We start from the raw sequence: 54,171 nt of genomic DNA, 5'->3' as shown, positions 1-54,171 counted from the left end.
GGCGCGCAGGTCACGTCGCGGGCGTCCACCTTGCCGGTGAGCAGGTAGGTGTCGACCCGGTCGTTGACGCACGGGTTGACCAGCCCGGTGACGCCGTGCGAACCGGCGTCCCGCTCGGTGATCAGCCGGGAGCCCTCGAACCGCCGGTGCAGTTCGACGGCGCCCTCGTAGGGGGTGGCCGCGTCGCGCTCGGACTGGACGATCAGCACCGGCGGGAGTCCCTTGCCGGTCTTGACGTTCAGCGGGGTCTGCTGCTTGACCGGCCAGGTGGCGCAGGGCAGGTTCATCCAGGCGTTGGCCCAGGTCATGAACGGGTGGTCGCGGTGCAGCCGGGTGTTGTCCCGGTCCCAGGTCTTCCAGTCGGTGGGCCACTTGGCGTCGGTGCACTCGACGGCCGTGTAGACCGCGTTGCCGTTCTCCGCGGAGGCGTTGCCCACGGTGTCGGACAGGTCGGGTGCGGCGGCGTCTACGAGGGCCTGGGTGTCACCGGCGACGTACTTGCTGAAGATCTCGGCGGTCGACGCCCACGCGGAGTCGTAGTACGGAGCGCTCTGGAAGAAGGAGATCAGCTCGGCCGGTCCGACGACGCCGCCCAGCGGCTCCTTCGCGGCGGTGGCGCGCAGCTTCAGCCACTGGTCCTGGACCTCGGCGCGGGTGTCGCCGAGGTGGTAGGCGGCGTCGTTCGCGGCCACCCAGTCCTGCCAGTCCTTCCAGCGGCCCTCGAAGGCGACGTCCTGGTCCAGGTTGGCCTGGTACCAGATCTTGTCGCGGGAGGGGTTGACGACGCTGTCGACGACCATGCGGCGCACGTGGCCCGGGAAGAGGGTGCCGTAGACCGCGCCGAGATAGGTGCCGTAGGAGACTCCGAGGTAGTTGAGCTTCTTCTCGCCGAGCGCGGCGCGGATGACGTCGAGGTCGCGCGCGGTGTTCGGCGTGGTCATGTGCGGGAGCATCTCGCCGCTGCGTTCGAGGCAGCCCTCGGCGTACTGGCGGGCGAGCGCCCGCTGTGCGCGCTTGTCCGCCTCCGAGCCGGGCACGGGGTCGGCCTTGGGCGCCTTGACGAACTCCTGCGGGTCGGCGCAGGAGATGGGCGCGGAGTGGCCGACCCCGCGCGGGTCGAAGCCGACGAAGTCGTAGGCCTGGGCCGTCTTGGCCCACACCGCGCTCTTGTTCGTGACGCGGGCCGGGAAGCGCAGGCCGGAGGCGCCGGGGCCGCCGGGGTTGTAGACGAGCGCACCCTGGCGCTCGCCCGCGGAGCCGGTGTTGCCGATCCGGTCGACGGCGAGCTTGATCTGCTTGCCGTACGGCTCGGCGTAGTCCAGCGGCACCGTGACGTACCCGCACTGGATGGGCTTCGGCAGGTTCCAGTCGGCGGCGCAGTCCGCCCAGTCGATGCCCGCCCGGGCGGCGCGGGCGGCGGCGACGGCGGCACCGCGCGCCTCCCGGTCCCAGCCCCGCGCGTGCCCGTGGCCGTCGGCCGGGGTGGTGGCGCTCGCGGCCGGCGCCGAGACGGCGCCGGCTATCAGCGTGGCGGTGACCAGCGCTCCGGCCGTGCCGAAGGCGGTCGTCCTCCGCCGTTTGCTGCTCGTGCTCAAGTGGCCCTCCCCGTACGTGTTCGTGACAAGTACGGGGATCCTCGCGGCTGTGGGATTCCTGAGAACAGAGCCGGTGCTACTTCTTTGCCAATCCGATAAACGGAGAAAAGCGTTCGATCGGCGGACCCGCCGGCCGGCCCGTCGACAAGAACCTCAGTCCAGCGAGGCCAGCGCCCCGTCCAGCAGCCGCCGCAGCCGCAGCGCGTCGGGGGCCACGGCGGTCACCAGCACGGCGGGTCCGACGAGCGGCAGGACGGCCGCGCCCTCTTCGAACACCCGCGCCGCCGGTGGCCCGGTGGCGAAAGCGGGCCGCACGACGACCAGCTGACCGACCGCACGGTGTCCCGCCAGCCCGGCCGGCCCGTCCCAGCCACCCGGCGCTCCGGGGCCGCAGGCCAGCTCCTGGTCGAGGACGCAGCGCCCGTCGATCCGCACGGTCAGACGGCTGGTGAGGCGGCCGGGTTCCTCCCCGGCCCGCCCGAGCACCTGCTCCTCGCGCAGCAGCAGCCGGGCCCCGGCGGCGAGCTCGACGGACGTGGTGACGTGCAGATCACTGCCTCCGGCGGAGATCAACTGCTCGGGCAGCCAGCTCAGTTCGGCGTCGTCGTCGACGGTGATCCGGACGTCGTAGCGGGCGCCGGTCTTGTCCTGCCCCGGCAGTGCGAGGGTGGCGGCGGCCGAGCCGACCCTCAGACGGGCGCCTGCCGCCGCGTGGGCCGCCACGGTGAAGTGGTCACCCCCGAGGGGCCCGCTCATCGCGCCGACCAGCATCACCCGGGCCTCGGCACCGCTCCCCCGGGTGCGCCGCACGGCGAGCGGTCCCTCGCCCTCCAGCACCGGCAGCACGGTGCCGCCGCGCCCGTCGCCGCGGGCGAGCACGCGGGCGCTCGCCCGGACGCCGCCCGCGGTGGTGGTCACGCGGTCCACGCGGCGATCCGCTCCCGCACCCAGTCGGCGACCTCCCCGACCCCGCCCTCGCTCCGGAGCGACTGGAGGACGACGGGCAGGTCGCCGCGCGCCGCCTTGGCGTCGGCGGCCATGCGCGCGAGGTCGGAGCCGACGTACGGGGCGAGGTCGGTCTTGTTGACGATCAGCAGATCGGCGGTGGCGACACCGGGCCCGCCCTTGCGCGGGATGTCGTCGCCGCCCGCCACGTCGATCACGAACACCTGCGCGTCGACGAGTCCCCGGGAGAAGGTGGCGGTGAGGTTGTCCCCGCCGGACTCCACCAGGACCAGGTCGAGCGGCCCGACCTCGTCCTCCAGGTCCTCGACGGCCTCCAGGTTGGCGGAGATGTCGTCCCGGATCGCGGTGTGCGGGCAGGCGCCGGTCTCCACGGCGGTGATCCGCTCGGGCGGCAGCACCGCCTCCCGGAGCAGGAACTCGGCGTCCTCCCGGGTGTAGATGTCGTTGGTCACCACGGCGAGCGACAACTCCTCCCGCAGCGCCCGGCACAGCGCGGCGACCGTAGCGGTCTTCCCGGACCCGACGGGCCCACCGAGCCCGATCCGCAGCGCACGCCGGCTCCCGTCGGGCCGCCGGGCGTCGGCGGAGACGGCGGCGGGGAGATCGTGGTGATGGTCGAGATGCATGAGCAGTTCCTGTCGAAGTCGGGATCGGCCATATCAGCCCGTCCGGCGCTTGAGGACGAGGCCGTTCAGGCCGAATGGGGGCCCAGGGGGCACAGCCCCCTGGCGGGGTAGCAGGGGCAGAGCCCCTGGGGTCGGGATAGGGAAGGGGCGGCGGGGGCGAATCCCCGCCTAGGAGGCGAATCCCCGCTTAGGAGGCGAATCCCCGCCTAGGAGGCGAACAACCGCACAGCCCAAGCGGCATGCGCCTCGGCCCCGATCTCCAGCAGCGGCGCGGACCGCGCGGGCAGCACGTCGACCCCGTCGGTCACGACACGCTCGCCCGTCTCCATGGCCTCCTGAGCCACCCGGTCCATCTCGGCCGAGAGCCGCGCCAGCACTGCCGTCGCGTCGAACGGATCCAGACCGAGCAGCCGCACGACCGCCGTCGCGGGCCCGCTCACCCCCTCGTAGAGGGAGCAGTGCGCCGCGTCGAGCGCCCCCAGACCGGCCGCACGCGCGGCCAGTCCCAGCACGACGGGCTGATGGGCCCCCTTGGGGAACAGCGCGGCCAGGGCGTCCAGTTCGGCACTCGGCCAGGTCGACCGGGCGGCCCGCATCAGCTGCCGCCCCAGTCTGCGCGCGGTCACCCGCAGGGCGGGCGAGGGGGTGCGGGCGTCGGCGGCCCGGTCGAGTTCCCCGGGGTCGACGCCGAGGGCGGCGGCCGCCGCGACGCAGGCCGCGACGACCCCGCTCGTGTACAGCCGCCCCCGGCAGAACGCCTCCAGGCTCGCGGCATCCGTGATGCGTCCCGCCCGGACGGCGGCCTCCGCCCCGCCGGAGTGGGCGTGCCCTCCGGCTGGGAAGCGGCCGTCCGCGAGGACGAGCAGTGCGGCGCGGCTCATCGGGGGCTCAGAAGAGGAAGTACCGCTGGGCCAGCGGCAGTTCGGCGACAGGGGCGGGTTCGACGAGTTCGCCGTCGATGGTCACCGCGAAGGAGTCCGCTGCCACCTCCACCCGGGGCAGCGCGTCGTTCTCCCGCATGTCGGACTTGGTCCGGCCGCGGGTGGACCGGATGGGCACGAACTCCCGCCCGAGCCCGAGCCGCTCCGGCAACCCGTCCGCGACGGCCTGCTCGGAGACGAAGTTGACCGAGTTGGCGGCGGGGGCGGACCCCAGGGCCCCGAACATCGGGCGTGGCAGGACGGGCTGCGGCGTGGGAATGGAGGCGTTCGCGTCCCCCATCTGCGCGTAGGCGATCTGGCCGCCCTTGAGGACGAGTTGCGGCTTCACGCCGAAGAAGCGGGGGTCCCAGAGCACCAGGTCGGCGAGCTTGCCGGTCTCGACGGACCCGACCTCGTGCTCGATGCCCTGGGCGACGGCGGGGTTGATGGTGTACTTGGCGACATAGCGCCGGGCGCGCAGGTTGTCGGCGCGGGTGTCACCGGGCAGGAAGCCGCGCCTGCGCTTCATCACGTGGGCGGTCTGCCAGGTCCGCAGGATCACCTCGCCGATGCGGCCCATGGCCTGGGCGTCCGAGGACATGATGGAGATCGCGCCCATGTCGTGCAGGATGTCCTCGGCCGCGATGGTGCTGGGCCGGATCCGGGACTCTGCGAAGGCCAGGTCCTCGGGGACGGCGGGGTTGAGGTGGTGGCAGACCATCAGCATGTCGAGGTGTTCCTCGACGGTGTTGACGGTGTGCGGCCGGGTCGGGTTGGTGGACGCCGGCAGCATGTTGGGCAGCGACACCGCCGTGATCATGTCGGGCGCGTGACCGCCGCCGGCGCCCTCCACGTGGAAGGCGTGCAGGGTGCGGCCCGCGACCGCGTCGAAGGTGTCGCCGACGAAGCCGGCCTCGTTGAGGGTGTCGGAGTGGACGGCCAGCTGGACGCCGGACTCCTCGCACACGTCCAGGCAGGCGGAGATGACGGCGGGGGTGGCGCCCCAGTCCTCGTGGATCTTGAAGCCGAGGACGCCGGCCCGCAGTTGGTCGCGCATGGACTCCTTCGACATGGTGCTGCCCTTGCCGAGGAAACCGATGTTGACGGGGCTCGACTCCAGGGCGGCGAACATCCGCGCGAGGTGCCAGGCGCCGGGCGTGACGGTGGTGGCCTTGCTGCCCTCGGCCGGGCCGGTGCCGCCGCCGATGAGGGTGGTGATGCCGGACGCCAGGGCTTCGTGGACGGCGTCGGGCGCGATGAAGTGGACGTGGGTGTCGATGCCGCCCGCGGTGACGATCTTGCCGTTGCCCGCGACGACCTCGGTCTCGGGGCCGATGACCAGGTCGGGGTGGACGCCGTCCATGGTGTCGGGGTTGCCGGCCTTGCCGATGCCGGTGATCCGTCCGTCGCGGATGCCGATGTCGGCCTTGACGACGCCCCAGTGGTCGATGATCAGGGCTCCGGTGATCACGGTGTCGGGGGCGCCTTCGGCGCGGGTGGCGCGCGACTGCCCCATGGACTCGCGCAGCACCTTGCCGCCGCCGAAGACCGCTTCGTCGCCGGAGCGGCCGGGGCCGCCGGAGCGGTCCTCCTCGATCTCGACGAGCAGGTCGGTGTCGGCGAGGCGGACGCGGTCGCCGGTGGTCGGGCCGAACAGGTCGGCGTAGGCGGGGCGGGACAGTTCAGGCATCGAGGGGACCTCCGGTCGCGCCGCGCAGGCCGACGACGACACGGGCACCCGCGAGGGGGATCAGCCGCACGTCGACGGGGATGCCGGGCTCGAACCGGACGGCGGTGCCGGCGGCGATGTCCAGCCGCGTGCCGTGCGCCGCGGCGCGGTCGAACTCGAGGCCGGGGTTGGCCTCGGCGAAGTGGTAGTGGGAGCCGACCTGGACGGGTCGGTCGGCGGTGTTGAGCACGGTCAGGCGGGTGACTTCGCGCCCTTCGTTGAAGGCGACCGGCTCGTCGGCGAAGAAGATCTCTCCGGGGATCACTGCCGCCCCCGTCAGACGATCGGGTCGTGGACGGTGACCAGCTTGGTGCCGTCGGGGAAGGTGGCCTCGACCTGCACGTCGTGGATCATCTCGGGGACGCCCTCCATGACCTCGTCCCGCTTAATCAGCTTGCGTCCGGAGGCCATGAGTTCGCCGACGCCGCGCCCGTCGCGGGCGCCTTCGAGGATGTGCGCGGTGATCAGCGCGACGACCTCGGGGTGATTGAGCTTGACGCCTCGTGCGCGGCGCTTCTCGGCCACGTCCGCGGCCACATGGATGAGCAGTCTCTCCTGCTCGTGCGGGGTCAGTTGCACGTACCACCTCACAGGGCATCACGCCAGGACCGGACGGTCCGGCTGCCGCGGCCACCGCGACGGCTCTAGGTGTAACACACAGGCGCAGGCCGGAATTCACCTACCGGTGTGTGGAAAACCGCAGGTGGATCGGGGTGCAGACTAGGGCTAGAGTGTTACGGCCACGTCACCCGGTTTTGACCGATTGATTACCGATGCCGCCGGTGACCTCCCGCATGCCCGCGCACGGATGTCCCCGCTCACAGACATGCCCGCGCGCGGACACGTGGCCGCCTAGGAGCGGTCCGGCCCCCGGTGCTCCGCAGCGATGCCGAAGCGGTGGTGCTCGCGCGGCGCCGCGGCGGCCGGGTCGTGGACCGCGGCGACCGAGGTGACCACCCGACCCTCCGGGGACTCCTGGGCCTCCTCCAGCCGTTCGAGGTCGGAGGCGGAGACGAGGGCGACGAGAGGCTTGCCGTGCCGCGTCACGACGACACGCTCGCCGCCGTACACCACCCGGTTGATCAGGTCGGCGAGCTCAGCCCTGGCTTGCGTCACCGGAATCTCGTAGGCCATGACCCCAGCTTACGGTTCGCCCGAATCCCCTCCCGGAAAGCGTACGTCCTGTACATTTTTTACGGAGACTGCGCAGCCGAAGACGGCTCTGCCACGAGGAGGGGTTCGTCATGAACCGACCGTCCGCCCGCCATGTCCTGCCCGAGTTCACCGAGCGCACGGGTTCCGGGACCCGGACGTCGGATCCGTACTCCAGGCTGCTCCAGGAGCGGATCGTCTTCCTCGGGACACCGATCGACGAGACCTCGGCAAACGACGTGATGGCGCAGTTCGTGCATCTGGAGCACCAGGCACCGGACCGGGACATCGAGCTGTACGTCAACTCGCCCGGCGGCTCCTTCACGGCGATGACGGCGATCTACGACACGATGCGCTACGTCGCCTGCGACATGGCGACGACCTGCCTCGGGCAGGCCGGTTCGTCCGCCGCGGTGCTGCTGGCGGCCGGCACCCCCGGCAAGCGCGCCGTCCTGCCGGGCGCCCGGGTGGTGCTCCACCAGCCGGCGCTCACCGAACCGGTGCGGGGGCAGGCGAGCGACCTGGCCGTCGGTGCCGCCGAGTTGGTCCGCGCCCGCACCCGCCTGACGGAGATCCTCGCACGGCACACCGGCCGCGGTACCGAGCAGGTGGCCGCGGACATCGACCGGGAAACGGTCCTCGACGCCCGACAGGCGCTGGAGTACGGCCTGGTGGACCGGATCGTGCCCGGTCGCAGGACCCCGCCCGCCGCACTCGGCGCGAGGTGATCGGCCCGTGCTGCCACCCGAGTTGCCCCCGCTGCCGGCCCTGACCCGCGCCGAGGCCGAGGTCATCGACCGCTATCTGGACGTCGTCGACCTGCTCGGACGCATCAACCCCGGGCGGGAGGGCGACACCTACGGCGGTCTGCGGGCCGCCCAGGCGCTGGTCGGCAAGGCGGCGGCGCTGCGCGACGCGCTGGCGCTGATCCACCGGCGTGGCGAGACGGAGGTGCACGCCGCCACCCTGGCCCGGGCGCTGCGCGTGCTGGACGGAGAGCGCCGGACGGCACGGGTCGGCCTTCCGCCGCGTTCCGGAAGCTGACCGGGTCGAAACGGACCGAACGGCGTACCCCCTTTCGGCGTAGGAACACCTCCGATTCACGACCCCCCGAAGTTGCGGACCCCCGGCTCCGACCCGCGCTCCGCGCCACTCCGTCGCTGGTCCCGGGGCCGTCACCGCCCTCGGCGGGACATCGAACACGGGGTGGCAACCCGAACGGGCGAGTGGGTCGTAACAACACAAAGGGCACGTTCCATTGGGATTTTCCCTTCGGGCGGGACAAGATCCGTGACTGACGACAAGCCCCCGCCGCAGCGGTGGGGCGGTCCGGGCGGACGCCGAGTCCTGCCGCCGTCCGGACGACCGGTCGACAAGGAAGTGGATCGGCAGGAGTGGAGGACCCGAGCACGACGGGTCGCCGGCACGGCCGCCTCCGCGAGAGGTGCCGGGCCGAGCGGTCCTTGGGGTGAAGCCGCACTCGTGCGGCCGGGCAACTTCGCCAGCCCGAATCCGACAGGTCATCCTTCACAGGCGGCTGACGAAGGGTTGCGCATGTCCGCGCTCAATCGTGTCCCGTCGCTGATGGCTCGTGCCGGTACGGCCTCGGCCCTCACTCTCGCCGCCGTGGGCGGTTCCGTCGTGGTCCCGGGCGTCGCCTCCGAGGCGGCCGCGGCGAGCCATGCGACGAAAGCCCTCAGGATCGCCGCTTCCAAGCAGGGTGCCCCGTACCGCTGGGGCGCCACCGGCCCCCACCGGTTCGACTGCTCCGGCCTGACGCTGTACTCGTTCAAGAAGGCCGGCAAGAAGCTGCCGCGCACCGCGGCCCAGCAGTACAACAGGACCCGTCACGTCTCGGCCAAGAACCGCAAGGCCGGTGACCTCGTGTTCTTCCACTCCGGCCGGAGTGTCTACCACGTGGGCATCTATGCCGGGAAGGGCAGGCTCTGGCACGCTCCGAAGACCGGGGACGTGGTGCGGTTGCAGAAGATCTGGACCTCAAGCGTCTGGTACGGCCGGGTCAAGTAGCCCGCCCGCCGGGGTGACGGCGTTCTGCCCCGCCGTCACCCCCGCCCGTGCCGCCGGCTCGCCCGGGAGCGTCCAGGGCAGTTCGACGGCGACGGTCTTGCCGCCCTCGCGCGTGGGCCGGACCCTCAGCCTGCCGCCGCACTCGGCGGTCAGCCAGCGGATGATCACCATGCCCCGCCCGTTGTCCTGCTGGACGGCGGCGGGCAGCCGCTTGGGGAAGCGCGGGTGGCTGTCGGTGACGCCGAGACGCAGCCGCTCGTCACGGTCGAGGACGAGGTCCACCGTGAAGGTGGGCGACTGCCCGAAGGTGTGCTGGACCGCGTTGGTCGCCAGTTCGGAGACGATGAGCCGCACCGTCTCGGCCAGGCCGGCGTCGCCCGGCAGCCCCCATTCCGCCAGGGTGCCGACCACATAGGTCCGCGCGGCGGCCACCGAGGCGGGATCGCTCGGCAGAGTGACGGATGCTTCCAGATGGTCTGCCATGGCGACGTCGTCCCTTTCTCACGGGACCGCAGGCCCGACACGGAGCGGATGGTTCGAGTACGGTCCCGGACTGGTGCTTCGTCGCCAGCGTGCCATCACCACACCCGCGAAGGGCGGCGATCCACCAAGATATGCATATATCTGTCGCTCGAAGCGGTGAACTCTGCGACGGCAGAGCGTATTTGGGCGGCTCATAAGGAGTAAGGGAGTTGTCCCATGCAGCACGGTCCCGTGGTGCGCCGCCGCAAGCTGGGCGCGGAACTGCGCGCCCTGCGCACGACGGCGGGCATCACCAGCGGCGAGGCGGCCCGGCTCGTGGGCTGGCACCAGTCGAAGGTCAGCAGGATCGAGACGGGGACGAGCGGGGCGAAACCGGCCGACGTGCGGTTACTGCTGGACGCCTACGGCGTGCACGACGAGCAACTGCGGGGGCTGCTGGAGATGCTGGCACGCTCCGAGGACGCGGGCGGACGCAACCACTGGTGGCACGCGTACCGCGGGGTGCTGCCACCGACCTACCGCGACTTCATCAGCCTGGAGTCGCAGGCCAGCGCGATGCGCACCCTGGAGACGACGGTGGTGCCCGGCCTGCTCCAGACGCCGGAGTACGCCCGCGCGGTGACGCGGGCCGCGGTGGAAGGCATGCCGGCGGAACGGCTGGACACGCTGGTGGAGGTCCGGCTGGCCCGGCAGGACGTGCTGCGCGGCGAACCGCCCCTGGAGCTGAGCGCGGTCCTGGACGAGGCGGTGCTGCGCCGCGAGGTGGGCGGGCCGGGGGTGATGACCCGTCAACTGGCCAGACTCGTCGAGGCCGCGCGACTCCCCCATGTCCGCCTCCAGGTCCTGCCCTTTGCCGCCGGGGCGCACATCGGCGTCACCGGCCCTTTCGTAATCTTCTCTTTTGCGAGCACTTCCGATCTGGATGTGGTTGTTCTCGACCACTTGACGAGTAGCTTGCACCTCGACCGGAAAGAAGACCTAGAGGCCTATACCGAGGCCTTCAACGCCCTTCTGATCCATGCCCTTTCGCCCGAGGACTCGTTGGACTTCATCGCCGCGACCGCGGCAGGCGCGTGAGGAGGCACCATGTCAGGCTTCATGTCCGAACGTCCCCGGAACATCCCTGTCAGCACCGATATGACCGGCGTGCGGTGGCTGCGCAGCAGTTACAGCACCGGAGCGAACAACTGTGTGGAGACGGCCCGTCCGTCGGCCGGTCCCTGGGCCGGACTGCTCGCCGTGCGCGACTCCAAGAACCCGGCCGGACGCGCCCTGCTCTTCTCCCCCGAGAGCTGGACTACGTTCACCGCCGGTGTCCGGCTGGGCTGACCCCGTCGGACACCGCACGGCACACGGCCGTGTCACGCCGACTCATGGCCGCGTGTCGCCGATCACCCGTACAGCGCGCTCGATCTGTTCCCCGGAGAGGTCCCCGCGGGCGGTCAGCCTGAGCCGTGAGATGCCGTCGGGCACCGAAGGAGGGCGGAAGCAGCCCACGGACAGGCCGGCCGCCCGGCAGTCGGCCGCCCACCGCACGGCCCCCTCCGGGGACGGCGCGCGCACCGAGACGACCGCGGCGTCCGGGCGTACCGCGTCCAGACCCGCGGCGGTCAGGCGCTCGTGCAGCGCGGCGGCGACGGCGCGGGCCCGTGCCGCACGCTCCGGCTCGCGACCGAGCAGTCTGAGCGCCGCCAGGGCCGCCCCCACCGCCGCGGGGGCCAGTCCGGTGTCGAAGATGAACGTCCGCGCCGCGTTGACCAGGTGGGCGATCACCCGGGCGGGGCCCAGTACGGCGCCGCCCTGGGCGCCGAGCGACTTGGACAGCGTGACGGTCGCGACGACGTCCTCGCATCCCGCGAGGCCCGCACCCCGCACGGCACCCCGGCCGCCGTCGCCGAGGACGCCGAGCCCGTGGGCGTCGTCGACGATCAGCCCGGCCCCGTGCGCCCGGCACGTCTCGGCGAGCCCGGCCAGGGGCGCGGCGTCGCCGTCGACCGAGAAGATTGTGTCGGAGACGGCGAGGGCGGGACCGTCGTGCGCCGCCAGTGCCTTGCGCACGGCGTCCGGGTCGGCGTGCCCCACGACCTGGGTGGTGCCGCGGGCGAGCCGGCAACCGTCGATCAGTGAGGCGTGGTTGCCCGCGTCCGAGACGACGAGACTGCCGTGCGGGGCCAGCGCGGTGACCGCGGCGAGGTTGGCCGCGTAGCCCGACGAGAAGACGAGCGCGGCCTCGAACCCGCAGAAATCGGCCAGCTCCCGCTCGAGTTCGGCGTGCAGCGCGGTCGTGCCGGTCACGAGCCGCGAGCCGGTCGCACCGCCGCCCCAGGTCCGCGCGGCCGAGGCCGCCCCTTCGACGACCTCCGGGTGCCGGGCCAGTCCCAGGTAGTCGTTGCTCGCCAGGTCCAGCAGCGGCGAGGCTGCCTGACGGGGGCGCAGCACCCGTACGAGTCCCGCCTCCCGGCGCGCCCGGTCCTGCTCGTCGATCCAGCCGAACGCCATGGGGCCGTCCTCCGGGGTTTTGTAGGCAATGAACAGACATTAGCGGTCCGGCCACCCCCGCGAGGTGTGGCAATACCCACACGTCGATCTGTCAGTGTTGTGCAAAGTCTCCTTGGCCGCGCACGGCCCCTTAGGACAGGATCGGCTCTCATGGACCTGCTGAACACGCTGGTGGACAAGGGGCTTCGGCGCGAGTCGCCGACCCGCGAGGAGGCGCTCGCCGTCCTCGCCACTTCCGACGACGACGTGCTCGACGTGGTGGCCGCGGCCGGCAAGGTGCGCCGCCACTGGTTCGGCCGACGGGTGAAGCTCAACTACCTCGTCAACCTCAAGTCGGGCCTGTGCCCCGAGGACTGCTCGTACTGCTCGCAGCGGCTGGGCTCCAAGGCGGAGATCCTCAAGTACACCTGGCTGAAGCCCGAGCAGGCCTCCGCGGCGGCCTCGGCGGGGGTGTCCGGCGGCGCCAAGCGGGTGTGCCTGGTGGCCAGCGGACGCGGTCCGACCGACCGGGACGTGGACCGGGTCTCGGACACCATCAGGGCCATCAAGGAGCAGAACGAGTCCGTCGAGGTGTGCGCCTGCCTGGGGCTGCTCTCGGAGGGTCAGGCGGAGCGGCTGCGGGAGGCCGGTGCCGACGCCTACAACCACAATCTCAACACCTCCGAGTCGACGTACGGCGACATCACGACCACCCACACGTACGCCGACCGGGTGGACACGGTGAACAAGGCGCACGCCGCCGGGCTGTCCGCCTGCTCGGGTCTCATCGCCGGGATGGGCGAGAGTGACGAGGACCTGGTCGACGTGGTGTTCTCGCTGCGCGAGCTGGACCCGGACTCGGTGCCGGTCAACTTCCTGATCCCGATGGAGGGCACCCCGCTCGCCAAGGAGTGGCACCTCACCCCGCAGCGCTGCCTGCGCATCCTGGCGATGACGCGGTTCGTCTGCCCGGACGTCGAGGTGCGCATCGCCGGGGGGCGCGAGGTGCATCTGCGCACGATGCAGCCGCTGGCCCTGCACCTGGCCAACTCGATCTTCCTCGGCGACTACCTCACCAGCGAGGGCCAGGCGGGCCACGCCGACCTGGAGATGATCGCGGACGCCGGCTTCGAGGTGGAGGGTGCCGGGGAGGTCACCCTGCCGGAGCACCGCGCGACCGCCCGGGGCTGCGGCTGCGGCTCCGGCTCCGGGGAGGGCGGTGGCGGATGCGGTGCGCACGAGGACGGCAGCGGTGCGGGGGGCTGCGGCTCGCACGCGGGTGGCGGGGTGTGCGCCCCGGCGCCCGCCGCCGCGCCGGCCTCGCCGCGCCTCGCCGAGGAGCCCCGTACGGACCTGGTGGCGGTGCGCCGCCGCGGCGCCGGGACGGACCTCGCCCCCAATGCCTGAGCCCGCGTCGAACGTCGCCGAGCTGCTGGAGCTGGACCGGCGGCACGTGTGGCACCCGTACGGGCCCATGCCCGGCCGGCAGGACCCGCTCGTCGTGGAGTCGGCGAGCGGGGTCCGGCTGCGGCCGGCCGACGGCTCCGGGGAGCTGGTCGACGGGATGTCGTCCTGGTGGTCGGCGATCCACGGCTACAACCACCCGGTGCTGAACGAGGCCGCGCGCGAGCAGTTGGCACGGATGAGCCACGTGATGTTCGGCGGGCTCACCCACGAGCCCGCCGTGCGGCTGGCGAAGCTCCTTGTCGACATGTCACCCGAGGGGCTGGAGCACGTCTTCCTCGCCGACTCCGGGTCGGTGTCGGTCGAGGTCGCCGTGAAGATGTGCCTCCAGTACTGGCGTTCGCTCGGCCGCCCCGGCAAGCACCGCCTGCTCACCTGGCGCGGCGGCTACCACGGCGACACCTGGCAGCCCATGTCGGTGTGCGACCCGGAAGGCGGGATGCACGAGCTGTGGTCCGGCGTCCTGCCGCGCCAGGTCTTCGCCGACGCGCCGCCGCCGGAGTACGCGGAGGCGTACGCCGATCACCTGCGGTCGCTGATCGAGCGGCACGCCGACGAACTGGCCGCGGTGATCGTGGAGCCGGTGGTGCAGGGCGCGGGCGGGATGCGCTTCTACTCCCCCGCCTATCTGCGCGTGCTGCGGGAGGCGTGCGACGCGCACGGCGTGCTGCTGGTGTTCGACGAGATCGCCACCGGGTTCGGGCGGACGGGCGCGATGTTCGCGGCGGAGCACGCGGCGGTGACGCCGGACGTGATGTGTGTGGGCAAGGCCCTGACCGGCGGCTATCTGACGATGGCGGCCACCTTGTGCACCACGCGGGTGGCCGAGGGCATCTCGCGGGGCGAGGTGCCGGTGCTGGCCCACGGGCCGACGTTCATGGGCAATCCCCTGGCGGCGGCGGTGGCGTGCGCGTCGATCGGACTGCTGCTCGGCCAGGACTGGCGGGCGGAGGTCAAGCGGATCGAGACGGGTCTGGCCGAGGGGCTCGCGCCCGCCGCCGGGCTGCCGGGGGTGCGCGACGTACGGGTGCTCGGCGCGATCGGGGTGGTCCAGCTCGACCACCCCGTCGACCTGCGGACGGCGACGGAGGCGGCCGTGCGCGAGGGCGTGTGGCTGCGCCCGTTCCGCGACCTGGTCTACACCATGCCGCCGTACGTCACGGGCGACGCCGACGTGGCACGCATCGCGCGCGCGGTGTGCGCGGCGGCACGGGAGGGATGACATGCCGGTACTGGTGATCACGGGCACGGGCACGGAGGTCGGCAAGACGGTCGTGACCGCCGCCGTCGCCGCGACGGCCTTGGCGGGCGGCCGGTCGGTGGCCGTGCTGAAGGCCGCGCAGACGGGCGTGGGGCCGGACGAGGCCGGGGACGCCCAGGAGGTGGCACGGCTCGCGGGCGGGGTGACGGTGGCCGAAGTGGCGCGGTTCCCCGAGCCGTTGGCGCCGGGCACGGCCGCGCGCCGGGCGGGCCGGGCGCCGGTGCGCCCCGGTGAGGTCGCCGAGGCGGCGGCCAAGCTGGCCACCGAGCACGACCTGGTGCTGGTCGAGGGCGCGGGCGGACTGCTCGTACGCTTCGACGCGGCCGGCGGAACACTGGCGGACGTCGCCGGTCTCCTGGGCGCACCGGTGCTGGTGGTGACGTCGGCGGGGCTGGGCACGCTCAACACCACGGAGCTGACGGCACGCGAGCTGCGTTCCCGGGGGCTGGAGCTGCCGGGGCTGGTGATCGGCAGCTGGCCCGGCGCCCCGGACCTCGCCGCCCGCTGCAACCTCGCGGACCTCCCGGACGTCTCCGGCGCCCCCCTTCTCGGCGCGGTACCCGCCGGAGCGGGCACCCTCGCCCCGGCCGCCTTCCGCTCGACGGCACCCCACTGGCTGGCACCCCCGCTGTCCGGCACCTGGGACGCGGACGCGTTCCGCACCCGGGAGGCGCCCTGACCGGACCGTGCCTCCCCCCATGGGCACGGCAACGCGCATGCGTCCGGCCCCACACCGGCCGCACCGGCCGCACCGGCGGCAGTGGCGGCAGTGGCGGCAGTGGCGAAGGACAGGCACGCCCCCTTCGCCACCACCACACCACCCCCGCGACCGCAGACGCCGGGGGCGAGGGCGCCTACCGCACCCGGCAGGCGCCCTGACCGGATCGCGTCTCCCCCCATGGGCACGGCAACGCGCATGCGTCCGGCCCCGCACCGGTCCCGGCCCGCAGTACCCCGCGGGGACCCGGGCACGGGGAAGCGAACGCGTCCGCGTCCCCCGCATTGGCCCTGGGCCGGGGGGCGGGCGCGTTCGCCCGTGACCAGGGGCGTCTCCCCGGGCCCGGCGGGGGCGCTCGGGGAGAGTCGGTCGTGCGGTGGGTGAGGGGCGGTGGGGCGGGGGACAATCGCGGTAAGGCGCCACCTCGTGAGGGAGGTCCCATGCCGCTGCGATCCGTCCGTGACCGCGGGGTGCCGCGCGACGCCGTGCACCATCCGCTGTTCGCCCGCTGCTACGCCCGGTTCAGTGTAGGCGCCGAGACCCGCATGGGCATGGCCCGCGTCCGCGAGCGGCTGCTCGCCGGGCTGTCCGGTCGGGTGATCGAGGTCGGCGCGGGCAACGGGCTGAACTTCTCGCACTATCCGGGCACCGTCTGCGAGGTCGTCGCCATCGAACCGGAACGGGTGCTGCGGCAGTTGGCGGTGGAGGCGGCGCTGCGCGCCCGGGTGCCGGTGGACGTGGCGCCCGGCGCGGCGGAGGCCCTGCCGGTCAAGAGCGAGGCCTTCGACGCGGCCGTGGTCTCACTGGTGCTGTGCAGCGTCCGGGACGTGCCACGGGCGCTCGCGGAGCTGCGGCGGGTGCTGCGCCCCGGCGGGCAGGTGCGGTTCTTCGAGCACGGCCGCGGCGGCGGGCGGGTGATGACCTTCACCCAGCGCGCGCTGGACCGGACACTGTGGCCTCCCCTGTCCGGCGGCTGCCACCTCTCCCGCGAACCGGTGGCCGCGCTGCGGGAGGCGGGGTTCGCGCTCGGGCCGTACCGGCGGGTGATGATGCCGGAGAACGGGCCGGCGCTGCCGAGTTCGTACTGCGCCCTCGGCACGGCCTGGCGACCGTCCTGAAGGGTCCGCGGTCACCCGGCCCGGCCGCGCGGTACGTCGGCGATCTCCCCGACCGACGCCTCTCCCGGAGCTGGCGGCCGGCCGCCAGGAACCGGCGGGGCTGAACCCGCTCATCCGGATGGTCGCCGTCACGGAGGACCGTGAGTCCGCCGTCCGGCCCTGCCTGGAGCGCATCGCGCACCTCACCCCGGGACCAGGTGCTGGAGCCGTTCATGGAGACCTTCGCGCCGGTGCTGCGGGCGCTGCGCGAGGACTGACCGCCGCCGGTCCACGCGTGCGCGGCGCCGGTCCGCATGCCGGAATCACCGCACCGGGGTCCGGCGCGCGTGGTGGGATCGCGGCATGAGTGATCTGCGCATACGGCCCGCCGGGCCCGAGGAGCTGGACGCCGTGCTGGCCTTCTGGAAGACGGCCGCCGAGGGGACGAGCATCAGCGACGACCGGGAGGGCGTGGAGCGCCTGGTGGCGCGCGACCCGGACGCCCTGCTCCTGGCGGAGCGCGACGGGGAGCTGGTGGGCACGGTGATCGCGGGCTTCGACGGCTGGCGCTGCCATCTGTACCGGCTGGCGGTGCACCCGGACCACCGGCGACGGGGCATCGGGACGGCCCTGCTCACGGCGGCCGACGAGCGCTTCGTCCGGCTGGGCGGGCGCCGCGGGGACGCGATGGTGCTGGTGCGCAACGAGCGCGCCCAGCATGCCTGGCGGGCCGCCGGGTACGAGCCGCAGGAGCAGTGGCGGCGCTGGGTGAAGCACCTCACCGGCTGAGCGATCGCGGGACGAAAGGTTGAAGGCTTGAACATCGGGCGAACCTCCGGGTCCTGGCCGATCATGGATCCGAGGTGACCCGATGACCGAAGTGCTCCTGCTGCTGGTGGCGATCCTGCTCTCGCTCTTGTGCGGCGCCTTCGTCGCGGCCGAGTTCTCGCTGACCACCGTCGAACGGGGTGAACTGGAGCGGGCCGCGGCGCGTGGTGAGCGGGGCGCGGCGAGTGCCCTCAAGGGCGTCCGGAACCTGACCTTCCAGCTCTCCGGCGCGCAGCTCGGCATCACGGTCACCAACCTGGTGGTCGGCATGCTCGCCGAGCCGTCGGTCGCGGCGCTGATCGCGGGGCCGCTGGAGAACCTCGGGGTGTCGCGTTCGGCGGCGTCCTCACTGGCGCTGGTGCTGGGCACGGCCCTGTCGACGGTGTTCCTGATGATCGTCGGCGAGCTGGTCCCGAAGAACTGGGCGATCTCCTCGCCGCTGGCCGTGGCCAAGCGGGTGGGCGGCCCGCAACGCTGGTTCAGCGCCGCCTTCCGGCCCTTCATCACCCACCTGAACAACACCGCCAACCGTGTCGTGCGCCGCTTCGGTGTGGAGCCCGCCGAGGAGCTGGCGTCCGCGCGCGGACCGCAGGAGCTCGCGGCGCTGGCCCGGCACTCCGCCAAGGAGGGCGCGCTGGAGGCCGACACCGCCGAGCTGTTCGTGCGCACCCTGAACCTGGCCGACCTGACGGCGCAGCAGGTGATGACCCCGCGCGTCCAGGTGGTGGCCCTGGACGCCCGGGCGACCTGCGAGGACGTGGCCAACGCGACGCGGGCGACGGGGCTGTCCCGGTTCCCGGTCTACCGGGACAGTCTCGACGCCGTGGTCGGGACGGCGCACGTCAAGGACGTCCTGGCGGTGCCCGCCGAGCGGCGGTCCGGGATGCCGGTCTCCGACCTGATGCGCGAGCCGCTGCTCGTCCCCGAGTCGCTGACCGTGGACCGGCTCCTGGACCGGCTCTCCGGTCGGCGCACGATGGCGGTGGTGATCGACGAGTACGGGGGGACGGCGGGCGTGGCCACGCTGGAGGACATCGTCGAGGAGGTGGTCGGCCAGGTGCGGGACGAGCACGATCCGCACGAGACGCCCGACCTCGACGCGGCCGGGACGGACGAGGAGGGGCACGCGCTGTACTGGGCCGACGGTTCGGCGCGCGTGGACCGGCTGGAGCGGCTGGGACTGCGGGTGCCCGAGGGCCCGTACGAGACGGTCGCGGGGCTGGTCGCGGCGGGTCTCGGGCGCATCCCCGCCGTCGGCGACCGTCTCGATGTCGCCGGCTGGCGGCTGGACGTCGTGGACGCCACGGGGCGCAGGGCCGCCCGGGTGCTGATGCACGCTCCCCTGAACGACGCGGGCGACCCGGGCCACGCGGCCGGCCCCGGCTTCGGCGCCGACGGGGACGGGCACGGGAACGGGAACGGAGACGGGGACGAAGGGGGGGCCGGCCGGTGACCGCCGTACAGCTGCTGATCGGTCTGGCGACCCTGGTCGTCAACGCGTTCTTCGTGGGCGCCGAGTTCGCGCTCATCTCCGTGCGCCGCAGCCAGGTGGAGCCGTACGCCGAGGAGGGCGACGCCCGGGCGAAGCGCGTGCTGTGGGGGCTGGAGCACGTGTCGGCGCTGCTGGCGGCGGCGCAGCTGGGCATCACGCTGTGCACGCTGGTCCTCGGTGTGGTCGCGGAACCGGCGATCGCGCACCTGCTGGAGCCGGTGTTCCACGCGGTGGGCGTGCCGTCGGGCGCCGGGCACGCGGTGTCCTTCGTGATCGCCCTGGCGCTCGCGACGTATCTGCACATGCTGCTCGGCGAGATGGTGCCGAAGAACATCGCGCTGGCCGAGCCCGTGCGCAGCGCGCTTCTCCTCGGACCGCCGCTGGTGGCGCTGTCCCGGGCCCTGCGCCCGGTGATCTTCACGGTCAACGCCTTCGCCAACGGGCTGCTCAAGCTGCTCAGGGTCGAGGCGAAGAACGAGGTGGCGGCGACCTTCACGGACGCGGAGCTGGCGGAGATCGTCAAGGACGCCGGTGAGGCCGGGCTGATCGACGACCGGGCCAGGGAGCGGCTGTACGACGCCCTGGAGCTGGGCCGCAGGCCGGTCCGGGACGTGGTGCTGCCGCTGGAACGCGTCGTCCACGCGCGCGTGGGCATCACCCCGGAGCAGTTGGAACGGCTGTCGGCGCAGTCGGGGTTCTCCCGCTTCCCCGTGGTGGACGACGGGCGGCGGATCGTCGGCTACCTGCATGTGAAGGACGCCCTGGACGCCTCGCCGCGGGACCTGCCCTTCCGCCTGCGGGACATGCGTCCGATCGCCCGGGTGCGCGAGCGCACCCCGCTGGACGACGTCCTCACCGCCATGCGGCGCAGCCGTACGCATCTGGCGGCGGTACTCGGCTCCGACGGACGGCTGGCGGGTCTGGTGACCATGGAGGACGTGCTGCGGGAGCTGTTCGGGCAGCGCGCCTGAGCCCGCCGCGCCCCGGCCCGCCCGGGCCCGTCCCGGGAGGCGGGTCCGTCCCGGGACGCGGGCCCGGGAAGGGCGACCGACCGGCGGGTATGTGCGGGCGTTATCATTTCCGTCGCCATGCAGACGAACCCCACGTACACCAGCCTCGTCGCCGTCGGCGACTCCTTCACCGAGGGCATGTCGGACCGGCTGCCCGACGGCTCCTACCGGGGCTGGGCCGACCTTCTCGCCGCGCGGATGGCGGCCCGATCCCCCGGCTTCCGGTACGCCAACCTCGCGGTGCGCGGAAAGCTGATCGGACAGATCGTCGACGAGCAGGTGGACGTGGCCGCGGCCATGGGCGCCGACGTGATCACGCTGGTCGGCGGGCTCAACGACACGCTGCGGCCCAAGTGCGACATGGCGCGGGTCAGGGACCTGCTCACGCAGGCGGTGGAACGGCTGGCCCCGAACTGCAAGCAGCTTGTGCTGATGCGCAGCCCCGGCCGCCAGGGCCCCGTGCTGGACCGGTTCCGGCCGCGCATGGAGGCGCTGTTCGCGATCATCGACGACCTGTCCGAGCGGCACGGCGCCGTGGTCGTGGACCTGTACGGCGCCCGGTCGCTGGCCGACCCGCGCCTGTGGGACGTGGACCGGCTGCACCTGACCGCCGAGGGGCACCGCCGGGTCGCCGAGGCCGTGTGGCAGACGCTCGGCCACGAGCCCGAGGACCCCGAGTGGCACGCGCCGGTCCCGGCGACGCCGCCGCCCGGCTGGGTCACCCGCCGCACCGCGGACGTCCGCTTCGCCCGGCAGCACCTGCTGCCCTGGATAGGCCGCAGGCTGACGGGCCGCTCGTCCGGCGACGGCCTGCCGCCCAAGCGCCCGGTGCTGCTGCCGTACGAGGATCCGGCGTGACCCTCCGCGGGTCCCCCCGGCGTTCGTAGTTTCCGACGAACAACCCCGCGACGCCGACCTGCACGAATCGCCAGTAGAATCCGTCTACGTGACTTCTGCTCCCGCCAAGCCCCGCATCCCGAACGTCCTCGCCGGACGCTACGCCTCCGCCGAGCTCGCCACCCTCTGGTCGCCCGAGGAGAAGGTGAGGCTCGAGCGCCGGCTCTGGCTCGCCGTGCTGCGGGCCCAGAAGGACCTGGGCATCGAAGTGCCCGACGCCGCGATCGCCGACTACGAGCGCGTGCTCGACCAGGTCGACCTGGCCTCCGTCGCCGAGCGCGAGAAGGTCACGCGGCACGACGTGAAGGCGCGGATCGAGGAGTTCAACGAGCTCGCCGGGCACGAGCACGTGCACAAGGGCATGACCTCCCGCGACCTCACGGAGAACGTCGAGCAGTTGCAGATCCGGCTGTCGCTGGAGCTGATCCGCGACCGTTCGGTGGCCGTCGCGGCCCGCCTCGGCAAGCTGGCCGGCGAGTACGCCGAGCTGGTGATGGCCGGTCGCTCGCACAACGTCGCCGCGCAGGCCACCACGCTGGGCAAGCGGTTCGCCACCGCCGCCGACGAGCTGCTGGTCGCCCACGGCCGGCTGGAGGAGCTGCTCGGCCGCTACCCGCTGCGCGGCATCAAGGGCCCGGTCGGCACCGCCCAGGACATGCTGGACCTGCTCGGCGGCGACGCGGGCAAGCTCGCCGAGCTGGAGCGGCGGATCGCCGGGCACCTCGGCTTCTCGCAGGCCTTCACCTCGGTCGGCCAGGTCTACCCGCGCTCCCTGGACTACGAGGTCGTCACCGCGCTGGTGCAGCTGGCGGCGGCGCCGTCCTCGCTGGCCAAGACCATCCGGCTGATGGCCGGGCACGAGCTGGTCACCGAGGGCTTCAAGCCCGGCCAGGTCGGCTCGTCCGCGATGCCGCACAAGATGAACACCCGCTCCTGCGAGCGCGTCAACGGCCTGATGGTGATCCTGCGCGGCTACGCCTCGATGACCGGCGAGCTGGCGGGCGACCAGTGGAACGAGGGCGACGTGTCCTGCTCGGTGGTGCGCCGGGTGGCCCTCCCCGACGCGTTCTTCGCCCTCGACGGGCTGCTGGAGACCTTCCTGACCGTGCTCGACGAGTTCGGTGCCTTCCCGGCCGTCGTGGCCCGGGAGCTGGACCGCTACCTGCCGTTCCTGGCCACCACCAAGGTGCTGATGGGCGCGGTGCGCGCCGGTGTCGGCCGCGAGGTCGCGCACGAGGCCATCAAGGAGAACGCGGTCGCCTCCGCGCTGGCCATGCGCGAGCAGGGTGCCGAGCGCAACGAGCTGCTGGACAAGCTGGCGGCGGACGACCGCATCCCGCTGGACCGCGCCGCCCTGGACGCGCTGATGGCCGACAAGCTCTCCTTCACCGGCGCCGCGGCCGACCAGGTCGGTGTCGTCGTCGGCCGGATCGAGGAGCTCGTCAAGCGGCACCCGGAGGCCGCGGGTTACACCCCCGGAGCGATCCTCTGACCCGCTTCACCCGGGCCGAACTGGAGGCCGCCCGCGACCGTCTCGTACCGGACGTCGTCGCGGACGGCCTGCGGGTGCTCTTCTGCGGCATCAATCCCGGTCTGATGACGGCGGCGACGGGACACCACTTCGCCCGTCCCGGCAACCGCTTCTGGCCCGTGCTGCATCTGTCCGGGTTCACCCCGCGGCTGCTGAAGCCTTCGGAGCAGGACGAGTTGCCCTCGTACGGGCTCGGTATCACGAACGTCGTGGCGCGGGCCAGCGCGCGGGCGGACGAGCTGAGCGCGGAGGAGTACCGGGAGGGCGGCCGGCTGCTGGCGCAGAAGGTGGCGCGGCTGCGGCCCGGTTGGCTGGCGGTGGTGGGTGTCACCGCGTACCGGGCGGCGTTCGACGAGCCGAGGGCCCGGGTGGGGCCGCAGGAGCGGACCTTCGGGAGCACGCGCGTGTGGGTGCTGCCCAATCCCAGCGGGCTCAACGCACACTGGACCGCGCAGACGATGGCGCAGGAGTACGCGCGGCTGCGCGAGGCGGCGTGGGAGACCGAGCCCCGGGCGTAGACCGGGTGCCGGCGCGGGGCCGGTGACCCGGGTGTGAGCGGCGGTCACGGTGGTGCCTCCTGCGTGACCACCGCCAGCAGCCGCACCTCGTCCGCCTCGTCGCGGTCGGCGACGGCGACCGCGACCCAGCGGCCGGTGCCCTCGGCCTCCCAGACGTACGCCACCCCCGCGCGGGCGCTCAGACCGGCCCACGGCTCGGGTATCGCCTCCCGCTCGGTCCGCAGCAGGACCGTCTGGAGGTTGTAGGGGTCCGTCTCGCCCCAGCGCGGGGCGAGCCGCTCGTACAGAGCGTCCCTGCCCTTCTCGTACTGCTCGACCGTCGCCGCCCGCTCCGCCGGGTCCCGGCCGCCCAGGCCGCGGCTGCTCTCCAGCACGGCCGTGACGTACCCGGGCGCCGCCGTGCCCTCGTCCGACGAGCCGTGCTCCGCCGGGAAGGGCCGGAAGCACAGCTCGTCGACGAGGGCGAGGTGCCGCGCGATGTTCATGTGTCCAGTAAACCCGCCGCCACTGACAATTGGCGGGGCGTCAGTCGGCCCCCGCTCCGTCCGGGGTCAGGCGTCACGGCGGCGCAGCCGCCAGAATCCGGCGAGGAGCGCGCCCGCCGCCCACAGCGCGGTCACCGCGAGGCCCGTCCAGGGACCGAGGGCCCCTTCGCGCGTCCGGTACAGCACGATCTGCCCTGACTTGTCCGGCAGGAAGTCGGCGACGGTGCCCGCCGCGTCCCCGATCACGAAGGAGACGACGAGGATGAAGGGGACCAGCGTGGACAGGGTGGCCACCCCGCTGCGGAACAGGGTGGTGAGTCCGGCCGCGAAGAGGGCGATGAGCATGAGGTAGATCCCGCAGCCCACGACGCCGCGGACCTGTTCGCCGACGGTGAGCGCGTCGGCCGCCGCGCCGAGGCCCGCCCGCGCGGCGAGCAGGGCGGCGAGTGCGGTGACCAGCCCCACCGCGAGGGCCGGTACGGCGACGACCACCAGCTTCGCCGCGAACCACCGCCCGCGCTGCGGGACGGCCGCCAGGGAGAGCCGGATCCCGTTGCCCTGGTACTCGGAGGAGACCACGACGGCCCCGAAGGCGATGGCCGCGATCTGGCCGGGCATGACGCCGGACAGGGACGTGAACAGCGGGTCGAAGTCCGGGTCGGAGGCGCCGGAGGCCCCGGCCAGTGCGGAGAACGCCGTGGTGACGGCGAACAGGGCTGCCAGGGTGCCGCACAGCGAGCGCAGGGTGAGCACCTTGAGCGCCTCCGCGCGCAGGACGGGCGTCAGGTTCATGGCCGGGCCTCCTTGGGGTGTGTGGTGAACTCGGTCTCGGTGGCGGTCAGGTCGAGGTAGGCCTGTTCCAGCGTGCCCTGGTCCGCGGCCAGTTCGAGGACGGGCACGCCCGCGCCGGACACGATCCGGCCGACGTCGTCCACGCGCGCGTGGTGCACGGTCCAGTACCCGTCCTCGTGTTCCACGGCGTCGTGCCCGTGCCGGGCGAGGGCGGCTTTCAGCGCGGTCGGGTCCGGCGTCCGGACGCGCACCCGTGGCCGCACGCGCGCGTCGATGAACTCCCGCATCGGCGTGTCGGCGAGCAGGCGCCCCCGGCCGAGGACGACGAGGTGGTCGGCGAAGGAGGCGGTCTCGTTCATCAGGTGGCTGGAGACCAGCACCGTGCGTCCCTCGGCCGCGAGCCGGCGCAGCAGTTCGCGCACCCAGATGATGCCCTCGGGGTCCAGCCCGTTGGAGGGCTCGTCCAGTATCACCACGCCGGGGTCGCCCAAGAGCGCCGCGGCGATGCCCAACCGCTGGCGCATGCCCAGGGAGTACGTCTTCACCCGGCGGTGCGCCACGGACGCGATGCCCGTCTCCTCCATCACCTCGTCGACCCGCCGCGCGGGGACGCGGTTGCTCACCGCCAGGACGCGGAGGTGGTCCCGCGCGGTGCGCGATCCGTGGGCCGCGTCCGCGTCGAGCAGGGCACCGACGTGCCGCAACGGCTCGTGGAGGGCGGTGTAGGCACGTCCGCCGACGGTCGCCGTCCCGGAGGTGGGCCGGTCCAGGCCCAGCACGAGCCGCACGGTGGTGGACTTGCCGGCGCCGTTGGGGCCGAGGAAGCCGGTGACGCCGCCGGGACGCACGGTGAAGGTGAGGTCGTCGACGGCTCGCCGGGTGCCGTACTCCTTGGTGAGGTTCTGGACGTCGATGCTGGTCATGGCAGCAGTGTGCCGGTCGGTGCGGGGGCGGGGCCTCCCCCGCCGGTGGACACCGGCTCCCCCGTGCGGGGGAGGTCGGGTGCCGGTGGCTGCTGACACGATGGGGGGATGCTCCGCTTGCTGCGCCCGCTGTGGCGGGGGACGACCTACACACGCCTGCTGCACCTGTGGGTGCCCATGCTCGTGGTCAGTGTGTGGATGTTCATCGACGAGACGACCGTGTGGGTGCCGGCGGCGGTGCTGGTCCCGGTCGGTCTGATCCCGGCGGTGCGCACCGGCGAGGGCGTGCAGGCCCGGCTGCTGCTCACACCCGGCCTCGACGACGCCGCCTTCTCCGTGGCCCCCTCGGCGAACTGGCGCGACCGGCTGCGCACGACGGCATGGCTGCAACTGCGCATGCTGCTGGGCGCCCTGACCACGGGCGTCTGCGTCTGGCTGCCGGTGCTCACGATCGAGCTGGTCCGGCGCGCCCTGGGCCACCGGGTGGACGACATCCCGATCCTGCGGGACGCGGCGCCGCACTGGGCGTACCTCCTCATCGCCCCGCTTCCCCTGCTCGCGCTGTACGGCGCCGTGGTCGGCCTCGGCGCCCTGGCCGCGGCCGGGGCCCGTGCGCTGCTCGGGCCTTCCGCGGCCGAACGCCTCAGTGCCCTGGAGGAACGCACCGAGCAACTCCTGGAGCGCAACCGCATCGCACGCGAACTGCACGACTCCATCGGCCACGCGCTGACCGTCGCGGTCGTCCAGGCCGGGGCCGCGCGCGCCGCGAACAGCGCGGAGTTCACCGGCCGGGCCCTGACCGCGATCGAGGAGACCGGCAGGGCGGCTCTGGAGGACCTGGAGCGGGTGCTCGGTGTGCTGCGGGAGTCGGAGCGGCCGGCGAGCAGCAGACCCACGCTCGCGCACGCCGACCGCCTGCTGGAGTCCGCCCGGGCCTCGGGGGCCAAGGTCGACGCCGAGGTCGCGGGCCCGGTGGAGACGCTGCCGGGCCATGTCTCCCGCGAGGGCTACCGCATCCTTCAGGAGGCGCTGACCAATGTGCTGCGGCACGCGGGTGCCGTGCCGACCCGGGTCCGCGTCGACGTGGCGGACGGGGTGCTCACCCTGGACGTACGCAATCCGCTGCCGGACGCGAGCGCCGCGCCGGGGCGCGGCGGGGGCCTGCGGGGCATCCGTGAACGGGCGGCGCTGCTGGGCGGCCGGGCGCACACGGGGCCGGACGAGGCCGGGGACTGGACGGTGCGCGTGGAGCTGCCGCCGGGCTGATCTACGCTGGCCGGATGCCGGTCAGAGTGCTCCTCGTGGACGACGAACCCTTGGTGCGCGCCGGTCTGCGCGCCGTGCTGGAGGCACAGCCGGACATCGAGGTGGTCGGGGAGGCGGCGGACGGCGCGGCGGTCATCCCGCTGGTGCGGCAGGTGCGGCCGGACGTGGTCGCGATGGACGTCCGGATGCCGTTGCTGGACGGCATCGAGGCGACGCGCGCGCTGCTGCGGACGGTGGCCGACCCGCCGAAGATCCTCGTGGTGACGACCTTCGAGAACGACGAGTACGTGTACGAGGCGCTGCGCGCGGGCGCCGACGGGTTCCTGCTCAAGCGCGCCCGCCCGGCCGAGATCGTGCACGCGGTACGGCTGATCGCGGAGGGCGAGTCCCTGCTGTTCCCCGCCTCGGTGCGGCGACTGGCCGCCGAGTACGGCGACGGCGGCGGCAACCGCGCGGCCCGCGCCGAGGTGGAGCGCGCCCGGTTGACCGAGCGGGAGGGGGAGGTGCTGCGGCTGATGGCGCGGGGCCTGTCGAACGCGGAGATCGCCGCCCGGTTGGTGGTCGGCACCGAGACGGTGAAGTCGCACGTGAGCGCCGTACTGGCGAAGCTGGGGGCGCGGGATCGGACCCAGGCGGTGATCACGGCGTACGAGTCGGGGTTCGTGGCGCCCGGGTGAGGCCGGCGGGCCGGAAACGGAACCGGAACTCGCCGGGGTGCGGCGGGCCGAGTACCATCCGGCCCACACGCGCACGAGCTGGGAGGACGGACCTTGACAGGCCTGACCGGCGGGGACCCGTCGCTGTTGCGGAGGATCAACTCCGCCGTGGTGCTGCACGCGTTGCGTGCGACGGACTCCGCGACGCTGACCGAGATCACCCGGGTGACGGGCCTGTCCCGGCCGACCGTCGAGGGCGTCGTCGAGGGGCTGATCGAGGCCGGTCTGGTCGTCGAGGCGGCCGCCGACGAGGGTACGGCCCGGCGCCAGGGGCGGCCCGCTCGGCGGTTCCGGTTCCGCGCGGAGGCCGGACACCTGCTGGGCCTGGAGATCGGTCCGCACCGCGTCGCCGCGCTCCTGTCCGACCTGGACGGCCGGGTGATCGGTGCCCAGGCCAAGGACGTGGACGAGAACGCGCCGGCCGACGAGCGGCTGGAGCGGCTGCGCACGGCCGTCGCGGAGCTGCTGCGCCGGGCCGGTGTGGCGCGCGGCTCGCTGCGGGCGGTGGGCGCGGCCACGCCCGGCATCGTCGAGGCGGACGGCACGGTCCGCCTGGGCACGGCGCTGCCCGGGTGGACGGGTCTCGGCCTGGGTGAGCGGCTGAGCCGCTCGTTCAGGTGCCCGGTGCTGGTGGAGAACGACGCGAACGCGGCGGCCGTCGCCGAGCACTGGAAGGGGACCGCCACCGAGTGCGACGACATCGTGTTCGTGCTGGCCGGGCTCAGTCCGGGGGCCGGGGCGCTGATCGGCGGGCGGCTGCACCGGGGGTACGGCGGGGCGGCCGGGGAGATCGGCGCGCTGCACCTGCTGGGCCGGGACGTGACGCCGGAGACGTTGCTGTCCACCACGGACCAGCCGCTGCACCCGCTGGACGAGCAGGCGGTCGCCAAGGTCTTCGCCGAGGCCCGTGAGGGCGACGAGCGGGCCCGCGCGGCCGTCGAGCGCTTCATCCAGCGGCTGGTGCACGACGTGGCGGCCCTGGCGCTCGCGCTCGATCCCGAGATGGTCGTCATCGGCGGCTGGGCGGCCGGTCTCGACGGCGTACTGGAGCCGCTGCGCCGGGAACTGGCCCGCTACTGCCTGCGTCCGCCGCGCGTGGCCCTGTCGCTGCTCGGCGAGGCGGCGGTGGCGACGGGGGCGCTGCGGCTCGCCCTCGACCATGTGGAGGAGCAGCTGTTCGCGGTCGAGGGCGCGACGGCCCGCCGCTGACCCGGTCGGGCGGTCAGGACGCCTGGGTCCGGGGGCCGTGGTGGATCTCCACGTCGCCCAAGTCGCCGAACGTCAGCCGGCAGGTGTCCGCGCGGTAGGTGGCGACGGAGAGGGCGGCGGTACGGCCCTCGGCGAGGTAGCGGGTGGTCACCACGAGGACGGGCGCGCCCGGAAGGCGGTCCAGCTCCTTCGCGTCGTCCGCGCCGGCCGAACCCAGCTCGACGGAGCTCTCCTGGCGCTCCAGGTCACCGCGCTGCAGTTCGCGCAGCACGGCACGCGCGCGGGCGGGGCCGGAGGGCGCGTCGATGGCGGTGAGCCCGGGCACCGAGGACGGCGGGATGTACAGCAGTTCGGCGGCGACGGGCAGCCCGTGGCTCACGCGGGAGCGGCGGACGGTGTGGACGGGCGCGTCGCGGTCCGTACCGAGCGCGTCGGCCACGGCCGCGGGAGGTGCCGCGAGGTGGCAGTCGGCCGGCTGCCAGGCGTCGTCGGCCGTCCCGGGCCAGGTGTGCTCCCGGGTGCCGACGGCCACGCCGACGCGCGGCGGGGCCACGGTCGTACCGACGCCGCGGCGGCGCTGGAGCCTGCCCTCCAGCTCGAGCTGCTCCAGGGCCTGGCGGAGGGTCGCGCGGGCGACGCCGAAGCGGGCGGCGAGGTCGCGTTCGTTGGGCAGGATCTCCCCCACCTCGAACTCCGAGTCCAGGGCCTCGCTGAGCACGGTCCTGAGGTGCCAGTACTTCGGCTCCGGCACCGTTTCCAACTGCGTGGTCCCCACCCTGTCCTCCGCAATCGCCGTGGTCCGGCGGCGTTTTGACGCCCTTGTTTATTAAAGGTTGTTGCAGTTCTCTGCGACCATAAAACGCCGTACCCCCTTGGTCAAGACCAATCCCGGGCCCTGAACGGCCCCGGCACCCGTCGCGGGACGGGTGCCGGGCCGTGAGCCGTATGAGGGGCGGGGCTAGGGGGCGTCGGCCAGAGAGGCCAGTTTGTCCGGGTTGCGGATGATGTACACGGCCTGGACGAGGCCGTCCGCGACGTCCACCTGGACGACGGAGTCGGGCTTCCCGCCGGAGCGGACCAGCAGGGCCGGGCCGCCGTTGAGTTCCAGGAAGTGGAAGGTGGCGTCGGGAATGCCCTGCTGTGCGACGGCCAACAGGAAGCGGCCGACCTTGTCGGAGCTCTCCAGTACGCGCAGCGGCGCCCTGGACCTGCCGCCGCTGTCGCCCACCAGCCGGACGTCCGGCGCGAGGGTCGCCAGCAGGCCGGCCAGGTCGCCGTCGGCCGCCGCGGCGAGGAAGCGCTCGGTGAGGTCGCGGCGCTGCGCCGGGTCGACGTCGTAGCGGGGCCGCCGCTCGTCGACGTGCTTGCGGGCGCGTCCGGCGAGCTGGCGCACCGCGGCCTCGCCGCGCTCCAGCATGGCCGCGATCTCCGCGTACGGGTAGCCGAACGCTTCCCTGAGGACGAACACCGCCCGCTCCAGCGGTGACAGCGACTCCAGGACGACGAGGACGGCGAGGGACACGGAGTCGGCGAGGACGGCCCGCTCGGCGGTGTCCGGCACGGCGTCCCCGAAGTCGGTGACGTAGGGCTCGGGCAGCCACGGGCCGACGTACGTCTCGCCCCGCGACGTGACCTGGCGCAGCCGGTCGATGGCGAGGCGGGTGGTGACGCGCACCAGGTATCCCCTCGGCTCGCGCACGGCCGAGCGGTCGGCGCCGGACCAGCGCAGCCATGCCTCCTGGACCACGTCCTCCGCGTCGGCCAGGCGGCCGAGCATGCGGTAGGCGACCCCCAGGAGGACGGGCCGGTGCGCTTCGAAGACGTCGGTCGCGGTGTCGGTGGTCACCCCTCCATCCCAGCGGACGCGTCCGGAGGTGTCCAGACGGAACCGCTCGCGCCGGACACCGGGGCTACCCGTCGGTAGCCATTGCTGACAAGCTGTCTACGTGACGTCATCGTGCACTCGTTCCCGGAACACCTGTTCCCGACAAGGAGCCCCATGTCCGCAACGCTCTCCTTCACGGCCCCCACCGCCCACGGCCCGCGGGAGGTCACCCTCGCCTATGCCCGCCTGGGCGCCGGCGAGCCGCTGGTCCTGCTGCACGGCATCGGCCACCACCGGCAGGCCTGGGACCCGGTGGTCGACATCCTCGCCACCGAACGCGACGTGATAGCCGTGGACCTGCCGGGGTTCGGGGAGTCGGCCGCGCTGCCGGCCGGGCTGCCGCACGACCTGCCGACGACGACCGCGGTGCTCGGCGCCTTCTGCGCGGCCCTGGGCCTCGACCGCCCCCACGTGGCCGGCAACTCGCTGGGCGGTCTGCTGGCCCTGGAACTAGGCCGGGAGAACCTGGTCCGGTCGGTGACGGCCCTGTCCCCGGCCGGCTTCTGGACGCGGGCCGAGCGGCGCTACGCCTTCGGCCTCCTGACGGGCATGCGCCGTACGGCGCGGAGCCTGCCGCTCCCGCTCGTCGAGCGGCTGTCCCGCACGGCCGTCGGACGCACCGCGCTGACCAGCACGATCTACGCCCGTCCCGGCCGGCGCTCCCCCGAGGCCGTGGTCGCCGAGACGCTGGCGCTCGCGCGGGCCGAGGGGTTCGCCCAGACGCTGCGGGCCGGCCGCAGCGTGCTGTTCACCGACGACGTGCCCGGCATCCCCGTCACCGTGGCCTGGGGCAGCCGGGACCGGCTGCTCCTGCCCCGACAGGGCGTGCGCGCCAAGCACACCCTCCCGCGCGCCCGGCTGGTACGGCTGCCCGGCTGCGGCCACGTCCCCATGAACGACGACCCTGCGCTGGTGGCGCGGGTCGTCCTGGACGGCAGCCGCCCTCAGGAGGCGAGCGCCGTGAGGACCTCCTTCAGCACGGTCGCGTTGTAGGGCATGCTCACGTGCGGGGTGTGGTCGTCCGGGTCGATGTCCTGGAGGACGATGTTGTTGACGTAGCGCCCCTCCGTCCGCTCCAGGGCACACGAGGTGTACGGGGTGACCACGTCGTCGTACCGGGTGGCGATGACGGTGTGGCGGACGCCCTCCGTCGTCTCGCCCAGTTCGGCGAGCTCCCGCTGGAAGGGGTGGTCGTGCTGCAGTTGCGGCCAGGCCGGCACGACCTCCCCGACGGCGCCCTGTTCGAGCAGTTCCACCGCGCCGGGGATCTGGCGGGCGAGGTTCATCAGCCCCTGGGCCGTGACCCCGTGGTTGCTGGGTGAGATGCCGACGAAGTTGTGCACCTTGGGCCCGCCGCCCAGCGCGTTGAGGTAGTAGCGCGGCATCATGCCGCCCTGCGAGAAGCCGACGAGGTCGACCTGCTGGGCGCCGGTGCGGCGCAGCACCTCGTCGACGAAGTCGGCGAGCTGGCGGGCCGAGTGCTTGATGTCGCCGAGGCCGAAGATCACGGGGTTTCCGTGCTGGCCGTAGTCGAGCCGGAAGACACGGTGGCCGTGCTGCCGAAGCAGGGGGGTGGCCGTGTTCCACGTGTATCCGCGGTTGCCGAAGGTGCCGTGCACGAGCACCACCGGGCGCGGATGCTCCTCGCTCGGCGGCGCGTTCCAGTCGTCCTCTCCCGCTTGGACGTCGACGGTGGCGATGACCTGGGCCCCGCCGGCCTCGACGACCGCGCCCACGCGGTGCGGCGCCTCGGTGATGTCCGTGACGACGTCGTCCGAATTGACGCCGGGGAGGCGGGGGTTGAGGAAGCTCATGGCGTTCTCCCTTTTCCTGGGGAATGGAGCTGTGATGGATCGGACTTCTCAGTCTTGCGTCCATCAATTTCCGCAACGATCCCTCGTCCGGGGGAAAGAATTCACTCCATGGAGTAAATAGGGCTCATTTTTTCGAATCGCTCGAAAAGAGGGTTCGGAACGCGTGGTGAAACGGGGGGCGAGGCGCGGCCCGAGCGTAAAGAAAGGTGAGACGGACACTGCCAATGGGGCAGCGGGGCAAGGGGGTTGGGTCATGGCCGCAGGGCCCGATAAGCCGGGGGCGCCGGATTCCGGTGCCGACGGGGCCGGTTCGCCCGGTCTTCCGCCGGAGGCGTTGCCCGAGTCGTGGCAGCCCCTGCTCGGCAGGCCCGCCCTGGCGGAGCTGCTGGGGCACCCCCTCGCGAGCGCCGCGCTGACGGAGATGCGCCGACTGCTGCCACCGCACGTCGCCGTGCACTCGCTGCGGACGTTCCTGCTGGCCGACGCCTGCGCGCGCAGCCACGGGACGGCCTACGACCGGGTGGGACTGCTCGCCGCGGCCGCGTTCCACGACGCCGGACTCGTGGGGCGCTCACCGCTCGGCCGTGGTGGGTTCCCGGCCCGTTCCGCCCAGTTGCTCGACGTGTTCCTGGCCGGGCACGAGGTGGGCATGGGGCGGCGCACGGCCCTCACGCGCGCGGTGCGCGAACACCTGCGGCCGTTTCCCGCGCGGGACGCCGGACCCGAGGCGCGGCTGCTGCACTTCGGTGCGTGGCTCGACGTCACCGGGCGCGGTGCACGCCAGATCCCGGGCGACCGCGGGCGGTTGGCCGCCCTGGCGCCCACTCCCTGGTTCGCCGTGTCCTTCTCCGCCCGGGTGGTGGCCTGCGGGCTGCGCCGGGTGCTGCCGGGTTCCCCCGTCGCCCCCCGGTGACCGGGTGGACCGGCAACTCGCCCTTCCCTTTGCGAAAGGAACCGCAGACATGCAAGAAGACCAGCGTGTTTTCGATGTCGCCATCGTCGGAGGCGGCATCGGCGGGACGATGCTGGGGACCGTACTCGCCCGCCACGGCGTGCGGGTGCTGCTGCTGGAGGGCAGCGGTCACCCCCGGTTCGCCATCGGAGAGTCCACCGTCCCCGAGACCACCTTCGGTCTGCGGGTCCTCGCCCGCCGCTACGACGTCCCGGAACTCGAGCACCTGGCGACCAACGCGGCACTGCGCCGCCATGTGTCGTCGAACTGCGGGGTCAAGCGGAACTTCAGTTTCATCTACCACCGGGAGGACGAGCCGACCCGGCCCGACGAGTGCACGCAGTACCCCACCTGGGGACCGCCGCTCGGCCCCGACTCGCACTACTTCCGGCAGGACGTGGACGCGTACATGTTCCACGTCGCCGTCTCCTACGGCGTCACCGCGTACACCCACACCATGGTCGACGACGTGAAGTTCGAGGAGGACGGCGCCACGCTCGTCACCCGGGACCGCGGCAGCTTCCGGGCGTCGTACGTGGTCGACGCCGGAGGGATGCGGGCGATGCTGCCCGAGCGGCTCGGGCTGCGCCAGGAGCCGCCGTACCGCACCCGCTCGCGCACGATCTTCACGCACATGGTCGACGTGCGGCCCTTCGACGCGGTGTCGCCGCCGCGCGAGCAGCACGGCATGCCGAGCCCGTTCAGCCAGGGGACGCTGCACCACATGTTCCAGGGCGGCTGGCTGTGGGTCATTCCCTTCGACAACCAGTCGGCCGGCACGAACGAGTTGTGCAGTGTCGGCCTGAACCTCGATCTCGACCGGTACCCGCGCCCCGACGACATGCAGGCGGAGGAGGAGTTCTGGCACCATGTGCGCCGCTTCCCCAGCGTGGCACGGCAGTTCGAGCGGGCACGGGCGGTCCGGCCGTACGTGTCCACCGACCGCACCCAGTTCGCCTCGCAGAAGGTGGTCGGCGACCGGTGGTGCCTGCTGCCGCACGCCAGTGACTTCATCGACCCGCTCTTCTCCAGCGGTCTCGCCGTCACCGTGATGGCGCTCAACGCCCTGAGCCACCGGCTCATCGACGCCGTGCGCCAGAACGATTTCGACACCGCCCGGTTCGCGTACCTGGACCACTGGACCAAGCGCATGTTCCGGTTCTACGACGACCTGGTGTCGTGCAGCTACATCGCGTTCGACGACTTCGACCTGTGGAACGCGTGGAACCGGGTGTGGACCCTCACCACGCTCTACGGCACGAACGCCCAGAACCAGGTGGCCGTGAACTACGAGAAGACCCACGACCCCGCCTGCTTCGACGTCCTGGAAATGCCGCCGTACCGGGGTCTCCAGGGGATGGACAATCCCTGGGTCGAGCGGATGTTCGACCAGTCGCGGGACGCCGTGCTCGCCTACCGCGACGGGGAGTCGACGAAGGAGCAGACGATCGCCCGCATCTACGAGGTGCTGGGCGAGAGCGGTCTCGTCCCGTCCGTCTGGGGAACCCTGGACCCCGACAACCGGTGCCCGTCCGGGGTGTTCACGCTCTGGCCGCTGATGAAGATCCTGCTGTGGGGCAAGTACCGCTCGCCCCGGCACGTGAGGGGCTCCTACTTCACCGGGGGCGCGCGCCTGGTGGGCAAGGAGGCGGTCCAGGCGTACACCAGCGAACTGCGCGCCGGCAGTTCGCTGGTGCACCAGACCGTGCGGGACATGTGGCTCAACTGGAACCGCGACTGGGCACGGCGGCCCGCTCCTCGGAAATGAGCGCGAAAAAACATTTCCGCCACCCCGCGGAGGCACACATTCCGGTTTGCCGCTCCAGGGCCTCGGGTAGGAAAACCACATGGCCGACAAATAGAAAGTCGACCGCGGTTCTCCCTGCCCAATCCGAGAGACAACGGGCTGCAATCCACCATGGTGCGACATTCCACCTGCCAATCGCCCGCTGAATGCTCCTGGGAAGACATCTTCCAGCATCGGGACCGGCTCATGCGATTGGTTCGACGAAGACTGCCGAGTTTTCAGGACGCCGAGGACTGCGTTCAGGAAACCATGGCCCGCGCAGCCGCTCACGCCGCGTTGGACAGGAATCGGCTCGGTTCCTTTCTGACGTCCGTGGCGCTTCGCCTCTGCATCGACTTCTACCGTGACATGGAGCGTCGCAGCAGACTTCTGCAGCGTACAGCGCTCGTGGACACCTTCGGCACGACCGAGGACGACGTCTGCGACCAAGACTTCGGCCGATGGCTGCTGAGCCAGGTGCAACACCTGCGGGGACGGGAACAGGAGGTCATACTCGCCCGCGCCAAGGGGATTTCCACTGCGGAATTCGCCCGCATGCACAACATTTCCGTCAAGGCGGCCGAAGCCGCTTTCACCAGGGGCCGAGCCCGCTTGAAAAATGCGTGCGCGAAATCCCTGGAAGGCTGCCCCGGATAGGAGTCGGCAGCCACTCCTCTCCCCTCACTGAGAAACGGAAAGGGACTACACCCATGGGCAACAGCAAGAACATCCAGGACATCATCAAGGATTTGGTGGGCGATATGACCGACAGCTGGAAGGAGGCTTTCGACGACCTCCTGAACCGGGACGACTCGGATTCCTCGCCCGGCTCCGGCAACACCCTCAACACCCTGGCCGGACTGCCCCCGAACGCCCTCGCCGCACTGGCCGGGGCCGTCAACCCGGCGACCGCCCTCGCGGGCGTCGCCAACCCGCTGGCCGCGCTCGGCTCGGCCGGCAACGTGGCGGGCCTGGCGCAGAACCCGCTGGCCGCTCTCACCGGCGCCGCAGGCGCCGGCAACCCGCTCGCGGCCGCGCTCGGCGGAGCGGGCAACCCCCTGGCCGCACTGGGCGGGGCGGCCAATCCGCTGGCCGCCGTCGGCGGCGCGGCCGGTGCGCTCGGCGGGCTCGGTCAGCTGGCCGGCGGCCTCGGACACGCGGCCGGCGGAGCGGGCGACCTCATGGCGCTCCCGACCCAGCTCACCCAGCTGCTCCAGGTGCTCCCCAAGCTCCTGGAGGCGGTCCAGGGCCTGCAGAACATGGCCAACCTGCCGGCCCAGGCCGGAGCGCAGGGCCTGGCCGCGCTTCAGGGCCTGACGGGGCAGCAGGGGGGTGACCGGCCCCGCGGCGGCCAGTCCTCCACCTCCAGCTGACCGGTCGTACCACCGTCCCGTCGGCCGGCTCCACGCGGTGCGCCGGCCGGCGTTCGTCCCCGCAACCCACCTGAGGAGCACACACGATGGCGTCTGTCGTCGGCGATCGGCTGCGTCTCGTGGTCAAGGTCCTTGGCAGCCTCGTGGCCGACGAGGTGGGGCTGGGCGCCCGGCTGCGCGGGCGTACCAGGCGGGAGGCGCGGTCCCCGGCGGAGGGCACCGACCCCTCCGCCGGATCCGAGCAGCGCCGCGCCAAGGCGGTGCGGCAGGCGCTGGAGAGCCTCGGCCCCTTCTACGTGAAGCTCGGCCAGATCCTGTCCACCCGGCCCGACATGGTCCCCCAGTCCATCCGCGACGAACTGCAGAACCTGCACGACGAGGTCGACGTCCAGCCCTTCTCGGAGTTCGAGCCGGTGCTGGCCCGGGACCTCGGGCCGGACTGGAAACTGCGCTTCGAGGACGTCCAGACCACCGCCCCGCTCGGGGCGGCGTCCCTCGCCCAGGTCTACCGCGTGACACTGCCGGGCGGACGCGCCGCGGTGGTGAAGATCCAGCGGCCCAACATCCGCGAGGGCGTCCTCGCGGACATGGCCCTGATGCGCCGGGCGTCGCGGATCGTGGCCCGCGTCGCTCCCCGGTTCAACGAGGTCATCGACATCGAGGCGATGCTCGGTTCGGTCTTCGACGCCATGGAACCCGAGCTGGACTTCACCGGCGAGGCCCGCAACATGGACGAGGCCCGTCAGCACGTGCGCCCCTTCCGCTCCCTGGAGGTGCCCCGCGTACTGCACGCCAGTCCCCGGGTCCTGGTCCAGTCGCTGGCGGACGGGAAGTCGGTGCGGCACGTCGACCGCGCCCACTTCACGGACGCCGAACGCGTGGAGATCGGCAAGGATCTGCTGCGCTTCATGTACCACGGGTACTTCGTCCACCGGTTCTTCCACGCCGACCCGCACGCCGGCAACGTCTTCGCCGCCCCGGGCGGTCCGGCGACGCTGATCGACTGGGGCATGGTCGGCCGGCTGGACCGGCGCACCAGCCTCCAGCTGCTGCCGCTGTTCATGACGCTGGCACAGAACGACGGTGCCGGACTGGCGCAGCACTGGGCCGAGATGGGCCGTATGACGCCGTGGGCCAACATGCCCGCGTTCGCCGCCGACATGGCCGCGTTCGTTCCCAAGGTCTCCCATCTGTCCCTGGAGGACATGAACTTCGGGGTCTCACTCACCACCGTGCTCGCCAAGGCGACCAAGCGGGGCATCGGTTCCCCGCCGGCCGTGTCGCTGCTGGGCAAGTCGTTCGCGAACCTGGACGGCTCGGTGCGCTGCCTGGCGCCCGAGATCACGCTGCCCGAGGTGTTCCAGGCGGAGGTGCCGAAGATCCTCTTCGCCCTGGGCCGCGAGTTCCTCGGCCGCAACCAGTTCGCCCGGAACTCCATGGAGTTGCTGCTGGCCGCCGTCACCAGTCCCGAGCAGGTGCGGGGCGTCCTGTCCGACGTGGCCAACCGCCAGTTCGCGCTGAACATCCACGAGCCGCGCACCCCGGCCGCGATGGGCGGCCAGCGGCCCACCCGGCCTTCGGGGGGCATGCTCGCGCTGGGGGCCGCGGCCTTCCTGCTGGGCCGTCGCCGCTCCGGCTGATCCGGAACACGCCCGGCAACCCCGCCCCCGCCCTCCACCAGCCCCCTCCGCCTTCTCGGCTCCCTGCCGTTGCCTGCTGCTCCCTGCCGTTCCGTGCCAGTCCGTGCGCGCCGTGCGCGTGCGGCCCGCTCCATCCGCCTCCAGGAGGTTCCATGCCGGAAACCACCCGACCGCAGTCCCCGTCCGTGCCGGCCGCCCGCGCCCCCGAGGGCCTCTCGCACGCGGCGCTCTGGACGAGTGCCGCGCACGCGGCGGAGGCCCTGCGGCCCACGCCGTACGTCCTCGATCCGTGGGCCGCCGACTTCCTGCACGCGGCCCGGTTCCAGGGGGGACCGCCCGGCGACGGAGCGATGCAGCGCCTGCTGCCCGACTGGCAGGTGGTGCGCTCCCGCTTCTTCGACGACTACCTGCTCACCGCGGCCCGTTCGGGCTGCCGCCAGGTGGTCGTCCTCGGTGCCGGCCTGGACACCCGCGCCTTCCGGCTGGACTGGCCGACCGGGGTGCACCTCTTCGAGGTCGAGGTCCCTTCCGTCCTGGCCTTCAAGGACCGCGTGCTGGACGGCAGCCCGGTCACCTGCGGTCGCCGCAGCACTGTCGGAGCCGGCCTCACCGAGGCGTGGGACGAGGAACTCGTCGCGGCCGGGTTCGACCCCGCGCGGCCGACCGCCTGGCTCTGCGAGGCCCCGCTGTACTTCCTCGAACCCGACGCGGTGGCGACCGTCGTCACCACGATGACCGAACTCTCCGCCGAGGGCAGCACCTTCGGTGCCGAGTGCGTGAACTCGCAGGCGGTGGACTCCCCTCTGGTGGCCCCGTTCCTCAATGCCCTCGCCACGATCGGGGCGGCCTGGAACTGGCAGCTCGCCGACCCGGAGAAGTGGTGGGCGGAGCACGGCTGGGACGCTCGGGTCGCCGACCTGTTCACCCTGCCGTACGCGATGGAACGGCTGTCCCTGTACCTGCCGCTGGTCGGTGAGGCCGCCGCCAAGTGCGCCTTCCTCACCACCGGAACGCTGCGCGGACCGCGCTGAACCCCCGGACGACGAGGCCCCGGGCGCGTGCCCGGGGCCTCGTCGCGGACCGCGCGCCGACCGCGGCCCGATTCACCCGCGTTCCAGCTCCAGCAGCGCCGCGAGCCACAGGTCGGGAAGTGCGTCGGCGCTGCGGAGCGCCTCGTCGTGCACCACGCTGAGGCACGCGGTGTCGTGGTGGCTGGTCAGCGTCACCACGCTGCGGATACCGGAGGCGAGGGTCGTGAGGACGGCCGCGCGTCTGGCGGTGAGCCCCTGGTGGACCAGCGCCGTACCGAAGTTCACGCTGCTCACCGGTCCCGCGACCAGCCTGCCGTGCACCAGGCGGACACCGACCCGGGCGCCGACCGACCTCGGGGTGGCCGCCAGCAGCACGCGCATGGAGTCGCGTCGCCGGCCGGCCCGCAGCACGTTCATCGCCGCCACGACGCGGGCCAGCGCACGCCGCGGGGACTCCTCGTCGCACGGCAGCAGCACCCGGGCGGTGATCATGCGGTTGCCGGGCGCCTGCTCCTCGCCCGGGGCGCGTACGGACATCGGGATCGCCACGGGCAGGGGCGGGTGGACGGCTCCGGTCTCCTTCAGGTGCCAGGTGCGCACGGCGTGGGACAGGGCGGCGAGGTAGACGTCCGTCACCGTGGCGCCGTGCTTGCGGCCCACGGCGCGGAGCCGGGCGAGCGAGGTGTCGGCGTGGCACACGTCCACCCGCCCGGTGCACACGCCGTCGAAGGCCGGTTTCGCCGTCGCCGCCCCGAAGGCCCCCGCCACGTCCCCCAGCGTCCCCATCAGGCCCGCGGCGGTGGGCAGGCGGCGGGGCTGCGGGGCCGGTCCGCCCTCGGGGTCGTCACCGAGCAGGGCACGGGCGGTGTACGCGGCCCCCACCCCGTCCTGGAACGCGTGGTCGGTGCGGTAGCAGAGGGTGTGGCGGCCCTGCGGACCGTGCACCAGCCACACGTCCCAGGGCGGCCGGTCGTCGGCGCTCATGGGACGGGAGAGCATCAGCCGGCTGGTCGCCGAGCCGTCGGTGTCCTCGGGCAGCCACGCCTCGTGCACATGCCGGTCCGCCGCGATCCGGTCCACCCGCCGGAACCTCCGGCTGTCGCGCGCGACGCGGTAGTGCAACGCCGGGATGCGGTGGGCGCGTTCGGCGACCCGCGCCCGTAGGGAGTCCAGGGTCGGCGCGCCGCCCTCGAACGCGAAGGCGAAGACGACGGGGAGCGGCCTGCCCCGCGCGGCCAGGTGAAAGGCGACGTCGACGGTGCCCATGGCCACGGACGGCGGCAGGCGGCCGTCCCTGCCGAGGCTGGGTCGCAACATGAGAACCTCCCGGTCGATCTCAGGAACTGGAATGGGACACCACCGCACGGCGGTCGTCAGCAGACACGCCGCACGGCCCACCCGTGTGCGTCGACACAAACACGCACCAAGGGGCGCACGGGGCCGCGCAGGGGCAGACGGGGGGCGTGCGAGCGGTGCCACGGCAGCGGGTCGCCGGGGTCCGGCTCACCGAGCAGGGCGCCCGCCACGTACGCGCCGTGCGCCACGGACAGCGCGAGGCCGTGACCGCCGCAGCCGCCGACGTACCAGACGTCGGAATACCCCGGCACCGGCCCGACCACCGGCAGGTCGTCGGCGGTCATGCCGATCCGGCCGGACCAGCGGTGGGTGACCCGCACCCGGGCGAGGTCGGGGTGCAGGTCCCGCAGCCAGTGCTCCAGCCGCATCCAGGCGCGCTCGCGCAGGTCCTGGATGCGGGGCGCGGCGAGCCCGGCCGGGACCGCGGCGGTGCCGCCGCCCGCCACCAGGCCCCGGTCCGGGAGCAGCCGGAAGTACGGCGCCAGCGGCACGGCGTCGACGACAGCGTGTCCCGCGCGCCCGCCGAGCGCCTCGTAGGCGGCGGCGCTCAGCGGCTCGGTGGCGACGGCGTAGACCTCCAGCGGCAGGACCGTGCCGACCGGCAGGTCCAGCGCCTCGGCGGCGGAGTTGACGGCCAGCACCGCCTGCCCGGCGTACAGGCGGCCGTGCGGGAGGACGAGTTCCGGGCCGACCAGGTCCCCGGGGCGCAGGGCCAGCAGCGGGCTGCGGCCGTAGAACCGCACCCCCTTGTCGGCGCAGGCGCGGGCGAGCGCGCAGGTCAGGGCGGCCGGGTCGAGGGTGGCGGCCGGGCGGTGCAGGAGCGCTGCGCGGTAGGGCACTCCGACGCGCTCGCGGATGCCGGCCGGGGAGAGGACGGGGACGTCCAGGCCCAGTTCGCGGTAGGCGCGCGCCTGGCGGGCGAGCGCCAGCAGGCCCGCGGGCGAGCGGGTGGCCATCAGCTGCTCGCCTGGCCGCAGCCCGCAGGGCACGTCGAGCCGCGCGCACAGGTCGAGCACGTCCCGTACCGCCTGCTGACTGGCCCGGTGCATCCGGCGGGCCGTCACGGCGCCGAAGCGGCGCACCGCGCGGTCGAGGGCGGGGCCGGCCCGGGGGCCCAGCAGACCGGTGCCCCGGCCGCTGGCCCCGGCGGCCGGGTGCTGGGCGTCCACCACGGCGATGTCGAGCCCGGGAGCGCGTTCCGCGAGATGGTAGGCGCAGGACAGCCCGGCCAGACCGGCCCCCACGACGGCCACGTCCGCGGTGACCACGCCGTGCAACTGGGGCTGGGGCGGGAGTTCCGCCGGGTCCCAGTACGGCGTCCCGGCCGGCTGCCCGGTCATCCGGCGGCGTCCGGCACCGGTTCGGTCACCACGCCGAACCTGCGGTCGTGCCACAGCAGCGGGCGCCCGGCCCCCACGTGCACGGCGGCCATCCGGCCGACGACGAGGTGGTGGTCGCCGTAGCGGCGGACGTCCTCGGTGAGGCACACCGACCAGGCGAGCGCCCCGGCCAGCACGGGCACCCCCAGGACCTGCCGGGTCTCCGTCCCGGCGAACCGCTCGGCGGCGGTCGTCGTGGGGGACGCGAACCGTCCGGCCAGCTCCTGCTGTTCCTCGCGCAGCAGGTGCACGGCGAAGGTCCGGCGCAGGCGGACGGCGGCGAGGGTGCGGGAGCCGTCCCGCAGGCAGGCCAGGAGCAGCGGCGGGCGGGCGGAGAGGGAGGTGACGGCGGAGACGGTCATGCCGAGCGGGCCGTCCTCGCCGCGGGCGGTCACCACGGTCACCCCGGCGGCCAGCTTGGCGTAGAGGCCGAGACAGCGGGCGGCGCCCGGCCCGGGTTCCTCGTGCAGGGGCTCGGCGCCCGCGGGCGGGTGCTCGGCGGTCGCCGCCGACCGGTCAGCCACGAGCCGCAGCCGCGCGTTCATCGATCACCTCCGCGTCCGCCAGGCCCCGCAGCACCCGGGCGATGTTGGTGCGCACCGTCGACTCGGCCACCGGGTCGAGGATCTCGGCCAGTGAGGGGATGCCGAGGTCGAAGGCGGCGGTGAAGACGACGAGGGTGCCGCCGTCCCTCGGCTCGCACCGCCAACTGCCCTCGAAGGTCTGGAAGTCGCCGCTGAGCTGCTCGAAGGCGAGGGAGTACGTCTCGGGCGAGTAGGTGTCGCGCTCCCGCCAGCGCATCAGGCCGCCGCGGAACTCGACGGTCCAGTCCGAGACGGTGGAGCCGTCGGGCAGCGGCGGTTCGACGCGCACCTCGCGGAAGACGTCGCTGTACTCGGGATAGCGGCCGAAGTCGCTGATGCGGAGGTAGACCTCGGCGGGTGACAGTCCCTCGGCGAGGGCGTGCAGGACCACGTGGCGCATGGGGCGTTCGGTTCCTTCCGGGTGGTTCTCGGACGCGGGTGTCGGCCGGACGGTCAGCGCGGCGGCCGGACGGACATGCGGTCGGCCGTGCTGTGCAGGGCGTAGGTGAGGGTGGTGAGGAACAGGTCCAGCTCGGCGTCCTCGACCACGGCCGGCGGGGTGAGTCGCAGCACCCGGGTGGAGTTGAGGGAGTGGTTGACGAGGACGCCTCGGGCGATGAGCTCCAGCAGCAGTTCGCCGACCGCCTGCTCCTCGGCGAACTCGATCCCGATCAGCAGTCCCCGGCCGCGCACCTCGCGGACCAGCCCGCCCTCGTACGGCGCGCACACCTCCCGTACGGCGGCCAGGACGCGCGGGCCGAGCGCCGCCGCCCGGGCCACGGTGCCCTCCTCCTCCATCGCCCGTACGGTGGCGAGCGCGGCGGCGCAGGCGATCGGGGAGGCGCCGAAGGTGGAGGTGTGCAGGTAGGGGTCGCGGCTGAAGGGCGCGTAGGCGTCCGCGCTGGCGGCCATGGCGGCGATGGGTACGATGCCGCCGCTCAGCCCCTTGCCGGCGAGCAGCACGTCCGGGCGCACGTCCTCGGCGTCGACCCCCCACCAGGTGCCGAGGCGTCCCATGCCGGTCTGGATCTCGTCGACGACCAGCAGGGCGCCGTAGGCGTCGCACAGCGCCCGCACCTGGCTCAGATAGCCGGGGCGGGGGATGCGGACGCCGCCTTCGCCCTGGACGGGTTCGACGATGACGCAGGCCCGGTCGCGCCGGGCGGCCAGCGCCTGTTCGAGGTCGGCCGGGTCGTCGTAGGCGACCTGGGTGACATCGGGGAGCAGGGGCTGGAAGGGCGTCTGGTAGGTGTCGTTGGCGGTGACGCTGAGGGCGCCGAGCGTCTTGCCGTGGAAGCCGCGGCGGGTGGTGATCACCGAGGTGCGTCCGTGGGCGCGGGCGAGCTTCAGGGCGGCCTCGGTGGCCTCGGCGCCGGAGTTGACGAAGTGGACGTAGTCCACGCCGGGCGGGGTGTGGGCGGCGAGAGCCTGGGCGGCGCGGGCGGCGACGGGTTCCAGGAAGACCCGGCTGGCCAGCGGGTGGGTGTCGATCTGGCGGTGCACCGCCTCGACGACGGCCGGGTGGCGGTGGCCGAGGATGAAGACGCCGTAGCCGCCGAAGTCCAGGAAACGGCGGCCGTCGTCGGCGTGGATCCAGACGCCCTCGGAGCGGACCTCGGCCATGCCGCCCATGACCCGGCCCATGACGGCGCGACCGGAACCGATGTGCTTGAGGTAGAGGTCGACCACGTCGGTCCGCTCGGGGGCCGCGGCGGCCTCGGCGGACATGGACGGCGCGGCGGGTGTGGAGGACTCGGTGGGCGGCGCGGATTCGGTGGGCGGGGCAGACTCGGTGGGCGGCGGGGCGGTGGGTCCGGTGCGCTCGGCGGCCTCGGTGCGCTCGGGGGCTTCGGTGCGCTCGGCGGCCTCGGTGCGTTCGGCGGCCTCGGTGGAGGGGGGTGACATGGTCATCACGCCACCTCCGTCCGGGCCGCGGCGGCCGCGGGCTCGCGGTGCCGGCCGCGCAGGTCGGACCGGTCCGCCGCCCAGCTCTCCAGGTTGCGTACGAGCGCGGCGCGGATGTCGGCGCGGGTGACGCGGGTGCCGCAGTGCGGCGTGCCGAGGGAGGTGTCGAAGGGCAGCTCGCGTTGGAAGACCAGGAGCAGTTCGGCATAGTGCCGAAACCGCTGCCGCACCGAGGCGGGCAGTGAGGTGCCCTCCAGCATGGGCAGCAGCAGCCGGTGGACCGCCTCGACGGGGATGAGCCGCGGGCGCAGCGGCCGGGGCAGACCGTGGCGGACGGCGAACTCGGCGCAGGTGTCGGCGATCTCGCTCAGGGCGGGCGCCTGGCTGCCCGCGGTGAGCCAGTACTCCCCGCTGCCGACTCCGCCGCGGATCAGGGCGCCGATGGCGCGGGTGACGTAGTCCTGCGGGATCATGTCGACGCGGGCCTCGGGAGCGCCCGGCAGCACCGGCACCTGGCCCAGGACCATCGCGCCGATCGTCTTGGTGAGGCCCTGCTGTCCGGCGATGTGCCCGGTGGCGGAGTGGCCCATGACGACGGAGGGACGCACGATCGCGCCCGCCAGGCCCGCCTCGCGCGTCAGTTGCTCGGCCCGGCTCTTGGAGTCGAGGTAGGCGGCGGCGCCCGGGAAGCGCTCCCGGTCCTCCTCACTCGGCGTGTTGGCGACGAACGCCGTGCTGACCAGGTAGAAGGGTGCGTCCGCACGGGCGGCGAGGTCGAGCATCGTCTCCGCGCCGAGCGTGTTGGTCCGCACGATCTCCTCGGGCGGGGTACGCCAGTTGGTCTGCGCGGCGGAGTGCAGCACCACGTCGACCCGCAGGGCCAGTTCGTACCAGGCACCGGCGTCGAGGCCGAGCCGCGGGGCGAGGAGGTCGCCCTTGATCTCCCGCACCCGCGGATCGCGCAGGGGCGTGTTGCGGCGCAGGCAGAGCAGGTCGTAGTCGGGCGACAACTCGTCGATCAGTGCTCGTCCGAGCACTCCCGAGCCGCCGGTCAGCAGCAGGGTGGGACGTTCGCGCACGGTGGCGCGGGATGGTACGGGCAGGACGGTGGGACGTGAGGCGTTGCGCGGCATGGTGTGCTCCCCTCGACGGGTTTCGGCAGCCGTGGAACGTGGGGACGGTGGGACGGCAGCCGGAATCGGGCTGGTTGGGACGACGGCGGGGTGGGGGTCGGCCGGAAGGACGGCCGGCTCGGGGCCGGGCGGAACGGCACCGGCTCGGGGCCGGGACTCGACAGGACAGGACAGGACTAGGCGAGACCCGACGGGACCGGACCGGACCGGACCGGACCGGACTGGACTGGACTGGACTGGCGGACAACGACCGACTCGGGCCGGACGGGACAACGGGCGGCTTGGGACAGCCGGTTGGGGCAGGGCGGGAGCGGGAGCGGGGCCGGGGGCGGACACCGGACTGACGTCCGATCTTGTCGCCCCCCGGCGGCGCCCTGGGCGGCCCGGGATCAGCCCCGGGCGACGGACGGGCCGGGACCGGTCGGACCGGGCCCGCGTCGGATCCTGGCCGCGTCGGATCGCGGCCGGCCTGCTGGAGCCTGCGTCGGCATGGTGGGGCCGGACGGCTGGAGGCCGCCTCGGCGCGGTGGGGACGGGCAGGCCGCGCGGTGGGGCGGACGGCTGGAGGCCGCCTCGGCACCGTGGGGACGGGCAGGCCGCGGCTCCGGGCCGTCAGGCGATGGCGAGGGGGCCGTCGGCCAGGTACGCCGAGAGCGGGCTCGTCATGCGGGAGCGCGACGGCGGGTGCAGGGACAGCCCGTTGGCGCAGGCGGCCAGGTGGCCCACCTCGTCGGAGGTCATGAAGTTCAGCCCGCCGAGCAGTTCGACCGCGCGCGGGACGATACGGGCGAGGGCGTCCTGGACGCCGTAGCGCACGCACAGCGACTGGGCGAGCGCCGACTCGTCCAGTTCCCCGGCGTCGACCCGCCGGGCGACGCTCTCGGCGGTGGCCATGGCCGCCTCGGTCTCGACGAAGAGGCGTACGCGCTCGTGCTCGGGGATCCGCTCGTTCAGCAGGACCCGCTCCACCAGGGCGGACGCGGCGCCGAGGTAACTGCCCGTCATCAGCACCTGGAACCAGACCAGCCCGGCGGTCTGCAACTCGTCGAGGCGGTCCCCGGACGTGGTCGCGGTGCGCAGGACCAGTTCCGGCGGGACGAGGACGTCGGTGAGCGTCACCTGTTCGCTCTCGGCCCCGGCCAGGAAGGTGCTGGACCAGAAGCCGCTGACGCTCAGGCCCTCGCTGTCGGCGGGTACGAGGGCGACGGCGAGTTCGTCGCCCTGCCCGTCCTCGCGCGGGATCACCACGCCCGCGGTGAGCACGTCCATCGAGTGGGCGAGGCTGCACGGCCGTTTGACGCCGTTGATCCGGATGCCGTCGGGCGTCACGGTGGCGGTCATCGACGGGTCCAGGATCCCGGCACCGCTGCGGCCCTCCGCGAAGCCGGAGGCGATGACGCGGTTGCTCGACGCCACGCCCTCGATCAGCATCCACTCCAGACCGTCGCCGAGGCCGCCCAGACCGACCAGGGTGGCCATGGAGAAGTGGTGCATGGTGGTGGCCACGGCCAGGGACGGTGACCGGCTGCCGATGGCCCGCTGCACCCTTAGCGCGTCCAGCGCGGTGGCGCCGCGCCCCTGGTGGGACTCGGGGACGAGGAGTCCGGGGCCGCCGCTGTCCCGGAAGTACCGGATGCCCGGGCTGCCCGGCCGCTCCAGTTCCATCAGGGGGATCTCGCGCAGGGCGGGGTCCAGGTCGGGCAGCAGCTTGGCGAGGGTGGTGCGTTCACGTTCGAGGAATCTCATGGGCGCGCGGTCCTCCTGGACGGATGGGGGCTGGGCTGCGGTGCGGACGGACTCGGTCGGCGGGTGGCCTGATCGGGGCGGCGGTTGTCACACGGCGTTGGTGGCGCGCAGCAGTTGCCAGACGGCGCCGGGGCGGGGCCTGCCGCGGAAGGCGATGTACTCCGGGAGCACGGCGTGCGGGGCCCACTTCTGCTTGTACTCGAGCTGGGAGGCCGCGGGGTAGACCGCGTCCCCGTGCTCGGCCAGCAGGCGGGCGAACCGGCTGAACATGCTGCTCGCGCCCGGCAGTTCGTGACGCGGGTCGAGCCCGGTGAACGGCGTGAAGCCGAAGTGCAGCCAGCCCGCTCCGTCGGCGGTCAGGCGTTCCATGACGGTGGCGTTGAGCGCCTCCATCACGCCGGGCGGGGCGTCGGGCCGGCGTCGGCTGAGGTCGTGCAGCATGCCGGGACGGCTGCCGTAGACCGGCGAGTAGTTGACGTAGCCGACCACCTGGCCGTCGATGCGGCCGGCGAACAGGCGTCGGTGCCGCTGGAGGCTGCCGGTGCGCTGGCCGACCAGGAACCGCAGCTCCTTGACGTGCCGCCCCTTGTCCCGCAGCCAGCACTGGTCGAGGCGGTCCAGCTCGGCGCAGTCGTCGCCGTCCTGCACCTCGACGACCTCCAGGCCGGCCCGCCGGGCGCGCGAGATCTTGTTGCGCAGGCGCACGAACCGTGAGCCGCGCAGGGTGAAGCGGCTCAGGTCGACGGCGTACGACGCGCCGATCTGGTTGACGGTGAACCCGTGCGCCGCGTACAGCTCGGCGTCGGCCCTTTGCAGCTGTACGGCGACCAGGCGGCGTCCGGTGTGGGCGGCGAAGGCCTCCAGCAGGCGCGCGCGGTGCTCGGGTGCCGTGAAGGGTCCGCCGAATTGCAGGACGTAGCGGCCGGAGGTGCGGTACGCGCAGGCGCCGTCGAACCGGTCGTCCTGGAAGTAGGAGTTCCCGCTGTTGAGGGCGAGAAAGGAACTGGGGTTGTCGCTGTGCGCGGCGAGCGTGTCAAGTACGGACGGCATCGGTACCCTCCACGGAATTGCGTGCCGCACCGCGGGCGCCGGGTTCTCGAGGTGTGCGCACCTCTCGGGGGTAGACCGTCGGACGGTATTCCTGCTCGAACAGGCGGAACGCCGGGTTCGTTTCCGGTTCGAAGGCGACACCGAAGGGTTTGAGGGAGTTCCCGAACAGTGCCCGATCGCCCATGAGGTGAATCGGAAGGGCCAGCAGCGCCCATTCCGGCCGGACGAACAGCGCCCAGGCCCCGGCCAGGAGACCGGCGGTGACCAGGCTGTGCATCGTGTTGTAGGCCACGTAGTAGCCGCGCGGAACCCGTCTGTCCGGGCGGCGCCGGAAGGCGATCGCACCGGGGATGTATCCGATCGCGTCGATCACGGTGAACAGCAGCACGAATACGCCCCAGCGAATTTCCGTACGGTGCTGGACCGCGAGCACGAGGGATACGGCGAGAAATCCCAGCCATTCGAGTCGGGAGAGAGCGAAGGTGACCTTCGTCTCGAATCGGTTCTTGGCGTCCACGGGCGCTCCTGAATTGCGCGTACGATTCCGGGGCCCGACATCAGCCTGCCCCCTCGCTGTGGTCTGTCACTCCGGTTTACGCGCCAAGGGGTCCAACCCCTCGTAAAGTGGGGACGATTGGGATCACGTGACCCTCGGGGGGCTGTTTTCATGACATCGGCTTGGGAGTTGCTGCTGCCTGCCGCCTCGGCACCGGCACGCGCGCGGGGTCGGGCACTGCGGCAAGCGCTGCGGGACGCGGTCCGCTCGGGCCGCCTCGCGGCGGGCACCCGGCTGCCGTCGAGCCGGGACCTCGCGGCCGATCTCGGTGTGTCACGGGGGCTGGTCACCGAGGCGTACGAGCAGTTGACGGCCGAGGGCTATCTGCGCAGCGGACGGGGTGCGGGCACCTGGGTGGGCGAGGCCGTACGGGCCGCCCGGCCGCGCGCGCGTGACCTCTCCCCGCGCGCCTCCGGTGACCTGGCGGACTTCGTGCCCGGGACGCCCGACCTGTCGCTCTTCCCCCGCTCGGCGTGGGCCGCGGCCCAGCGGAGCGTGCTGGCGGACCTGCCGCACGAGGGCCTCGGCTATCCCGACCCGCGTGGGCTGCCCGCGCTGCGGACCGCCCTGGCCGAGCTGCTCGCGCGGCGCCGGGGCGTGGTGGCGGACCCCGAGCGGATCGTGGTGGTCAGCGGGGTGGCGCAGGCCACCGCGCTGCTGGCGAGCGTGCTCCACGCGCGCGGGATGCGCACCGCCGGCGTGGAGGACCCCGGCAGCCCCCAGCACCACGCCCTGTACGCCTCGGCGGGCCTCGGCACCGCGCCGCTCCCCCTCGACGACGAGGGCCTCGTCCCGGGCCCGCTGTACGCGTCGGGCGTACGGGTCGTGGTGACGACACCGGCCCACCAGTTCCCCACCGGGATCGCCTACGCGCCGCGGCGCCGCGCGGAACTGCTCGACTGGGCGCGGTCCGTGGACGGCCTCGTCCTGGAGGACGACTACGACGGGGACTTCCGCTACGACCGTGCCCCGGTGGGCGCGCTCCAGGGGCTCGATCCGGAACGCGTCGCCTATACCGGCTCGGTCAGCAAGTCCCTCGCCCCGGGGCTGCGGCTGGGCTGGCTGCTGGTGCCGGACTGGCTGGCGGACGACGTCGTCGAGCGCAAGCGCACCACCGACCTCGGCCACCCGACCCTCGACCAGGCGGTCTTCGCCCGCTTCGTCGAGCGCGGCGACTACGACCGCCGGCTCCGCGTCTGCCAGCGCGCCTACCGGGAGCGCCGCGACGCCCTGGTGGCCGCGCTGGACGAGCACTTCCCGGGTTCACGGGTCACCGGCATCGCCGCCGGTCTCCACGTCATCGCCACCCTTCCCGAGCGGTACGGGCCCGAGGAGGGCTTCCTCGCGCGCGTGGCGGAGGCGGGCGTCACGGTGCACCCGCTGGCGGCGTACCGGCACGGCGGCGCGGGCGCGGGTCCGGTGGGAGCGGGACCGGCGGGCGAGGGTCCGGCCGGGACGGGCCCGGTGGGAGCAGGACCGGTGGCGGCGAAGGGGGTGCGGCTGGTGCTGGGGTACGCGCACCTGACGCCGGGCAGGATCCGGGCGGGCGTGGAGCGGATGGCCCGGGCCGTGTGACCGGCGCCCGCGCGCGAGCGGCGGACCGCTCGGGCCGTCCCGGTTGTTCACCGGCAATTTCCATGGGCGCCGCGCCGTGCCAGTAGGTCTGGCTCTGCACACCGGCCCGACACCGGCCCGACACCGGCCCGACAACCGGCCCGAACCCCGGCCGGATCCGGTCCGGTCCCGTCCGGATCCCGTCCCTGGAGGCGCATCCATGTCACATCGTCCGTTGCCCGGCCGCCGCAGCGTGCTGCGCGGTTCGCTCGCCGCGTCGGCCGCCCTGACCCTGCCCACCGCCCTGGGGGCGGCCCCGGCGTTCGCCCGCTCCGGTCGCCCGGGGGCGGGCTGGGGGGTGCAGACGGGAGACGTGACCTCCCACTCCGGCCTGGTGTGGGTGCGGCGGGGCGTGTCCGGGGCCCCAGTAGTGGACGCCCCGGAACACTCCATCGACGATGATGGGCCCGCAGTGCACGACAGCTTCCGGCGGCTCATCATGGGGCTGAGCGTCGCAAGTTACGGTGACTCCCGCCCACACGTCAGCCTGGTCGTCCTCCTGCGGAGGCTTTGCGGTGTCGGGAAGCTCCTTAGACGCTCCGCAGCTACTCACGCGCACCGTCCCGTCGGCACCACGGCGGGAAACAGTTCGGACGGTAATCCCGACGGTCCGTCGGCCGACACGCTGAAGTTCACGATGCGCGTCGTCCGGAACCGCGTGTGCCAGGGCTTCTCTGCGATGTGCTTCTTCGCCATCTCGACGGGGTCGTCTCCCGGACGCACCGGGATCATGTCGATACAGCCGACGCATTCGACGTAGTAGCCGGCCCAGATGTCGTCGAGTTCCTCGTTCGAGGAGATCTCGGGGAAGGGGTTCGGGCTCACGGCTGCCCCTTCCCGTGCGGGTGCCGGCCGATCTCGACCAGGAGATCCGACGCCTTCGAGGGATCGTAGAAGCGCCCCTTTGCGTCGAGCGCCTCCTCACGCTGCCGCGCGAGAGCGCCGCATACGTCGCACCCCGGCACGGGGACCGGGGTTCCCTTGAGCGGGTCCGTCAGCGTCACCGGGTCTTCGGGTAGCGCGCTCCGTAATGCCATGTCTGCACCTCCGCCACAGGCTCTGATGACTCGAAGCTAGGCGCGGGGCGTCTCGACGTTCCACGAAGTTCTACGAGGTTCTACGCAACTTCAGTCGAGCGCATCAATCGCGGCTGAGATGAGTGACCGTGCGGCCGATCCGTACACCGCAAGGGACGCCATCTCCTCGAAGGCGCGGGCGTACTGCGCAATCTCTCCCGGCGTCGTCACGGTCACTGCTGCTGTCAGGAGTTCGACGTGAACGCGCTCATCGTCGAACACGGTGAACGTCTCCAGCGTCCACATGTCCCGCGGATGGCCTGCGGGGACGACGCCGACGGATACGGCGGGCAGCGCCATGACGGAGAGGAGGTAGCCCAGTTGGCCGGCCATCGTGGCAGCATCGCCGACGACGTGACGGAGGACGCTCTCCTCCAGGAGAATCCCGAAGCGGTGGTTGCCCTTCCGGATGATGTGGGACCGCTCGACGCGCGCGACTGCTGCCTCGTCGACGTCGTCAGGCGTCCCATGGACACGCGCGATGCTCCCCAAGAGAGCCACCGCGTACTCGTAGGTCTGAAGGAACCCCGGGATCACGGTTGAGCTGTAGACGCGGAACTGACGCGTTCGCTCGTAGAGCGGGATGCGCGACTCCTGTAGCCGCCGGAGTCCCGTGCGCTGGACCCGGCGCCATTCCAGATACATGGAGTCGGCTGTCCGGTTGGCGGCGAGGAGATCCGGGATCTTGTCCTCTGCGCCACAGGCGGCACACCAAGCGCGGATGTCGTCATCTGACGGAGGCGTCGTAGCGCTTTGGAGGCGGGAGACCTTCGACGGCTGCCACCCTGCGCGGGTGGCGACGTCCCTACCCGTCAAACCGGCGTCGCGTCGGATCTCCCGAAGGTGATCCGCGATGGCGCGACGTGCGGCGTCAAGTGCCGTGGACGGGTAGGGACTCTGCATCAGTGTGCGTCGCTCAGATCCGGTATTCCTGGTGCGGGATGGCGCGCTCCCAGATGGCTTCGAACGCTTCCGCGTGGCGCTTCACAACGTCGGCCGCGTCCCCCATGACGTCAGCAACGAACCGGCCGTCGCCTCCGAAGAGACTGAAGCGGATGAGCCGGTCGTCGAAGATCCACAGATCGTTGCCCGGGAGGAGCAAGTCCGACGCCAGGCGACGAGGAAGCCACCGCACATCTTCACCGGCCGTGAGGTTCTGCGGAGTGCACGAGTGCTCGTAGCGGATGTACTCGCTTGCAGGTTCCGAGACGACACGCGCCCGTCGAATAGCCACGCCGCGAGCGACGGCGTCCGCCACGGACTGATGAAAGCCGTTCCACCATGATGAGCGGTCCGCGTGGTCGTACTCCCAACCGTCACGCCATGCCGCAAAGTCGGCGTCCTCCTCCGCAACTCCGTAGAGGTCACGGGTCTCCAGGTGGACCGCGGAACGGCTACAGCCGGCGAGTAGCTCAGCGAACGGCGGTACCGTCTGCGGCATTGAGCGCCTCCCTGATCTGCTCAGCCATGCGGAGAGGCAGCCGGACGACCGCCTCCGTGTCGGGGATAGGCCCCGTTACAAGGCATTCTGCCTGGAGAGCGTCGTCCGCCCTCCAGCCCTGGAACACGAGTTCCCCCTTGTCCTCGTCGAGCCACACCGTAGGGCAGTGGTCGCCGTTGGCCTCAGGGTCCTTGCCGAACGAGCGTAGAGCCATGGTGTCCTCCATCGTCACGCGGATTGCGCAATGTTCTACGACCATCACGCCGACGGGGGGCGGGCGTCAAGGGTGCCTAGACCGGGAACCCAAGTGCCCGCATGCGCTGCCGCCACAGTCGCCCGGCGTCGGGGGTGCAGTACAGCCGCACGCGTCCCGGACCTTCCACCTGGGGCACTTCCTCCCCGCAGTGCGGGCACGTCACGGTGTGGCTCTTGGCCGGCTGTCCGAGCATGGTTCCTCCTGAAGTCTGGGCATGAAAAGGGGCCGTACCCAAGAGGGGTACGGCCCTGCGGTGTGCGTGACGTGTGCTTATACCCAGCGACCGATGTCCAGCGAACGGGCCGCCTCTCGGTCATAGGTGTTGATCTCTGTGCGGACGACGTCGGTGATCTCACGGTCGCCCATGAACACCCGAACCTCGTTGTAAACGGGGGAGGCTCCGCCACCCTTCGCGGCGCTGATGTCCGCGAGTTGCTGGGAGGTCAGTTGGTGGCTCTGCGCGTCGCCAGCCTGGCCGTACAGCTTGCGGATCATGCCCCACTGGTCCGACGTCAGGATCGGCTCCGGCTCCCGCGTCTGGTTCGACACGAGGGACAGGCCCGGCGGGAGGAAGCCGCCATTGTCGAAAAGCAGTGGGAAGGGGTCCACCGTTGCGCCGTTACGTCGCGCCTCCAGGTGGAGGTGTGGGCCGGTGGTGTTGCCGGTCGCGCCAACCTTGCCGATGCCCTGCCCGCGGATCACATCCTGACCTGTCTTCGCCGTCATCCGGCTGAGGTGCGCGTACATCGACGCCGGTCCGCGGCCATGGTCAATCAAGATGTGGTTGCCGTACGGGCCTCCACTCTTCGCGTAGGTCACCCGTCCGTCGTCGATAGCCTTGACGGGAGTTCCGGTCGCTGCGGGGAAGTCGAGGCCCGTGTGATAGCCGCTGGACCACATGGAGCCCGGGACACCGAAGCGGGTGCCCACGGCTGCCAGGACGGGGAGAGCCCAGTCACCGCTACCGACGCGGGGCGCTCCGTCGCGGCCTCCGAAGAACGACGTTGCGGCGCTGACGATCTTGTCCTTCAGACCGCCGATCATCTTCCCCGGGATCTTGGCCAGGTAGTCGGCCATGGGGGTGTCCCCGACGCCGGCCCGGACCTTGTCGAGAATCGGCTTCATCGCCTTGGACCACGCGGCACCGGAATCCGTCAGGAAGTCGATTCCGGCCGACGCCAGGTTCTTGGTGAAGTCCAGTGATGAGCGTTTTCAACGTGGCCACTGATCGGGTGACGGCGGTGATGCGAACCCGGGTGCGCAACGGACAGGGCTCCCGTGCCGTTGAGGGAGGTGTTCGACATCTGAACCCAGCAGCACAGGAGCCCTGTTGGTTCCGTATCCTGCCGCACTCGACCTCCCGCATGCCCTGGTCGAGTGGGTCACGATGCTCATCGTCACCCGTGAGGG

The 54,171-nt window shown here is 72.7% G+C and carries 56 protein-coding genes and 2 pseudogenes (1 of these 58 only partly in view); 28 read left to right on the top strand and 30 right to left on the bottom strand.

What is annotated here, in order from left to right:
• From IE94_RS0111005 to IE94_RS0110970, 8 genes are all read right to left on the bottom strand, one after another.
• Window positions 1-1,595 carry the 5' portion of an alpha/beta hydrolase gene (locus IE94_RS0111005; RefSeq protein ID WP_030181764.1) on the bottom strand. The gene continues 22 nt to the left of window position 1, outside the view, so the window shows 1,595 of its 1,617 coding nt (coding positions 1-1,595); the start codon lies at window positions 1,593-1,595; its stop codon lies off the left edge, out of view.
• Window positions 1,596-1,748: 153 nt separating this feature from the next.
• A complete protein-coding gene (locus IE94_RS0111000; RefSeq protein WP_030181762.1) occupies window positions 1,749-2,513 on the bottom strand; it encodes an urease accessory protein UreD in 765 nt (254 codons plus the stop codon).
• Window positions 2,510-3,187, bottom strand: coding sequence for an urease accessory protein UreG (ureG, locus tag IE94_RS0110995; protein ID WP_030181760.1), 678 nt, complete (start codon window positions 3,185-3,187; stop codon window positions 2,510-2,512). The genes IE94_RS0111000 and ureG overlap by 4 nt, the downstream gene beginning before the upstream one ends.
• A 206-nt stretch (window positions 3,188-3,393) precedes the next feature.
• Window positions 3,394-4,068: an urease accessory protein UreF gene (locus IE94_RS0110990; protein WP_030181757.1), complete on the bottom strand. Its 675-nt coding sequence runs from the start codon at window positions 4,066-4,068 to the stop codon at window positions 3,394-3,396.
• A gap of 7 nt (window positions 4,069-4,075) precedes the next feature.
• On the bottom strand, window positions 4,076-5,797 hold the full coding sequence (locus tag IE94_RS0110985; RefSeq protein ID WP_030181754.1) for an urease subunit alpha: 1,722 nt from the start codon (window positions 5,795-5,797) through the stop codon (window positions 4,076-4,078).
• Window positions 5,790-6,101 carry an urease subunit beta gene (locus IE94_RS0110980; RefSeq protein WP_030181751.1) on the bottom strand — a complete coding sequence of 104 codons (312 nt, stop codon included), beginning with the start codon at window positions 6,099-6,101 and terminating at the stop codon, window positions 5,790-5,792. The genes IE94_RS0110985 and IE94_RS0110980 overlap by 8 nt, the downstream gene beginning before the upstream one ends.
• An 11-nt stretch (window positions 6,102-6,112) precedes the next feature.
• The gene (locus IE94_RS0110975) at window positions 6,113-6,415 is read right to left on the bottom strand and encodes an urease subunit gamma (protein ID WP_030181748.1); all 303 of its coding nucleotides are present in this window, start codon (window positions 6,413-6,415) and stop codon (window positions 6,113-6,115) included.
• A 273-nt stretch (window positions 6,416-6,688) separates the two neighbouring features.
• Complete coding sequence (locus IE94_RS0110970) at window positions 6,689-6,970, bottom strand: type II toxin-antitoxin system Phd/YefM family antitoxin (RefSeq protein ID WP_030181745.1); 282 nt, start codon at window positions 6,968-6,970, stop codon at window positions 6,689-6,691.
• Window positions 6,971-7,080: 110 nt separating this feature from the next.
• On the opposite strand from IE94_RS0110970, the gene IE94_RS0110965 reads away from it, so the two are divergent.
• The 3 genes from IE94_RS0110965 (at window position 7,081) to IE94_RS0110955 (ending at window position 9,016) form a co-directional block, all read left to right on the top strand.
• Window positions 7,081-7,716, top strand: a complete 636-nt coding sequence (locus IE94_RS0110965) for an ATP-dependent Clp protease proteolytic subunit (RefSeq protein ID WP_030181742.1) — start codon at window positions 7,081-7,083, stop codon at window positions 7,714-7,716.
• Between the two features lie 7 nt (window positions 7,717-7,723).
• Window positions 7,724-8,032, top strand: coding sequence for a hypothetical protein (locus IE94_RS0110960; protein WP_030181739.1), 309 nt, complete (start codon window positions 7,724-7,726; stop codon window positions 8,030-8,032).
• A 510-nt stretch (window positions 8,033-8,542) separates the two neighbouring features.
• Complete coding sequence (locus tag IE94_RS0110955) at window positions 8,543-9,016, top strand: C40 family peptidase (RefSeq protein WP_030181736.1); 474 nt, start codon at window positions 8,543-8,545, stop codon at window positions 9,014-9,016.
• Here IE94_RS0110955 and IE94_RS0110950 read toward each other — a convergent pair.
• Window positions 8,987-9,499 (bottom strand): ATP-binding protein, encoded by a 513-nt coding sequence (locus IE94_RS0110950; RefSeq protein WP_030181735.1) that lies wholly within the window; start codon window positions 9,497-9,499, stop codon window positions 8,987-8,989. The genes IE94_RS0110955 and IE94_RS0110950 overlap by 30 nt on opposite strands.
• Before the next feature lie 216 nt (window positions 9,500-9,715).
• Here IE94_RS0110950 and IE94_RS0110945 point away from each other — a divergent pair, with 216 nt between their 5' ends.
• Both IE94_RS0110945 and IE94_RS0110940 read left to right on the top strand, forming a co-directional pair.
• Entirely contained in the window at window positions 9,716-10,576 is an 861-nt protein-coding gene (locus IE94_RS0110945) for a helix-turn-helix domain-containing protein (RefSeq protein ID WP_030181731.1), read from the top strand.
• Window positions 10,577-10,597: 21 nt separating this feature from the next.
• The gene (locus tag IE94_RS0110940; RefSeq protein ID WP_030181728.1) at window positions 10,598-10,828 is read left to right on the top strand and encodes a DUF397 domain-containing protein; all 231 of its coding nucleotides are present in this window, start codon (window positions 10,598-10,600) and stop codon (window positions 10,826-10,828) included.
• A gap of 42 nt (window positions 10,829-10,870) precedes the next feature.
• Here IE94_RS0110940 and IE94_RS0110935 read toward each other — a convergent pair whose 3' ends face one another.
• Window positions 10,871-11,998, bottom strand: coding sequence for an 8-amino-7-oxononanoate synthase (locus tag IE94_RS0110935; protein WP_030181727.1), 1,128 nt, complete (start codon window positions 11,996-11,998; stop codon window positions 10,871-10,873).
• A gap of 150 nt (window positions 11,999-12,148) precedes the next feature.
• Here IE94_RS0110935 and bioB point away from each other — a divergent pair, with 150 nt between their 5' ends.
• From bioB to mug, 10 genes are all read left to right on the top strand, one after another.
• Window positions 12,149-13,384 (top strand): biotin synthase BioB, encoded by a 1,236-nt coding sequence (bioB, locus tag IE94_RS0110930; RefSeq protein ID WP_030181726.1) that lies wholly within the window; start codon window positions 12,149-12,151, stop codon window positions 13,382-13,384.
• Window positions 13,377-14,663: an adenosylmethionine--8-amino-7-oxononanoate transaminase gene (locus tag IE94_RS0110925; RefSeq protein WP_030181724.1), complete on the top strand. Its 1,287-nt coding sequence runs from the start codon at window positions 13,377-13,379 to the stop codon at window positions 14,661-14,663. The genes bioB and IE94_RS0110925 overlap by 8 nt, the downstream gene beginning before the upstream one ends.
• A gap of 1 nt (window position 14,664) precedes the next feature.
• Window positions 14,665-15,381: a dethiobiotin synthase gene (gene bioD / locus IE94_RS0110920; RefSeq protein ID WP_030181721.1), complete on the top strand. Its 717-nt coding sequence runs from the start codon at window positions 14,665-14,667 to the stop codon at window positions 15,379-15,381.
• Between the two features lie 479 nt (window positions 15,382-15,860).
• Complete coding sequence (locus IE94_RS0110915) at window positions 15,861-16,538, top strand: class I SAM-dependent methyltransferase (RefSeq protein ID WP_030181718.1); 678 nt, start codon at window positions 15,861-15,863, stop codon at window positions 16,536-16,538.
• A 159-nt stretch (window positions 16,539-16,697) separates the two neighbouring features.
• On the top strand, window positions 16,698-17,306 hold the full coding sequence (locus tag IE94_RS0110905) for a GNAT family N-acetyltransferase (RefSeq protein WP_280922696.1): 609 nt from the start codon (window positions 16,698-16,700) through the stop codon (window positions 17,304-17,306).
• Between the two features lie 82 nt (window positions 17,307-17,388).
• Window positions 17,389-18,798 (top strand): hemolysin family protein, encoded by a 1,410-nt coding sequence (locus tag IE94_RS0110900; RefSeq protein WP_106977807.1) that lies wholly within the window; start codon window positions 17,389-17,391, stop codon window positions 18,796-18,798.
• Window positions 18,795-19,808 carry a hemolysin family protein gene (locus IE94_RS0110895; RefSeq protein ID WP_030181711.1) on the top strand — a complete coding sequence of 338 codons (1,014 nt, stop codon included), beginning with the start codon at window positions 18,795-18,797 and terminating at the stop codon, window positions 19,806-19,808. Before IE94_RS0110900 ends, IE94_RS0110895 begins: the two co-directional genes overlap by 4 nt.
• Before the next feature lie 117 nt (window positions 19,809-19,925).
• The gene (locus tag IE94_RS0110890; RefSeq protein WP_030181703.1) at window positions 19,926-20,705 is read left to right on the top strand and encodes an SGNH/GDSL hydrolase family protein; all 780 of its coding nucleotides are present in this window, start codon (window positions 19,926-19,928) and stop codon (window positions 20,703-20,705) included.
• Between the two features lie 88 nt (window positions 20,706-20,793).
• A complete protein-coding gene (gene purB / locus IE94_RS0110885; protein WP_030181701.1) occupies window positions 20,794-22,236 on the top strand; it encodes an adenylosuccinate lyase in 1,443 nt (480 codons plus the stop codon).
• 20 nt (window positions 22,237-22,256) lie between these two features.
• On the top strand, window positions 22,257-22,793 hold the full coding sequence (mug, locus tag IE94_RS0110880) for a G/U mismatch-specific DNA glycosylase (RefSeq protein WP_078606461.1): 537 nt from the start codon (window positions 22,257-22,259) through the stop codon (window positions 22,791-22,793).
• 44 nt (window positions 22,794-22,837) lie between these two features.
• On the opposite strand, the gene IE94_RS0110875 is transcribed toward mug, so the two are convergent.
• From IE94_RS0110875 to IE94_RS0110865, 3 genes are all read right to left on the bottom strand, one after another.
• Complete coding sequence (locus IE94_RS0110875) at window positions 22,838-23,278, bottom strand: hypothetical protein (protein WP_030181696.1); 441 nt, start codon at window positions 23,276-23,278, stop codon at window positions 22,838-22,840.
• A 66-nt stretch (window positions 23,279-23,344) separates the two neighbouring features.
• Entirely contained in the window at window positions 23,345-24,070 is a 726-nt protein-coding gene (locus IE94_RS0110870) for an ABC transporter permease (RefSeq protein ID WP_030181694.1), read from the bottom strand.
• A complete protein-coding gene (locus IE94_RS0110865; RefSeq protein ID WP_030181693.1) occupies window positions 24,067-24,993 on the bottom strand; it encodes an ABC transporter ATP-binding protein in 927 nt (308 codons plus the stop codon). The genes IE94_RS0110870 and IE94_RS0110865 overlap by 4 nt, the downstream gene beginning before the upstream one ends.
• A 108-nt stretch (window positions 24,994-25,101) precedes the next feature.
• On the opposite strand from IE94_RS0110865, the gene IE94_RS0110860 reads away from it, so the two are divergent.
• From IE94_RS0110860 to IE94_RS0110850, 3 genes are all read left to right on the top strand, one after another.
• Window positions 25,102-26,259 carry a sensor histidine kinase gene (locus IE94_RS0110860; RefSeq protein WP_030181692.1) on the top strand — a complete coding sequence of 386 codons (1,158 nt, stop codon included), beginning with the start codon at window positions 25,102-25,104 and terminating at the stop codon, window positions 26,257-26,259.
• A gap of 14 nt (window positions 26,260-26,273) precedes the next feature.
• Window positions 26,274-26,936: a response regulator transcription factor gene (locus IE94_RS0110855; RefSeq protein WP_030181691.1), complete on the top strand. Its 663-nt coding sequence runs from the start codon at window positions 26,274-26,276 to the stop codon at window positions 26,934-26,936.
• Between the two features lie 93 nt (window positions 26,937-27,029).
• Window positions 27,030-28,184 (top strand): ROK family transcriptional regulator, encoded by a 1,155-nt coding sequence (locus tag IE94_RS0110850; protein ID WP_030181686.1) that lies wholly within the window; start codon window positions 27,030-27,032, stop codon window positions 28,182-28,184.
• A gap of 13 nt (window positions 28,185-28,197) precedes the next feature.
• On the opposite strand, the gene IE94_RS0110845 is transcribed toward IE94_RS0110850, so the two are convergent.
• Window positions 28,198-28,959, bottom strand: a complete 762-nt coding sequence (locus IE94_RS0110845; RefSeq protein ID WP_030181684.1) for a GntR family transcriptional regulator — start codon at window positions 28,957-28,959, stop codon at window positions 28,198-28,200.
• Between the two features lie 183 nt (window positions 28,960-29,142).
• Entirely contained in the window at window positions 29,143-30,030 is an 888-nt protein-coding gene (locus IE94_RS0110840; protein WP_030181680.1) for an RNA polymerase sigma-70 factor, read from the bottom strand.
• Between the two features lie 153 nt (window positions 30,031-30,183).
• Between IE94_RS0110840 and IE94_RS0110835 the strand changes: the two genes are divergently transcribed.
• Window positions 30,184-31,062, top strand: coding sequence for an alpha/beta fold hydrolase (locus IE94_RS0110835; protein ID WP_030181673.1), 879 nt, complete (start codon window positions 30,184-30,186; stop codon window positions 31,060-31,062).
• Here the strand turns inward: IE94_RS0110835 and IE94_RS0110830 are convergent.
• Window positions 31,014-31,883, bottom strand: coding sequence for an alpha/beta fold hydrolase (locus IE94_RS0110830; RefSeq protein WP_030181670.1), 870 nt, complete (start codon window positions 31,881-31,883; stop codon window positions 31,014-31,016). The genes IE94_RS0110835 and IE94_RS0110830 overlap by 49 nt on opposite strands.
• 253 nt (window positions 31,884-32,136) lie before the next feature.
• Here IE94_RS0110830 and IE94_RS0110825 point away from each other — a divergent pair, with 253 nt between their 5' ends.
• The 6 genes from IE94_RS0110825 to IE94_RS0110800 all read left to right on the top strand — a co-directional run bounded on the left by IE94_RS0110825 (window position 32,137) and on the right by IE94_RS0110800 (window position 38,665).
• On the top strand, window positions 32,137-32,796 hold the full coding sequence (locus IE94_RS0110825) for an HD domain-containing protein (RefSeq protein WP_030181668.1): 660 nt from the start codon (window positions 32,137-32,139) through the stop codon (window positions 32,794-32,796).
• Between the two features lie 49 nt (window positions 32,797-32,845).
• The gene (locus IE94_RS0110820) at window positions 32,846-34,603 is read left to right on the top strand and encodes an NAD(P)/FAD-dependent oxidoreductase (RefSeq protein WP_030181657.1); all 1,758 of its coding nucleotides are present in this window, start codon (window positions 32,846-32,848) and stop codon (window positions 34,601-34,603) included.
• 150 nt (window positions 34,604-34,753) lie between these two features.
• Window positions 34,754-35,278 carry an RNA polymerase sigma factor gene (locus tag IE94_RS0110815; RefSeq protein ID WP_280922693.1) on the top strand — a complete coding sequence of 175 codons (525 nt, stop codon included), beginning with the start codon at window positions 34,754-34,756 and terminating at the stop codon, window positions 35,276-35,278.
• Between the two features lie 53 nt (window positions 35,279-35,331).
• Window positions 35,332-35,994, top strand: a complete 663-nt coding sequence (locus IE94_RS0110810; protein WP_030181653.1) for a hypothetical protein — start codon at window positions 35,332-35,334, stop codon at window positions 35,992-35,994.
• An 86-nt stretch (window positions 35,995-36,080) separates the two neighbouring features.
• Window positions 36,081-37,634, top strand: a complete 1,554-nt coding sequence (locus IE94_RS0110805; protein ID WP_030181651.1) for an ABC1 kinase family protein — start codon at window positions 36,081-36,083, stop codon at window positions 37,632-37,634.
• A gap of 152 nt (window positions 37,635-37,786) precedes the next feature.
• On the top strand, window positions 37,787-38,665 hold the full coding sequence (locus IE94_RS0110800) for an SAM-dependent methyltransferase (RefSeq protein ID WP_030181649.1): 879 nt from the start codon (window positions 37,787-37,789) through the stop codon (window positions 38,663-38,665).
• A 72-nt stretch (window positions 38,666-38,737) separates the two neighbouring features.
• Here IE94_RS0110800 and IE94_RS0110795 read toward each other — a convergent pair whose 3' ends face one another.
• From IE94_RS0110795 to IE94_RS0110755, 9 genes are all read right to left on the bottom strand, one after another.
• The gene (locus IE94_RS0110795; RefSeq protein WP_030181647.1) at window positions 38,738-39,982 is read right to left on the bottom strand and encodes a wax ester/triacylglycerol synthase domain-containing protein; all 1,245 of its coding nucleotides are present in this window, start codon (window positions 39,980-39,982) and stop codon (window positions 38,738-38,740) included.
• 56 nt (window positions 39,983-40,038) lie between these two features.
• Window positions 40,039-41,361, bottom strand: a complete 1,323-nt coding sequence (locus IE94_RS0110790) for an NAD(P)/FAD-dependent oxidoreductase (protein ID WP_030181646.1) — start codon at window positions 41,359-41,361, stop codon at window positions 40,039-40,041.
• On the bottom strand, window positions 41,358-41,945 hold the full coding sequence (locus tag IE94_RS0110785) for a flavin reductase family protein (protein WP_030181644.1): 588 nt from the start codon (window positions 41,943-41,945) through the stop codon (window positions 41,358-41,360). The genes IE94_RS0110790 and IE94_RS0110785 overlap by 4 nt, the downstream gene beginning before the upstream one ends.
• A complete protein-coding gene (locus IE94_RS0110780; protein WP_030181642.1) occupies window positions 41,917-42,384 on the bottom strand; it encodes an aromatase/cyclase in 468 nt (155 codons plus the stop codon). Before IE94_RS0110780 ends, IE94_RS0110785 begins: the two co-directional genes overlap by 29 nt.
• A gap of 53 nt (window positions 42,385-42,437) precedes the next feature.
• Window positions 42,438-43,895 carry an aspartate aminotransferase family protein gene (locus IE94_RS0110775; RefSeq protein WP_030181640.1) on the bottom strand — a complete coding sequence of 486 codons (1,458 nt, stop codon included), beginning with the start codon at window positions 43,893-43,895 and terminating at the stop codon, window positions 42,438-42,440.
• Complete coding sequence (locus IE94_RS0110770) at window positions 43,895-45,022, bottom strand: SDR family oxidoreductase (RefSeq protein WP_030181637.1); 1,128 nt, start codon at window positions 45,020-45,022, stop codon at window positions 43,895-43,897. Before IE94_RS0110770 ends, IE94_RS0110775 begins: the two co-directional genes overlap by 1 nt.
• 612 nt (window positions 45,023-45,634) lie before the next feature.
• Window positions 45,635-46,768 carry an acyl-CoA dehydrogenase family protein gene (locus IE94_RS0110765; RefSeq protein ID WP_030181635.1) on the bottom strand — a complete coding sequence of 378 codons (1,134 nt, stop codon included), beginning with the start codon at window positions 46,766-46,768 and terminating at the stop codon, window positions 45,635-45,637.
• An 87-nt stretch (window positions 46,769-46,855) separates the two neighbouring features.
• Entirely contained in the window at window positions 46,856-47,818 is a 963-nt protein-coding gene (locus IE94_RS0110760) for a bifunctional lysylphosphatidylglycerol flippase/synthetase MprF (protein ID WP_030181632.1), read from the bottom strand.
• A complete protein-coding gene (locus tag IE94_RS0110755; RefSeq protein ID WP_030181630.1) occupies window positions 47,802-48,335 on the bottom strand; it encodes a hypothetical protein in 534 nt (177 codons plus the stop codon). Before IE94_RS0110755 ends, IE94_RS0110760 begins: the two co-directional genes overlap by 17 nt.
• 150 nt (window positions 48,336-48,485) lie before the next feature.
• On the opposite strand from IE94_RS0110755, the gene pdxR reads away from it, so the two are divergent.
• Complete coding sequence (gene pdxR / locus IE94_RS0110750) at window positions 48,486-49,949, top strand: MocR-like pyridoxine biosynthesis transcription factor PdxR (protein WP_051777421.1); 1,464 nt, start codon at window positions 48,486-48,488, stop codon at window positions 49,947-49,949.
• Between the two features lie 199 nt (window positions 49,950-50,148).
• Window positions 50,149-50,334 (top strand): annotated as a pseudogene (locus tag IE94_RS37895) (alkaline phosphatase D family protein); the annotation flags it as partial.
• A 203-nt stretch (window positions 50,335-50,537) separates the two neighbouring features.
• On the opposite strand, the gene IE94_RS40330 reads toward IE94_RS37895, so the two are convergent.
• The 5 genes from IE94_RS40330 to IE94_RS40585 all read right to left on the bottom strand — a co-directional run bounded on the left by IE94_RS40330 (window position 50,538) and on the right by IE94_RS40585 (window position 53,838).
• A complete protein-coding gene (locus IE94_RS40330; RefSeq protein WP_030181624.1) occupies window positions 50,538-50,813 on the bottom strand; it encodes a hypothetical protein in 276 nt (91 codons plus the stop codon).
• Between the two features lie 302 nt (window positions 50,814-51,115).
• Window positions 51,116-51,967, bottom strand: coding sequence for a helix-turn-helix domain-containing protein (locus tag IE94_RS0110735; protein WP_030181621.1), 852 nt, complete (start codon window positions 51,965-51,967; stop codon window positions 51,116-51,118).
• 13 nt (window positions 51,968-51,980) lie between these two features.
• Window positions 51,981-52,505, bottom strand: a complete 525-nt coding sequence (locus IE94_RS0110730; protein WP_030181619.1) for a DUF6879 family protein — start codon at window positions 52,503-52,505, stop codon at window positions 51,981-51,983.
• A complete protein-coding gene (locus IE94_RS0110725; protein WP_425337961.1) occupies window positions 52,477-52,731 on the bottom strand; it encodes a hypothetical protein in 255 nt (84 codons plus the stop codon). The genes IE94_RS0110730 and IE94_RS0110725 overlap by 29 nt, the downstream gene beginning before the upstream one ends.
• Window positions 52,732-53,031: 300 nt before the next feature.
• Window positions 53,032-53,838 carry a M23 family metallopeptidase gene (locus IE94_RS40585; protein ID WP_245235219.1) on the bottom strand — a complete coding sequence of 269 codons (807 nt, stop codon included), beginning with the start codon at window positions 53,836-53,838 and terminating at the stop codon, window positions 53,032-53,034.
• Between the two features lie 253 nt (window positions 53,839-54,091).
• Between IE94_RS40585 and IE94_RS39070 the strand changes: the two are divergent.
• A pseudogene (locus IE94_RS39070) lies at window positions 54,092-54,171 on the top strand (IS5/IS1182 family transposase); the annotation flags it as partial.

The organism is Streptomyces violaceorubidus (assembly GCF_000717995.1).
GTDB lineage: Bacteria > Actinomycetota > Actinomycetes > Streptomycetales > Streptomycetaceae > Streptomyces > Streptomyces violaceorubidus.
Note: the sequence above shows the minus strand (reverse complement) of the source record. Positions and strands in the feature narration are given on the sequence as shown.

What these genes read in the sequence shown, in the direction of transcription:
- IE94_RS0110765 (WP_030181635.1), bottom strand. Translation starts at nt 46,768, where the DNA reads ATGAGATTCCTCGAACGTGAACGCACCACCCTCGCCAAGCTGCTGCCC.
- IE94_RS0110775 (WP_030181640.1), bottom strand. Translation starts at nt 43,895, where the DNA reads ATGACCATGTCACCCCCCTCCACCGAGGCCGCCGAACGCACCGAGGCC.
- IE94_RS0110815 (WP_280922693.1), top strand. Translation starts at nt 34,754, where the DNA reads ATGGTGCGACATTCCACCTGCCAATCGCCCGCTGAATGCTCCTGGGAA.
- IE94_RS40585 (WP_245235219.1), bottom strand. Translation starts at nt 53,838, where the DNA reads ATGGCCGACTACCTGGCCAAGATCCCGGGGAAGATGATCGGCGGTCTG.
- IE94_RS0110855 (WP_030181691.1), top strand. Translation starts at nt 26,274, where the DNA reads ATGCCGGTCAGAGTGCTCCTCGTGGACGACGAACCCTTGGTGCGCGCC.
- IE94_RS0110900 (WP_106977807.1), top strand. Translation starts at nt 17,389, where the DNA reads ATGACCGAAGTGCTCCTGCTGCTGGTGGCGATCCTGCTCTCGCTCTTG.
- IE94_RS0110970 (WP_030181745.1), bottom strand. Translation starts at nt 6,970, where the DNA reads ATGGCCTACGAGATTCCGGTGACGCAAGCCAGGGCTGAGCTCGCCGAC.
- bioB (WP_030181726.1), top strand. Translation starts at nt 12,149, where the DNA reads ATGGACCTGCTGAACACGCTGGTGGACAAGGGGCTTCGGCGCGAGTCG.
- IE94_RS0110875 (WP_030181696.1), bottom strand. Translation starts at nt 23,278, where the DNA reads ATGAACATCGCGCGGCACCTCGCCCTCGTCGACGAGCTGTGCTTCCGG.
- IE94_RS0110810 (WP_030181653.1), top strand. Translation starts at nt 35,332, where the DNA reads ATGGGCAACAGCAAGAACATCCAGGACATCATCAAGGATTTGGTGGGC.
- IE94_RS0110935 (WP_030181727.1), bottom strand. Translation starts at nt 11,998, where the DNA reads ATGGCGTTCGGCTGGATCGACGAGCAGGACCGGGCGCGCCGGGAGGCG.
- IE94_RS0110835 (WP_030181673.1), top strand. Translation starts at nt 30,184, where the DNA reads ATGTCCGCAACGCTCTCCTTCACGGCCCCCACCGCCCACGGCCCGCGG.
- IE94_RS0110790 (WP_030181646.1), bottom strand. Translation starts at nt 41,361, where the DNA reads ATGACCGGGCAGCCGGCCGGGACGCCGTACTGGGACCCGGCGGAACTC.
- IE94_RS0110865 (WP_030181693.1), bottom strand. Translation starts at nt 24,993, where the DNA reads ATGACCAGCATCGACGTCCAGAACCTCACCAAGGAGTACGGCACCCGG.
- IE94_RS0110800 (WP_030181649.1), top strand. Translation starts at nt 37,787, where the DNA reads ATGCCGGAAACCACCCGACCGCAGTCCCCGTCCGTGCCGGCCGCCCGC.
- IE94_RS0110985 (WP_030181754.1), bottom strand. Translation starts at nt 5,797, where the DNA reads ATGCCTGAACTGTCCCGCCCCGCCTACGCCGACCTGTTCGGCCCGACC.
- IE94_RS0110925 (WP_030181724.1), top strand. Translation starts at nt 13,377, where the DNA reads ATGCCTGAGCCCGCGTCGAACGTCGCCGAGCTGCTGGAGCTGGACCGG.
- IE94_RS0110990 (WP_030181757.1), bottom strand. Translation starts at nt 4,068, where the DNA reads ATGAGCCGCGCCGCACTGCTCGTCCTCGCGGACGGCCGCTTCCCAGCC.
- IE94_RS0110780 (WP_030181642.1), bottom strand. Translation starts at nt 42,384, where the DNA reads ATGCGCCACGTGGTCCTGCACGCCCTCGCCGAGGGACTGTCACCCGCC.
- IE94_RS0110785 (WP_030181644.1), bottom strand. Translation starts at nt 41,945, where the DNA reads ATGAACGCGCGGCTGCGGCTCGTGGCTGACCGGTCGGCGGCGACCGCC.
- pdxR (WP_051777421.1), top strand. Translation starts at nt 48,486, where the DNA reads ATGACATCGGCTTGGGAGTTGCTGCTGCCTGCCGCCTCGGCACCGGCA.
- IE94_RS0110945 (WP_030181731.1), top strand. Translation starts at nt 9,716, where the DNA reads ATGCAGCACGGTCCCGTGGTGCGCCGCCGCAAGCTGGGCGCGGAACTG.
- IE94_RS0110965 (WP_030181742.1), top strand. Translation starts at nt 7,081, where the DNA reads ATGAACCGACCGTCCGCCCGCCATGTCCTGCCCGAGTTCACCGAGCGC.
- IE94_RS0110820 (WP_030181657.1), top strand. Translation starts at nt 32,846, where the DNA reads ATGCAAGAAGACCAGCGTGTTTTCGATGTCGCCATCGTCGGAGGCGGC.
- IE94_RS0110915 (WP_030181718.1), top strand. Translation starts at nt 15,861, where the DNA reads ATGCCGCTGCGATCCGTCCGTGACCGCGGGGTGCCGCGCGACGCCGTG.
- IE94_RS0110940 (WP_030181728.1), top strand. Translation starts at nt 10,598, where the DNA reads ATGTCCGAACGTCCCCGGAACATCCCTGTCAGCACCGATATGACCGGC.
- IE94_RS0110890 (WP_030181703.1), top strand. Translation starts at nt 19,926, where the DNA reads ATGCAGACGAACCCCACGTACACCAGCCTCGTCGCCGTCGGCGACTCC.
- IE94_RS0110730 (WP_030181619.1), bottom strand. Translation starts at nt 52,505, where the DNA reads ATGCCGCAGACGGTACCGCCGTTCGCTGAGCTACTCGCCGGCTGTAGC.
- IE94_RS0110760 (WP_030181632.1), bottom strand. Translation starts at nt 47,818, where the DNA reads ATGCCGTCCGTACTTGACACGCTCGCCGCGCACAGCGACAACCCCAGT.
- IE94_RS0110860 (WP_030181692.1), top strand. Translation starts at nt 25,102, where the DNA reads ATGCTCCGCTTGCTGCGCCCGCTGTGGCGGGGGACGACCTACACACGC.
- ureG (WP_030181760.1), bottom strand. Translation starts at nt 3,187, where the DNA reads ATGCATCTCGACCATCACCACGATCTCCCCGCCGCCGTCTCCGCCGAC.
- IE94_RS0110830 (WP_030181670.1), bottom strand. Translation starts at nt 31,883, where the DNA reads ATGAGCTTCCTCAACCCCCGCCTCCCCGGCGTCAATTCGGACGACGTC.
- IE94_RS0110825 (WP_030181668.1), top strand. Translation starts at nt 32,137, where the DNA reads ATGGCCGCAGGGCCCGATAAGCCGGGGGCGCCGGATTCCGGTGCCGAC.
- IE94_RS0110950 (WP_030181735.1), bottom strand. Translation starts at nt 9,499, where the DNA reads ATGGCAGACCATCTGGAAGCATCCGTCACTCTGCCGAGCGATCCCGCC.
- IE94_RS0110805 (WP_030181651.1), top strand. Translation starts at nt 36,081, where the DNA reads ATGGCGTCTGTCGTCGGCGATCGGCTGCGTCTCGTGGTCAAGGTCCTT.
- IE94_RS0110770 (WP_030181637.1), bottom strand. Translation starts at nt 45,022, where the DNA reads ATGCCGCGCAACGCCTCACGTCCCACCGTCCTGCCCGTACCATCCCGC.
- IE94_RS0110955 (WP_030181736.1), top strand. Translation starts at nt 8,543, where the DNA reads ATGTCCGCGCTCAATCGTGTCCCGTCGCTGATGGCTCGTGCCGGTACG.
- IE94_RS0110870 (WP_030181694.1), bottom strand. Translation starts at nt 24,070, where the DNA reads ATGAACCTGACGCCCGTCCTGCGCGCGGAGGCGCTCAAGGTGCTCACC.
- IE94_RS0110735 (WP_030181621.1), bottom strand. Translation starts at nt 51,967, where the DNA reads ATGCAGAGTCCCTACCCGTCCACGGCACTTGACGCCGCACGTCGCGCC.
- IE94_RS0110795 (WP_030181647.1), bottom strand. Translation starts at nt 39,982, where the DNA reads ATGTTGCGACCCAGCCTCGGCAGGGACGGCCGCCTGCCGCCGTCCGTG.
- bioD (WP_030181721.1), top strand. Translation starts at nt 14,665, where the DNA reads ATGCCGGTACTGGTGATCACGGGCACGGGCACGGAGGTCGGCAAGACG.
- IE94_RS0110725 (WP_425337961.1), bottom strand. Translation starts at nt 52,731, where the DNA reads ATGGAGGACACCATGGCTCTACGCTCGTTCGGCAAGGACCCTGAGGCC.